The sequence below is a fragment of the Phytobacter cepae genome (genome assembly GCF_054165735.1).
This window is the reverse complement of record NZ_JBREIF010000002.1, coordinates 57,672-115,342: the sequence shown is the minus strand read 5'-3', so window position 1 is coordinate 115,342 and position 57,671 is coordinate 57,672. Positions and strand designations below refer to the sequence as shown.

The 57,671-nt window shown below is 49.4% G+C and carries 49 protein-coding genes and 4 pseudogenes (2 of these 53 cut by a window edge); 28 read left to right on the top strand and 25 right to left on the bottom strand.

Features of this window, described 5'->3' with window-relative positions; all coding sequences use genetic code 11:
- The 4 genes from silA to ACUY4Q_RS24725 form a co-directional block, all read left to right on the top strand.
- A protein-coding gene (gene silA / locus ACUY4Q_RS24740) for a Cu(+)/Ag(+) efflux RND transporter permease subunit SilA (protein ID WP_458047468.1) crosses the window boundary here: on the top strand, window positions 1–2,058 show its 3' portion. It extends 1,089 nt beyond the left edge of the window; the window shows 2,058 of its 3,147 coding nt (coding positions 1,090–3,147); the start codon falls outside the window, past its left edge; the stop codon is at window positions 2,056–2,058.
- A gap of 86 nt (window positions 2,059–2,144) precedes the next feature.
- Window positions 2,145–2,585, top strand: coding sequence for a DUF411 domain-containing protein (locus ACUY4Q_RS24735; protein ID WP_002436620.1), 441 nt, complete (start codon window positions 2,145–2,147; stop codon window positions 2,583–2,585).
- Between the two features lie 97 nt (window positions 2,586–2,682).
- Window positions 2,683–5,154: an Ag(+)-translocating P-type ATPase SilP gene (gene silP / locus ACUY4Q_RS24730; RefSeq protein WP_129244003.1), complete on the top strand. Its 2,472-nt coding sequence runs from the start codon at window positions 2,683–2,685 to the stop codon at window positions 5,152–5,154.
- A gap of 40 nt (window positions 5,155–5,194) precedes the next feature.
- Window positions 5,195–5,392, top strand: a complete 198-nt coding sequence (locus tag ACUY4Q_RS24725; RefSeq protein ID WP_000843497.1) for a DUF2933 domain-containing protein — start codon at window positions 5,195–5,197, stop codon at window positions 5,390–5,392.
- A gap of 33 nt (window positions 5,393–5,425) precedes the next feature.
- Here ACUY4Q_RS24725 and ACUY4Q_RS24720 read toward each other — a convergent pair whose 3' ends face one another.
- The gene (locus ACUY4Q_RS24720; RefSeq protein ID WP_000287501.1) at window positions 5,426–6,163 is read right to left on the bottom strand and encodes a peptidoglycan DD-metalloendopeptidase family protein; all 738 of its coding nucleotides are present in this window, start codon (window positions 6,161–6,163) and stop codon (window positions 5,426–5,428) included.
- 288 nt (window positions 6,164–6,451) lie between these two features.
- Window positions 6,452–6,901 (bottom strand): PcoE/SilE family metal-binding protein, encoded by a 450-nt coding sequence (locus tag ACUY4Q_RS24715; RefSeq protein ID WP_003032836.1) that lies wholly within the window; start codon window positions 6,899–6,901, stop codon window positions 6,452–6,454.
- A 234-nt stretch (window positions 6,902–7,135) separates the two neighbouring features.
- Between ACUY4Q_RS24715 and pcoA the strand changes: the two genes are divergently transcribed.
- The 7 genes from pcoA (at window position 7,136) to ACUY4Q_RS24680 (ending at window position 13,985) form a co-directional block, all read left to right on the top strand.
- Entirely contained in the window at window positions 7,136–8,953 is a 1,818-nt protein-coding gene (gene pcoA / locus ACUY4Q_RS24710; RefSeq protein ID WP_458047467.1) for a multicopper oxidase PcoA, read from the top strand.
- A gap of 5 nt (window positions 8,954–8,958) precedes the next feature.
- Window positions 8,959–9,849, top strand: a complete 891-nt coding sequence (pcoB, locus tag ACUY4Q_RS24705; protein ID WP_001378118.1) for a copper resistance outer membrane transporter PcoB — start codon at window positions 8,959–8,961, stop codon at window positions 9,847–9,849.
- A gap of 39 nt (window positions 9,850–9,888) precedes the next feature.
- Window positions 9,889–10,269 (top strand): copper resistance system metallochaperone PcoC, encoded by a 381-nt coding sequence (pcoC, locus tag ACUY4Q_RS24700; protein WP_000025662.1) that lies wholly within the window; start codon window positions 9,889–9,891, stop codon window positions 10,267–10,269.
- Window positions 10,270–10,324: 55 nt separating this feature from the next.
- Complete coding sequence (gene pcoD, locus ACUY4Q_RS24695) at window positions 10,325–11,203, top strand: copper resistance inner membrane protein PcoD (protein WP_080821469.1); 879 nt, start codon at window positions 10,325–10,327, stop codon at window positions 11,201–11,203.
- A gap of 54 nt (window positions 11,204–11,257) precedes the next feature.
- Complete coding sequence (gene pcoR / locus ACUY4Q_RS24690) at window positions 11,258–11,938, top strand: copper response regulator transcription factor PcoR (protein WP_001188930.1); 681 nt, start codon at window positions 11,258–11,260, stop codon at window positions 11,936–11,938.
- Window positions 11,935–13,335, top strand: a complete 1,401-nt coding sequence (gene pcoS / locus ACUY4Q_RS24685) for a copper resistance membrane spanning protein PcoS (RefSeq protein WP_448156956.1) — start codon at window positions 11,935–11,937, stop codon at window positions 13,333–13,335. Before pcoR ends, pcoS begins: the two co-directional genes overlap by 4 nt.
- A gap of 215 nt (window positions 13,336–13,550) precedes the next feature.
- Window positions 13,551–13,985, top strand: coding sequence for a PcoE/SilE family metal-binding protein (locus ACUY4Q_RS24680; RefSeq protein WP_004118347.1), 435 nt, complete (start codon window positions 13,551–13,553; stop codon window positions 13,983–13,985).
- Window positions 13,986–14,163: 178 nt separating this feature from the next.
- On the opposite strand, the pseudogene ACUY4Q_RS24675 reads toward ACUY4Q_RS24680, so the two are convergent.
- The 4 genes and pseudogenes from ACUY4Q_RS24675 to ACUY4Q_RS24660 all read right to left on the bottom strand — a co-directional run bounded on the left by ACUY4Q_RS24675 (window position 14,164) and on the right by ACUY4Q_RS24660 (window position 15,412).
- Window positions 14,164–14,326 (bottom strand): annotated as a pseudogene (locus ACUY4Q_RS24675) (type II toxin-antitoxin system RelE/ParE family toxin).
- Between the two features lie 36 nt (window positions 14,327–14,362).
- Window positions 14,363–14,482: a type II toxin-antitoxin system RelE/ParE family toxin gene (locus ACUY4Q_RS24670; RefSeq protein WP_007374422.1), complete on the bottom strand. Its 120-nt coding sequence runs from the start codon at window positions 14,480–14,482 to the stop codon at window positions 14,363–14,365.
- A complete protein-coding gene (locus ACUY4Q_RS24665) occupies window positions 14,448–14,627 on the bottom strand; it encodes a type II toxin-antitoxin system ParD family antitoxin (protein ID WP_004118349.1) in 180 nt (59 codons plus the stop codon). The genes ACUY4Q_RS24670 and ACUY4Q_RS24665 overlap by 35 nt, the downstream gene beginning before the upstream one ends.
- 87 nt (window positions 14,628–14,714) lie before the next feature.
- Window positions 14,715–15,412, bottom strand: a protein-coding gene (locus ACUY4Q_RS24660; RefSeq protein WP_458047466.1) for an IS1 family transposase whose coding sequence is annotated in 2 segments (ribosomal slippage) — window positions 14,715–15,163 and window positions 15,163–15,412 — 699 coding nt in all. Because the reading frame shifts where the segments join, the coding sequence is not laid out codon by codon here.
- Window positions 15,413–16,133: 721 nt separating this feature from the next.
- Here ACUY4Q_RS24660 and ACUY4Q_RS24655 point away from each other — a divergent pair.
- The 3 genes from ACUY4Q_RS24655 to ACUY4Q_RS24645 all read left to right on the top strand — a co-directional run bounded on the left by ACUY4Q_RS24655 (window position 16,134) and on the right by ACUY4Q_RS24645 (window position 18,683).
- On the top strand, window positions 16,134–16,811 hold the full coding sequence (locus tag ACUY4Q_RS24655) for an SOS response-associated peptidase family protein (RefSeq protein ID WP_458047465.1): 678 nt from the start codon (window positions 16,134–16,136) through the stop codon (window positions 16,809–16,811).
- A 624-nt stretch (window positions 16,812–17,435) separates the two neighbouring features.
- Complete coding sequence (locus ACUY4Q_RS24650; protein ID WP_458047464.1) at window positions 17,436–18,200, top strand: TraX family protein; 765 nt, start codon at window positions 17,436–17,438, stop codon at window positions 18,198–18,200.
- Window positions 18,201–18,296: 96 nt separating this feature from the next.
- On the top strand, window positions 18,297–18,683 hold the full coding sequence (locus ACUY4Q_RS24645; protein WP_458047463.1) for a hypothetical protein: 387 nt from the start codon (window positions 18,297–18,299) through the stop codon (window positions 18,681–18,683).
- Window positions 18,684–19,452: 769 nt separating this feature from the next.
- Here the strand turns inward: ACUY4Q_RS24645 and repA are convergent.
- Window positions 19,453–20,313 (bottom strand): plasmid replication initiator RepA, encoded by an 861-nt coding sequence (repA, locus tag ACUY4Q_RS24640; protein ID WP_458047462.1) that lies wholly within the window; start codon window positions 20,311–20,313, stop codon window positions 19,453–19,455.
- A 694-nt stretch (window positions 20,314–21,007) separates the two neighbouring features.
- Window positions 21,008–21,916 carry a kdo(2)-lipid IV(A) palmitoleoyltransferase gene (gene lpxP, locus ACUY4Q_RS24635; RefSeq protein WP_458047461.1) on the bottom strand — a complete coding sequence of 303 codons (909 nt, stop codon included), beginning with the start codon at window positions 21,914–21,916 and terminating at the stop codon, window positions 21,008–21,010.
- A 489-nt stretch (window positions 21,917–22,405) separates the two neighbouring features.
- On the opposite strand from lpxP, the gene ACUY4Q_RS24630 reads away from it, so the two are divergent.
- Window positions 22,406–22,639, top strand: coding sequence for a YnaE/YdfK family cold shock protein (locus tag ACUY4Q_RS24630; protein WP_458047460.1), 234 nt, complete (start codon window positions 22,406–22,408; stop codon window positions 22,637–22,639).
- Window positions 22,640–22,658: 19 nt separating this feature from the next.
- Here ACUY4Q_RS24630 and ACUY4Q_RS24625 read toward each other — a convergent pair whose 3' ends face one another.
- The 3 genes from ACUY4Q_RS24625 to cspF form a co-directional block, all read right to left on the bottom strand.
- Window positions 22,659–31,241 (bottom strand): glycoside hydrolase family 94 protein, encoded by an 8,583-nt coding sequence (locus ACUY4Q_RS24625; protein ID WP_458047459.1) that lies wholly within the window; start codon window positions 31,239–31,241, stop codon window positions 22,659–22,661.
- Window positions 31,242–31,396: 155 nt separating this feature from the next.
- Complete coding sequence (locus tag ACUY4Q_RS24620) at window positions 31,397–31,540, bottom strand: YnfU family zinc-binding protein (RefSeq protein ID WP_458047541.1); 144 nt, start codon at window positions 31,538–31,540, stop codon at window positions 31,397–31,399.
- A 142-nt stretch (window positions 31,541–31,682) separates the two neighbouring features.
- Window positions 31,683–31,895, bottom strand: coding sequence for a cold shock-like protein CspF (gene cspF / locus ACUY4Q_RS24615; protein ID WP_458047458.1), 213 nt, complete (start codon window positions 31,893–31,895; stop codon window positions 31,683–31,685).
- Between the two features lie 279 nt (window positions 31,896–32,174).
- On the opposite strand from cspF, the gene ACUY4Q_RS24610 reads away from it, so the two are divergent.
- Both ACUY4Q_RS24610 and ACUY4Q_RS24605 read left to right on the top strand, forming a co-directional pair.
- Window positions 32,175–32,393 carry a cold shock domain-containing protein gene (locus ACUY4Q_RS24610; protein WP_458047457.1) on the top strand — a complete coding sequence of 73 codons (219 nt, stop codon included), beginning with the start codon at window positions 32,175–32,177 and terminating at the stop codon, window positions 32,391–32,393.
- A 449-nt stretch (window positions 32,394–32,842) separates the two neighbouring features.
- Window positions 32,843–33,070: a hypothetical protein gene (locus ACUY4Q_RS24605; protein WP_458047456.1), complete on the top strand. Its 228-nt coding sequence runs from the start codon at window positions 32,843–32,845 to the stop codon at window positions 33,068–33,070.
- Between the two features lie 485 nt (window positions 33,071–33,555).
- Here the strand turns inward: ACUY4Q_RS24605 and ACUY4Q_RS24600 are convergent, their stop codons facing one another.
- Window positions 33,556–33,957: an H-NS family histone-like protein gene (locus ACUY4Q_RS24600; RefSeq protein WP_458047455.1), complete on the bottom strand. Its 402-nt coding sequence runs from the start codon at window positions 33,955–33,957 to the stop codon at window positions 33,556–33,558.
- A gap of 687 nt (window positions 33,958–34,644) precedes the next feature.
- On the opposite strand from ACUY4Q_RS24600, the gene ACUY4Q_RS24595 reads away from it, so the two are divergent.
- The 3 genes from ACUY4Q_RS24595 (at window position 34,645) to ACUY4Q_RS24585 (ending at window position 37,683) form a co-directional block, all read left to right on the top strand.
- Window positions 34,645–35,637 carry a tyrosine-type recombinase/integrase gene (locus tag ACUY4Q_RS24595; protein ID WP_458047454.1) on the top strand — a complete coding sequence of 331 codons (993 nt, stop codon included), beginning with the start codon at window positions 34,645–34,647 and terminating at the stop codon, window positions 35,635–35,637.
- A 652-nt stretch (window positions 35,638–36,289) separates the two neighbouring features.
- On the top strand, window positions 36,290–36,988 hold the full coding sequence (locus tag ACUY4Q_RS24590) for a GNAT family N-acetyltransferase (protein WP_458047453.1): 699 nt from the start codon (window positions 36,290–36,292) through the stop codon (window positions 36,986–36,988).
- Between the two features lie 371 nt (window positions 36,989–37,359).
- Complete coding sequence (locus ACUY4Q_RS24585) at window positions 37,360–37,683, top strand: hypothetical protein (RefSeq protein WP_458047452.1); 324 nt, start codon at window positions 37,360–37,362, stop codon at window positions 37,681–37,683.
- A gap of 116 nt (window positions 37,684–37,799) precedes the next feature.
- Here ACUY4Q_RS24585 and ACUY4Q_RS24580 read toward each other — a convergent pair.
- A pseudogene (locus ACUY4Q_RS24580) lies at window positions 37,800–38,113 on the bottom strand (Tn3 family transposase); the annotation flags it as partial.
- 26 nt (window positions 38,114–38,139) lie between these two features.
- On the bottom strand, window positions 38,140–38,892 hold the full coding sequence (locus tag ACUY4Q_RS24575) for an alpha/beta hydrolase family protein (protein ID WP_004729622.1): 753 nt from the start codon (window positions 38,890–38,892) through the stop codon (window positions 38,140–38,142).
- Window positions 38,893–39,132: 240 nt separating this feature from the next.
- Between ACUY4Q_RS24575 and ACUY4Q_RS24570 the strand changes: the two genes are divergently transcribed.
- Window positions 39,133–40,002 (top strand): DMT family transporter, encoded by an 870-nt coding sequence (locus tag ACUY4Q_RS24570; RefSeq protein WP_001567390.1) that lies wholly within the window; start codon window positions 39,133–39,135, stop codon window positions 40,000–40,002.
- A 133-nt stretch (window positions 40,003–40,135) separates the two neighbouring features.
- Entirely contained in the window at window positions 40,136–41,359 is a 1,224-nt protein-coding gene (locus ACUY4Q_RS24565) for a MalY/PatB family protein (RefSeq protein WP_458047451.1), read from the top strand.
- Window positions 41,360–41,544: 185 nt separating this feature from the next.
- On the opposite strand, the gene ACUY4Q_RS24560 is transcribed toward ACUY4Q_RS24565, so the two are convergent.
- The 3 genes from ACUY4Q_RS24560 to ACUY4Q_RS24550 form a co-directional block, all read right to left on the bottom strand.
- Window positions 41,545–42,318 carry an SDR family NAD(P)-dependent oxidoreductase gene (locus ACUY4Q_RS24560; RefSeq protein ID WP_004729618.1) on the bottom strand — a complete coding sequence of 258 codons (774 nt, stop codon included), beginning with the start codon at window positions 42,316–42,318 and terminating at the stop codon, window positions 41,545–41,547.
- 65 nt (window positions 42,319–42,383) lie between these two features.
- Window positions 42,384–43,085: a DsbA family oxidoreductase gene (locus ACUY4Q_RS24555; RefSeq protein ID WP_001194072.1), complete on the bottom strand. Its 702-nt coding sequence runs from the start codon at window positions 43,083–43,085 to the stop codon at window positions 42,384–42,386.
- A gap of 65 nt (window positions 43,086–43,150) precedes the next feature.
- Window positions 43,151–44,257, bottom strand: a complete 1,107-nt coding sequence (locus tag ACUY4Q_RS24550; RefSeq protein WP_006687059.1) for an alkene reductase — start codon at window positions 44,255–44,257, stop codon at window positions 43,151–43,153.
- Window positions 44,258–44,470: 213 nt separating this feature from the next.
- On the opposite strand from ACUY4Q_RS24550, the gene ACUY4Q_RS24545 reads away from it, so the two are divergent.
- On the top strand, window positions 44,471–44,800 hold the full coding sequence (locus ACUY4Q_RS24545) for a thioredoxin family protein (protein WP_002431133.1): 330 nt from the start codon (window positions 44,471–44,473) through the stop codon (window positions 44,798–44,800).
- A 29-nt stretch (window positions 44,801–44,829) separates the two neighbouring features.
- On the opposite strand, the gene ACUY4Q_RS24540 is transcribed toward ACUY4Q_RS24545, so the two are convergent.
- The 4 genes from ACUY4Q_RS24540 to ACUY4Q_RS24525 form a co-directional block, all read right to left on the bottom strand.
- Complete coding sequence (locus tag ACUY4Q_RS24540; protein ID WP_000888080.1) at window positions 44,830–45,168, bottom strand: carboxymuconolactone decarboxylase family protein; 339 nt, start codon at window positions 45,166–45,168, stop codon at window positions 44,830–44,832.
- A 4-nt stretch (window positions 45,169–45,172) separates the two neighbouring features.
- Window positions 45,173–45,754 (bottom strand): TetR/AcrR family transcriptional regulator, encoded by a 582-nt coding sequence (locus ACUY4Q_RS24535; protein ID WP_458047450.1) that lies wholly within the window; start codon window positions 45,752–45,754, stop codon window positions 45,173–45,175.
- Window positions 45,755–45,895: 141 nt separating this feature from the next.
- Window positions 45,896–46,453, bottom strand: coding sequence for an OsmC family protein (locus ACUY4Q_RS24530; protein WP_000108589.1), 558 nt, complete (start codon window positions 46,451–46,453; stop codon window positions 45,896–45,898).
- Between the two features lie 185 nt (window positions 46,454–46,638).
- Entirely contained in the window at window positions 46,639–47,223 is a 585-nt protein-coding gene (locus ACUY4Q_RS24525; protein WP_458047449.1) for a recombinase family protein, read from the bottom strand.
- Between the two features lie 160 nt (window positions 47,224–47,383).
- Here ACUY4Q_RS24525 and ACUY4Q_RS24520 point away from each other — a divergent pair, with 160 nt between their 5' ends.
- Together ACUY4Q_RS24520 and ACUY4Q_RS24515 are read left to right on the top strand one after the other, a co-directional pair.
- A complete protein-coding gene (locus tag ACUY4Q_RS24520; RefSeq protein WP_458047538.1) occupies window positions 47,384–50,368 on the top strand; it encodes a Tn3 family transposase in 2,985 nt (994 codons plus the stop codon).
- A gap of 35 nt (window positions 50,369–50,403) precedes the next feature.
- Window positions 50,404–51,123, top strand: a pseudogene (locus tag ACUY4Q_RS24515) (Tn3 family transposase); the annotation flags it as partial.
- A gap of 171 nt (window positions 51,124–51,294) precedes the next feature.
- Here the strand turns inward: ACUY4Q_RS24515 and ACUY4Q_RS24510 are convergent.
- Together ACUY4Q_RS24510 and ACUY4Q_RS24505 are read right to left on the bottom strand one after the other, a co-directional pair.
- Window positions 51,295–52,851 (bottom strand): EAL domain-containing protein, encoded by a 1,557-nt coding sequence (locus ACUY4Q_RS24510; RefSeq protein WP_458047537.1) that lies wholly within the window; start codon window positions 52,849–52,851, stop codon window positions 51,295–51,297.
- A gap of 703 nt (window positions 52,852–53,554) precedes the next feature.
- Window positions 53,555–53,936: pseudogene (locus ACUY4Q_RS24505) on the bottom strand (NAD(P)H-dependent oxidoreductase); the annotation flags it as partial.
- 87 nt (window positions 53,937–54,023) lie between these two features.
- On the opposite strand from ACUY4Q_RS24505, the gene ACUY4Q_RS24500 reads away from it, so the two are divergent.
- Genes ACUY4Q_RS24500 through arsC form a run of 3 tightly spaced genes read left to right on the top strand, consistent with a single transcriptional unit; the run spans window position 54,024 to window position 56,116 of the window.
- Window positions 54,024–54,344, top strand: a complete 321-nt coding sequence (locus ACUY4Q_RS24500; RefSeq protein WP_264643196.1) for a metalloregulator ArsR/SmtB family transcription factor — start codon at window positions 54,024–54,026, stop codon at window positions 54,342–54,344.
- Between the two features lie 44 nt (window positions 54,345–54,388).
- On the top strand, window positions 54,389–55,678 hold the full coding sequence (locus ACUY4Q_RS24495; protein WP_458047536.1) for an arsenic transporter: 1,290 nt from the start codon (window positions 54,389–54,391) through the stop codon (window positions 55,676–55,678).
- Window positions 55,679–55,690: 12 nt separating this feature from the next.
- Window positions 55,691–56,116 carry a glutaredoxin-dependent arsenate reductase gene (arsC, locus tag ACUY4Q_RS24490; RefSeq protein ID WP_264643194.1) on the top strand — a complete coding sequence of 142 codons (426 nt, stop codon included), beginning with the start codon at window positions 55,691–55,693 and terminating at the stop codon, window positions 56,114–56,116.
- Window positions 56,117–56,368: 252 nt separating this feature from the next.
- On the opposite strand, the gene ACUY4Q_RS24485 is transcribed toward arsC, so the two are convergent.
- Together ACUY4Q_RS24485 and mobF are read right to left on the bottom strand one after the other, a co-directional pair.
- Window positions 56,369–57,151: a DsbA family protein gene (locus tag ACUY4Q_RS24485; protein WP_458047535.1), complete on the bottom strand. Its 783-nt coding sequence runs from the start codon at window positions 57,149–57,151 to the stop codon at window positions 56,369–56,371.
- Window positions 57,152–57,167: 16 nt separating this feature from the next.
- A protein-coding gene (gene mobF, locus ACUY4Q_RS24480) for a MobF family relaxase (RefSeq protein ID WP_458047534.1) crosses the window boundary here: on the bottom strand, window positions 57,168–57,671 show its final stretch. The gene runs 4,947 nt beyond the window's last position; only the last 504 of its 5,451 coding nucleotides appear in the window; its start codon lies off the right edge, out of view; it ends in the stop codon at window positions 57,168–57,170.

The window sequence follows — 57,671 nt, the reverse complement described above, 5'->3', positions numbered from 1 at the left end:
CTGGTGGCGATTATCTCTCTGCCGCTTGGCCTGTGTATCGCCTTTATCGTCATGCACTTCCAGGGACTGAACGCCAATATCATGTCGCTGGGAGGGATAGCGATTGCCGTCGGTGCGATGGTGGATGCCGCCATTGTGATGATTGAAAATGCGCACAAACGGCTTGAGGAGTGGGATCATCAGCATCCGGGTGAGCAGATTGACAACGCCACCCGCTGGAAGGTGATTACCGACGCCTCCGTGGAAGTGGGACCCGCGTTGTTCATTAGCCTGCTGATCATCACCCTGTCCTTTATTCCTATCTTTACCCTGGAAGGGCAGGAAGGTCGTCTGTTTGGCCCGCTGGCATTCACGAAAACGTACTCCATGGCGGGAGCGGCCGTACTGGCCATCATCGTCATTCCTATTCTGATGGGATTCTGGATCCGGGGGAAAATTCCTGCCGAGACAAGTAACCCCCTGAACCGGGTGCTGATCAAAGCGTATCATCCTTTGCTGCTGCGGGTCCTCCACTGGCCAAAAACAACCCTGCTGGTTGCGGCCTTGTCCATTTTCACGGTTATCTGGCCACTGAGTCAGGTGGGCGGTGAATTTCTGCCGAAGATTAACGAGGGCGATCTGCTGTATATGCCGTCGACCTTGCCTGGCGTCTCTCCGGCAGAAGCTGCAGCGCTCCTGCAGACAACAGACAAGTTAATCAAAAGCGTTCCTGAAGTGGCTTCTGTATTTGGCAAGACCGGTAAAGCAGAGACCGCAACGGATTCCGCGCCGCTCGAAATGGTGGAAACCACGATCCAGCTCAAACCTGAGGATCAGTGGCGTCCCGGCATGACAATTGACAAGATTATTGATGAACTCGACAGGACAGTCCGTTTACCGGGTCTGGCAAACCTCTGGGTGCCGCCTATCCGTAACCGTATTGATATGCTCTCAACCGGGATCAAAAGCCCGATAGGTATCAAAGTGTCCGGGACTGTTCTGTCCGATATCGACGCGACGGCGCAGAGTATCGAGGCGGTAGCCAAAACCGTGCCTGGCGTGGTGTCTGTCCTGGCTGAGCGACTTGAGGGCGGGCGCTACATCGATATCGATATCAACCGGGAGAAAGCCTCCCGCTACGGGATGACGGTAGGTGATGTCCAGCTGTTCGTCTCTTCAGCAATCGGAGGTGCTATGGTGGGTGAGACGGTTGAAGGGGTGGCCCGGTACCCTATTAACATTCGCTACCCGCAGGATTACCGGAACAGTCCGCAGGCGCTGAAACAGATGCCGATCCTGACCCCGATGAAGCAGCAGATCACGCTGGGCGATGTCGCGGATATTAACGTCGTTTCTGGACCAACCATGCTGAAAACCGAAAATGCCCGGCCAGCCAGCTGGATTTATGTTGATGCCCGCGGCAGGGACATGGTGTCGGTGGTTAACGACATTAAGACGGCCATCAGCGAGAAAGTGAAACTGAGACCGGGAACCAGTGTGGCATTCTCCGGACAGTTTGAACTGCTTGAGCATGCCAACAAGAAACTGAAGCTGATGGTGCCGATGACGGTGATGATCATTTTCATCCTGTTGTATCTGGCATTCCGCCGGGTTGACGAAGCCCTGCTGATCCTGATGAGCCTGCCGTTCGCCCTGGTTGGCGGAATATGGTTCCTGTACTGGCAGGGCTTCCATATGTCAGTGGCGACCGGAACCGGGTTTATCGCCCTGGCCGGGGTGGCAGCAGAGTTTGGCGTGGTCATGCTGATGTATCTGCGTCATGCCATTGAAGCGCACCCGGAATTGTCCCGTAAAGAGACGTTCACACCGGAAGGTCTTGATGAAGCCCTCTATCATGGTGCCGTACTGCGTGTCCGGCCGAAAGCCATGACCGTGGCGGTGATCATTGCGGGTCTGCTGCCAATACTCTGGGGAACCGGCGCAGGTTCAGAAGTCATGAGCCGTATTGCTGCGCCAATGATTGGTGGGATGATCACGGCTCCGCTGCTGTCCCTGTTCATTATTCCTGCCGCCTACAAATTAATCTGGCTGCGCAGACATAAAAAAAGCGTGTCATAACCCTGAAAGGGCGCCCCCAGTGGGCGTCCTTCTGCACTGATTCACCCTGACGTCAGGGTTTATATCGATAATATACAGAGGTGAGTATGAAAAAAGTGGTTCTAATGGCCCTGGCTCTCGGCCTGTCACTGCCTGCAATGGCGAGTGAAAAAGTCATTGATATGTACAAATCTGAAAACTGTGGCTGTTGTTCCCTGTGGGGCAAGGCGATGGAAAAAGACGGGTTCGAAGTGCGAACTCACGTCATGAATGATCAGGCGCTGTCAGCCCTGAAAGAAAAGCATGCTGTTCCTGCTGGACTACGAAGTTGTCATACCGCGGTTGTAGGTAATTTGATCATTGAAGGCCATGTGCCTGCGGCAACGATACATAAGGCCATGCAGTCTGGTTCGGGTATATACGGTCTCGCCACCCCCGGTATGCCAGCAGGAAGTCCGGGAATGGAGATGGGGGCCCGAAAAGAGGCTTACGATGTTATCGCATTCTCACCGGAGGGCAGTAAAAAAGTCTTCCAGCGAATCGAATAGTCAGCGGAACGGCTGATAACGGGACGCCGGCAGCAGGCACTCTTATGCCGGCGGCATTCGTGGTAATCGCATCCATGACATATCCTGAAGACAGAAAATGCTTCAGATATGCATAAGGAGAGTTACTGTGAAAAATGACAATGCAGTGGAACATAACAACCAGACTGCTTCTGAGCAGACATCATCCCCGGACGAGAGTCACGCATTGCATAAGGTGAGAGATCCCGTGTGCGGGATGGTCATCCTGCCTGACAAGGCGCACAGCAGCATTCGATACCAGGACCATCAGCTTTATTTCTGCTCCGCCAGCTGTGAGAGCAAATTTAAAGCCCATCCCGATCATTATTTTACCGAAGATGCCAGTGAACATCACCATCACCACGACCACCATGAAGTCAGCCCTGATAAGATAAAACAGTCTCACCGCCAGGCGGAGAAAGAGATTTCTGAAGGTGTGTGGACATGTCCGATGCATCCGGAGATACGCCGTAGTGGTCCCGGAAGCTGTCCTGTCTGTGGAATGGCACTGGAGCCGCTCGTAGCTACGGCATCCACGGGGACGAGTGATGAACTTCGCGACATGACAAGACGCTTCTGGCTGGGGTTGTTGCTGGCGTTTCCGGTTCTGATACTCGAAATGGGTTCTCATCTGTTTCCCGCTTTGAGGAATACAGTACCGCCACAGTACAACACATGGCTGCAGTTACTTCTGGCCTCTCCTGTCGTTTTGTGGTGTGGCTGGCCATTCTTCGCCCGGGCCGGAATGTCGTTACGTAACCGCTCCCTGAATATGTTTACCCTTGTTGCAATGGGGACCGGCGTAGCCTGGGTTTACAGCGTCATTGCAACCGTCTTCCCCTCCTGGTTTCCTGCATCGTTCAGAAACATGGATGGCCTGGTGGCCATTTATTTTGAAGCCGCAGCTGTTATTACGGTGCTTGTTCTGCTGGGACAGGTCCTTGAATTGCGGGCAAGGGAACAAACCTCAGGTGCCATTACTGCGCTTCTTAACCTTGCCCCCAAAACCGCCAGGCGGCTGGATCAAGACGGTCATGAAACGGATATTAATGCGGAAGATGTCCTGCCTGGCGATAAGCTCCGCATCAGACCTGGAGAGAGTATTCCGGTCGACGGTATCGTGGTCGAAGGCAAAACAACCGTTGATGAATCGATGGTGACCGGGGAATCTATGCCTGTTACCAAAACGGAGGGTGACCCTGTCATCGGGGGGACCATTAATCAGACAGGTAGTCTTATCATCCGTGCAGAGAAAGTCGGTGATGAAACGATGCTCTCACGAATTGTTCAGATGGTCGCTGATGCACAGCGTTCGCGGGCCCCCATCCAGAGAATGGCTGACAGCGTTTCAGGCTGGTTTGTTCCTCTGGTGATACTTATCGCGGTTGTTGCTTTCATGATCTGGTCTGTCTGGGGGCCCGAGCCCAGGATGGCGCACGGTCTCATTGCGGCTGTGTCGGTCCTGATTATTGCCTGTCCCTGCGCGCTGGGGCTGGCCACGCCGATGTCGATAATGGTGGGGGTGGGCAAAGGAGCCCAGGCCGGGGTGTTAATCAAGAATGCCGAAGCCCTTGAGCGTCTTGAAAAAGTGGACACGCTGGTTGTCGACAAAACAGGCACGCTCACGGAAGGTTCGCCGACGGTGACAGGGATTATCAGTCTCAATCCGGGTGGGGAAACATCTCTTTTGCGTGTAACGGCCGCAGTGGAAAAAGGCTCGCAGCATCCGCTGGGTATGGCAGTAGTTAAAGCAGCACAGGAAAAGGGGATCGCAATACCCGCAGTCACTCATTTCAATGCGCCGTCGGGTAAAGGTGTCTCAGGCGATGTCGAAGGTCAACGGGTTGTTATTGGTAATGAACTGGCTATGCAGGAAAACAGTATCGTTATTGATAATCAAAAGGCCGTTGCGGATACGTTGCGGATGGAAGGCGCTACCGTTATCTATGTGGCCACAGACGGGCACCTTGCAGGCCTGATAGCTATCTCGGATCCCGTGAAAGCAACCACGCCGGATGCGCTTAAAGCTTTGCGTCAGGCGGGGATCCGCATCGTTATGCTCACCGGGGATAACCAGCTTACCGCTGAAGCAGTCGCACGGAAACTGGGAATAGATGAGGTTGAAGCCGGGATTCTGCCGGATGGCAAAAAAGCAGTGATAACCCGACTGAAAGCGTCTGGCCATGTGGTTGCGATGGCCGGAGACGGTGTGAATGATGCCCCGGCGCTGGCAGCGGCTGACGTGGGTATAGCCATGGGAACGGGTACAGATGTGGCAATTGAAAGTGCCGGAGTCACCCTTCTCAAAGGCGACCTGATGATACTGAACAGGGCCCGTCATCTGTCAGAAATCACCATGAAAAATATCCGACAGAATCTGTTTTTTGCATTTATCTACAACGCACTTGGCGTGCCTGTGGCTGCAGGTCTGCTTTATCCTGTGTATGGAATACTGCTGTCGCCAGTTATTGCGGCGGCGGCCATGGCTCTTTCCTCCGTCAGCGTCATTGTGAATGCGTTGCGTCTGAAAAGTGTCAGGCTCGGGAAATAACACTGAGTGAAGGGGCTGTTACGAACAGAAGGAGTCCAGTATGAAAAGTACCACCTATGCGCTTATTGCTGTCGCCGCGATCGCGGCATTTGCCCTCCTGCGCGAACACTGGTCACATGTGGCAGGTTACTGGCCATATCTGTTATTGCTGGTCTGCCCGCTAATGCATCTTTTCCACGGCCACGGAGGGCATGGAGATCATCAACATCAAGGAAGTGAAAACGATAAAAAAAATTAATCCGGCAGACGGGGCCGCGTCGCGGCCCCGTTATCAGTCCAGGTATCGTTCGTAGTCTCTGGCATGCGCAAAGGCATGCTGTTCAAGTTTGTTATCAGCGGGTGCCGCTGCCCGGAACGCCAGTGAGTTAACAGGATTGTTATTGATGACCAGCTCGTAATGCAGATGAGGACCGGATGAACGTCCGCTGTTACCGGATAACGCAATAGCGCCTCCCCGGGTAACCCTGGCCCCTTTAGTAACGAGTATTTTATTGAGGTGGAGATAGCGAGTTTTAACACCGGCTTTTCCTGTTACTTCAACAAAATATCCCATGGTGCTGTTGTATTCGGCCCGGGTGATTTTTCCGTCGATGACGCTGACTATTTTCGTGTTCATGGGCATGGAATAATCAATGCCATTATGGGGACTCACTTTTCCCGATACCGGGTTAAGTCTTGCAGGATTGAAAGGCGAACTGAGTCTTGCTGTGGCCGGTAACGGATAATCGAGACTGCCTTTCCCGGAAGTATCGGAAAGGTTATAGAACTTTTTATCTGATATACGATACGCCGTGTAATTAAATGAACCGGACGTAAATTTATAGGCCACGACACGTGATTTTCCCGCTTTCTTTTGCAGTACGAGTTTTAATGATTCATTTTTTTTCAAATGCCGCAGATTAAACCGGGAAGGCAAGGAGCGCTGAAGAGTAGCGATCTCGTTCGATTCCAGCCCCGAGCGGGTGGCTGAAAGGTAGGCATTTTCTTTTACGACATCGGTAGAATACATTTACTGGAATTCGCCGTTAGCATGAACACTGCGGCGTATGCTAGGGGTTTTCAGGAGGCGTGTCATCTGTCAGTTAATCGGGAGCACCGTTGATGGTCGTCATTTTTGTAACATATCTTGTTTCCCGTTTGCTCCTGAAGCTCTGGGAACTGTATGACCAGCCCGACGGTGATGATTAACGGGACTGAAACAGGTTACGGCAGAGCAATATGGGGCTCATGTCCTGCTACGTAACCCGTCAGTAAAGCCCTGCTGCGCACCTGACGCTAAGCACTAACCCGCCTGCAGTTACCTGGTCGAATACAGCCCGCGAAGCTTTCTTGCCTGCGTCTGATGTGCTTCCGCACCGGCATTATTGACCTGCTCATGCACGAGAGCGGCTTTTTCTCCGGCATTCAGTTCGTTAAAAGAAGAAGACGAGGTCTTTGAATTTGCATCACTGCCGGACAGCATTTTTTTATGTTCCTCAATCATTTTCTGATGCGCATAGGACGCGCTGTTGTTCATAAATGAATGAGCAACAATGGCCCTTTCATGTTCATTCATTTCAGAGAATGAGGGCGTGTTGTTTTTATTAACCCTGTCCGGTAAGTTTTCATGCGTCGAGTAATTCACATGACTGACGGCTGAGGCATTATTAACAAATCGATGTGCTTCATGGGCAATATCACTGGACTGAGCAAAAGCTGCCCCACAAAATAAAGCTGTAAACGCAGTGGTCGTGATTAATATATTCATGTGTAATTACCTTCTGAGGTACATAAAAGATGTCCTTATGATCATATATAAAAATAATCAACCTGTGGGGAAGATGACGTAAATGTAATACAGCTATGTACATTACACGATTGTAATGAATTTGTTTCTTAAGGTGTGCTAGATTCATTTCATTGTAAGTGGATGAACCAGTAATTTAATTTAAATCGGTTCTCGAATTCTGTCAGTAACCATACTTTAAATAAGGGAATGCGCATGCTGTTAAAAACGTCTCGACGAACTTTCCTGAAGGGGTTAACCCTCTCTGGCGTAGCCGGAAGTCTTGGCGTATGGAGTTTCAATGCGCGTTCCAGTCTGAGCCTGCCAGTTGCCGCATCCCTGCAGGGTACTCAGTTTGACCTGGCCATTGGTGAAACGGCCGTCAATATCACGGGCAGTGAGCGTCAGGCCAAAACAATCAATGGAGGCCTGCCGGGGCCCGTTCTTCGCTGGAAAGAAGGTGACACCATTACCCTGAAGGTCAAAAACCGTCTTAATGAACAGACGTCCATTCACTGGCACGGCATTATTCTTCCGGCCAATATGGATGGTGTTCCGGGGCTGAGTTTTATGGGCATAGAGCCTGATGATACCTACGTTTACACCTTTAAGGTTAAGCAGAACGGGACTTACTGGTACCACAGCCATTCCGGTCTGCAGGAACAGGAGGGGGTATACGGTGCCATTATCATCGATGCCAGGGAGCCAGAACCGTTTGCTTACGATCGTGAGCATGTGGTCATGTTGTCTGACTGGACCGATGAAAATCCTCACAGCCTGCTGAAAAAATTAAAAAAACAGTCGGATTACTACAATTTCAATAAACCAACCGTTGGCTCTTTTTTCCGCGACGTGAATACCAGGGGGCTGTCAGCCACCATTGCCGATCGGAAAATGTGGGCTGAAATGAAAATGAATCCGACTGACCTCGCGGATGTCAGTGGCTACACCTACACCTATCTCATGAACGGGCAGGCCCCGCTGAAAAACTGGACCGGACTGTTCCGTCCCGGTGAAAAGATACGCTTACGGTTTATCAACGGCTCGGCAATGACCTATTTCGATATCCGTATCCCCGGGCTGAAAATGACGGTCGTGGCTGCAGATGGCCAGTATGTAAACCCGGTTACCGTTGACGAATTCAGGATTGCCGTTGCCGAAACCTATGATGTCATTGTGGAGCCTCAGGGTGAGGCCTATACCATCTTCGCACAATCCATGGACAGGACCGGTTACGCTCGAGGGACACTGGCCACGAGAGAGGGGTTAAGTGCTGCCGTTCCCCCCCTCGATCCCCGTCCTCTGTTGACCATGGAAGATATGGGTATGGGGGGAATGGGACATGATATGGCAGGAATGGACCACAGCCAGATGGGAGGCATGGATAACAGCGGAGAGATGATGTCTATGGACGGTGCTGACCTTCCGGATAGCGGGACATCCTCCGCGCCCATGGATCACAGCAGCATGGCCGGTATGGATCATTCCCGGATGGCCGGAATGCCGGGTATGCAAAGTCATCCTGCGTCAGAAACGGATAACCCACTGGTTGATATGCAGGCGATGAGCGTCTCTCCGAAATTAAATGATCCGGGTATTGGTCTTCGAAATAACGGAAGAAAGGTTCTCACGTACGCGGATTTGAAAAGCCGCTTTGAGGATCCTGACGGACGTGAACCTGGCCGTACCATAGAACTGCATTTAACCGGCCACATGGAAAAGTTTGCCTGGTCATTTAACGGAATCAAGTTTTCAGATGCCGCACCGGTGCTGCTGAAATACGGTGAGCGGCTCAGGATCACGCTGATCAACGATACCATGATGACTCACCCCATTCACCTGCATGGTATGTGGAGCGATCTGGAAGATGAAAACGGTAATTTCATGGTTCGTAAACACACAATAGATGTTCCCCCTGGTACAAAACGCAGTTACAGAGTGACAGCAGATGCGCTTGGCCGCTGGGCGTATCACTGCCATTTGCTCTATCACATGGAAATGGGAATGTTTCGTGAAGTCCGGGTGGAGGAATGATGCGAATGAAGAGAAATTTGAAGGCCATACCTGTTCTGGTCGCCGGTTTGTTTACCTCACAGCTTTCTATTGCGGCGGGCTCCGTCTCTGCAGATCCCCATGCCGGGCACGACATGTCTGCCATGCAGATGCCAGCAGATGAGAATTTCACTGAGATGACGTCAATGGAGCCCATTGTAACTGAGAGCAGAACGCCAATTCCGCCTGTTACCGATGCCGACCGGAAGGCTGCATTCGGCAATTTACAGGGGCATGCGATTCACGACAGTGCGATTAATTATCTGGTTCTGCTGGATCAACTGGAATGGCAACGGTCGGATAACACCAACAATTTCAGCTGGAGTGTTAACAGCTGGATTGGAGGCGACACAGATCGGATTTGGCTAAAGAGTGAAGGTGAACGAAGCAATGGGGAAACGGAGGCGGCTGAAGCGCAGTTACTCTGGGGACATGCGGTTGGCCCATGGTGGGATTTGGTTGCGGGTGTCAGGCAGGATTTCAGACCTGCTTCTGCCCGGACCTGGGCTGCTGTCGGTTTTCAGGGGCTGGCACTCTATAATTTTGAGTCTGAAATTACGGGTTTTGTCAGTAATGGCGGAAAAGCAGCCCTTCGTCTGGGAGGAGAATACGACGTTTTACTGACTAACCGGCTCATACTCCAGCCATCCTATGAGGTGAATTTCTACAGTCAGGATGATGAATCGCGGGGTCGCGGCAGGGGACTGACTGACACAGAGCTGGGGCTCCGGCTGCGCTATGAAATACGCCGTGAGTTTGCACCCTATATAGGCGTTTCCTGGAATCAACTTTACGGGAAAACATCCGATATGGCGAAAAGAGAAGGTGAGAAAGACCATCAGGTAGTATTCCTGGCGGGAGCCAGAATCTGGTTTTAACGCACTGATATAAAACACTCAACTAAACAGGTAAATAAAATGTCGATTTTAAATAAAGCCATTCTTACAGGTGGCCTCGTTATGGGCGTTGCTTTCTCTGCTATGGCCCATCCGGAATTAAAAAGCTCTGTGCCACAGGCTGATTCAGCCGTAGCGGCCCCGGAAAAGATTCAGCTTAATTTCTCGGAAAATCTGACCGTGAAATTCTCAGGTGCAAAATTAACGATGACGGGTATGAAAGGCATGTCATCACATTCTCCGATGCCGGTCGCGGCAAAAGTGGCGCCAGGCGCTGACCCTAAATCGATGGTCATTATTCCGCGAGAGCCTTTACCCGCTGGCACTTATCGTGTTGACTGGCGCGCGGTTTCTTCAGATACGCACCCTATTACCGGTAATTACACCTTTACAGTGAAGTAATATTATGAACGACCTGATTATGATTGTTATTCGTTTTCTTCTTTATCTGGATTTGATGGTAATATTTGGATTGCCATTTTTTCAGATATATGGAATAAGCGGTGTCAGACATGAAACCTATAACCTGACTAATTTCAGGTCGTTTATAACCTTTGCTGTTGTTACAGGCATCATTCTTACTGGCATTAATATGCTCCTGGTATCTAATGCCATGAGTGGAGTAACTGACCTCAGAGAATTATCCATCCATGTTATCGAGATGGTGATAGAAGAAACTGATGTGGGTATTAGCTGGATTGTCAGGCTCTGTGCCCTGTTTACCACACTCGGTGCTTTGTTCCTTTACACTAATAAGAGAGTATTGTCCTGCCTGCTGATGACGATGAGTGGGGGCGTGGCGCTGGCTACACTTGCCTGGGGAGGACACGCCGTTATGCATGACGGTCTGCATTACTATCTCCATTTACTGAGCGATCTGACCCATCTCGGCGCTGCAGGTGCCTGGACAGGTGCTCTGGTTGCATTTGCTATCCTGCTGATGCGCAGAAACGAGCATAATGCACAGAGCGTCATTGTGATATCTGACTCCCTGGCAAAATTTGCCACGGCAGGAACGGTGATTGTTGTAGCCCTGATCCTGAGTGCGCTGGTCAACTATCTGTATATTGCTGAGGGTAACTTAACTCCCTTATTCAACAGTTCCTGGGGGAGGATATTGCTTGCCAAGACGGCTCTGTTTGTTCTGATGCTTCTTCTGGCTGCAGCAAACCGGTTTCACCTGGGTCCCCGGCTTGAAGTTATGGTCAGGGAAGGGAATTATGATCGCAGCGTTGCCCTGATGCGAAACAGCATCCTGACAGAATTCGTTGTTGCGATTATCATTCTGGGCGCCGTAGCGTGGCTTGGAATGCTTGCTCCGTCTCAGATCAGCTAGGGGACAGCCAAAGCTCATGCGTGAGATTTTTACTTTCATATCAGCGAGTTGACCATGCAGCGTATTTTAATCGTTGAAGACGAACAAAAAACAGGTCGTTACCTGCAGCAGGGACTGGTTGAGGAAGGCTATCAGGCCGATCTCTTTAATAATGGCCGCGATGGTCTCGGGGCCGCGTCGAAGGGACAGTATGATTTGATAATACTGGACGTGATGCTGCCTTTCCTCGACGGGTGGCAAATCATCAGCGCACTGAGGGAGTCCGGGCACGAAGAACCGGTCCTGTTTTTAACCGCAAAGGACAACGTGCGGGACAAAGTGAAAGGACTGGAGCTTGGCGCAGATGACTACCTGATTAAGCCCTTTGATTTTACGGAGCTGGTTGCACGTGTAAGAACCCTACTGCGCCGGGCACGCTCGCAGGCCGCAACAGTCTGCACCATCGCCGATATGACCGTTGATATGGTGCGCCGGACCGTGATCCGTTCGGGGAAGAAGATCCATCTCACCGGTAAAGAATACGTTCTGCTTGAGTTGCTGCTGCAACGCACCGGAGAAGTGTTACCCAGGAGTCTTATCTCGTCCCTGGTCTGGAACATGAATTTTGACAGTGATACGAATGTGATTGATGTCGCCGTGAGACGTCTGAGAAGTAAAATTGATGATGACTTTGAGCCAAAACTGATCCATACCGTTCGCGGTGCCGGATATGTCCTGGAGATCAGAGAAGAGTGAGGTTCAAAATTTCCCTGACCACACGCCTGAGCCTGATTTTTTCTGCGGTGATGCTTACGGTATGGTGGTTATCAAGTTTTATCCTGATTAGCACCCTGAATGGCTATTTCGATAATCAGGACCGCGATTTTCTGACAGGTAAACTTCAGCTCACCGAAGAGTTTCTTAAAACAGAGACGTTCAGGAACAAAACGGATATTAAGTCATTATCAGAAAAAATAAACGATGCGATGGTGGGGCACAATGGCTTATTCATTTCTATAAAAAACATGGAAAATGAAAAAATTGTTGAACTCTATGCCAAAAATTCTGTTGTTCCAGCGGTCCTGCTTAACAAGTCGGGTGATATTCTCGACTATATGATCCAGACGGAAGAAAATAACACCGTGTACCGCAGTATCTCGCGGCGGGTTGCCGTGACGCCGGAACAGGGTAAAAGCAAACATTTCATCATTACGGTTGCCACGGATACTGGGTATCACACCCTGTTTATGGACAAACTCAGTACCTGGCTGTTCTGGTTCAATATCGGTCTGGTCTTTATTTCTGTTTTTCTGGGCTGGCTGACCACACGTATTGGTCTGAAACCGTTACGGGAAATGACCAGTCTGGCTTCCTCCATGACCGTACACAGCCTGGATCAGCGTCTTAATCCCGATCTGGCTCCGCCGGAAATCTCTGAGACCATGCAGGAGTTCAATAATATGTTCGATCGCCTGGAGGGGTCATTCCGGAAACTGTCAGATTTCTCGTCTGACATCGCGCATGAGCTGCGCACGCCAGTCAGTAATCTGATGATGCAGACGCAGTTTGCACTGGCTAAGGAAAGGGATGTTTCGCATTACCGCGAAATTTTATTCGCTAACCTGGAAGAACTGAAAAGGTTGTCACGAATGACCAGTGACATGCTTTTTCTGGCACGTTCAGAGCATGGTCTGCTGCAGCTGGATAAACATGATGTGGATCTGGCAGCCGAACTGAATGAATTACGTGAGTTATTCGAGCCCCTGGCAGACGAAACAGGAAAGACAATCACGGTTGAAGGAGAGGGCGTTGTTGCCGGAGACAGCGATATGCTGCGACGTGCTTTCAGTAACCTGCTTTCCAATGCAATCAAGTATTCTCCCGATAACACCTGTACAGCGATACACCTTGAGCGTGACAGTGACTGTGTGAACGTGATGATTACGAATACGATGTCTGGCCCGGTTCCCGCTAATCTGGAGCGTTTGTTTGACCGGTTCTATCGCGCAGACTCATCAAGGGTTCACAACACGGAAGGCGCGGGGCTGGGATTATCAATTACAAGGTCGATCATTCATGCTCACGGCGGCGAGCTGTCAGCAGAACAGCAGGGGCGGAAAATTGTGTTCAGTGTGCGTCTGTTAATGGATTAATACCGTTATTCAGGAGAAACCCGGAAGGTGACAAAAATGTCATCATTCAGTCACGCGATAAACAGAGGCGGTTTTTTATAATCAGTCATAAATCAGGACAGCGTGATAATTCAATCGCCCGGTTCCTGGCGTGATGATTAACCAGCCCTGAGATCAAATGCTTTCTCTGTTATAAGCATTGATTGTTCGGGTATGAAAACACCGGAGACCCAACCATGAAAAAGATCCTTGTATCCTTTATTGCCATGATGGCTGTCGCTTCATCTGCCTGGGCTGCAGAGACAATGAACATGCATGACCAGGTAAATAATGCCCAGGCGCCTGCCCATCAGATGCAGTCATCCGCTGAAAAAAGTGCAGTTCAGGGGGAGAGCATGAAAATGATGGATATGAGCGGTCACGATCAGGCCGCTATGTCCCATGAAATGATGCAAAACGGCAATTCTGCCGCCCATCAGGACATGGCTGAAATGCATAAAAAAATGATGAAAGCCAAACCTGAGAACACCCAAGAAACTGCTAAGCCATTTTCCGAAATGAGCGAGCATGAGAAAGCCGCTGTTGTGCATGAGAAGGCGAATAATGGCCAGTCTTCCGTTATTCATCAGCAACAGGCGGAAAAGCATCGCAGCCAGATCACCCAGAATTAACCCGCAGCTCCACTTGTCAGACCCTCATTTGACGCCGAAGTCACTGGCTTACGCTCCCGTCCGGGAGCGTTTTTTTATAAGCGAAATGAATAATAATGAAAGAGTCCATACACAATGTTTTTTTTGGTCATGTCGACCTCACAATTAACTTATATTGTTTGAGAATCCTGTTCCCCGGTCATCTCCAGGGTGCATGTCGCGCCGTATCCTGAGACTGGCTGAGAATACGAATGACCGTAACCATAGAATGTGATGATACAAAATAGATCGTATGCCGGTTCTACCGGCAGTGTGCAGATATCGTCTCCCAGCTCTGCACAATGCGTGCCGATATCATGCATGGCCAGCACATCAAATACTGCAGCTATACGACCGATCTATGCATCCGCCTGAACAACCCCGATCTGTCTGAAGCTGTAGTCCCAGATGGCCTCCAGATCCTCTTCTGCTTTGGGTGTCAGCTCAATCTCTTTCATTTGCCACCCTGGCCCTGACATTCCTCAGGAATGCATTCTTGTTCCATGGTTTCGCCTCGCCGCTGCTGATCCCTTCGGCCAGCAGATCGCGCAATTCCTGAAGTCTGGATTCAGCCTGCTTTTCATGCAGCTCATCACCCACGTCCACCGTCATCGTACGAGCCATAACCCCTCCATATCTTAATGTAAGATTTATTCTTACATCATTAAATCAGCTTACTACGCTGCTTCCATCTCCGGTAATGACTCCAACTTACTGATAGTGTTTTATGTTCAGATAATGCCCGATGACCTTGTCATGCAGCTCCACCGATTTTGAGAACGACAGTGACTTCCGTCCCAGCCTTGCCAGATGTTGTCTCAGATTCAGGTTATGTCGCTCAATGCGCTGAGTGTAACGCTTGCTGATAACGTGCAGCTTTCCCTTCAGGCGTGATTCATACAGCGGCCAGCCATCCGTCATCCATACCACGACCTCAAAGGCCGACAGCAGGCTCAGAAGACGCTCCAGTGTGGCCAGAGTGCGTTCACCGAAGACGTGCGCCACAACCGTCCTCCGTATCCTGTCATACGCGTAAAACAGCCAGCGCTGACGTGATTTAGCACCGACGTAGCCCCACTGTTCGTCCATTTCAGCGCAGACAATCACATCACTGCCCGGTTGTATGCGCGAGGTTACCGACTGCGGCCTGAGTTTTTTAAGTGACGTAAAACCGTGTTGAGGCCAACGCCCATAATGCGTGCACTGGCGCGACATCCGACGCCATTCATGGCCATATCAATGATTTTCTGGTGCGTACCGGGCTGAGAGGCGGTGTAAGTGAACTGTAGTTGCCATGTTTTACGGCAATGAGAGCAGAGATAGCGCTGATGTCCGGCAGTGCTTTTGCCGTTACGCACCACGCCTTCAGTAGCGGAGCAGGAAGGACATCTGATGCAAATGGAAGCCACGCAAGCACCTTAAAATCACCATCATACACTAAATCAGTAAGTTGGCAGCATTACCGCATTCACAAGAGAAATAAAGACAGACATTCGTGAGCAATAAGTTGATGAAAAGAATCAGGTGAACAGGCATCATGATTGACCCGGAGTCTGGATTATACATTAAAATTTCGTTATCGAAAACTCAATGAGGATTACATCAATATGCGCTACTTAATTAAGGTATTAAAGCCACGCCCTTTAACATTCGTCTTTTTTCTGTTATCAATCGGTTGCTTTTTGACGGCTAAATTTATTTTCCCGGATAACCTGATCTTTAGCATGTTATTCGCTTCCAGCGGCCTTATTTTTGTATTTCACTATTTCTGGGTGGAAAAAACAGCCCCGCATATCCGGATTTTCCTCTTCACAACCATTGTATTCATCGTAAGAGTAGCCATACATAAAGGTGTTCTTTAAAAGTAGACTAACTGCATTTAAGTTGTTGAATGGCTAAGGGAAGTTATTTAATTTTTGCATTATGAATCTACAGCAGGCTGTTGCACTGGGTGAAGACTTTTCACCTCGAGTGACACGCATCCGGTCTCAGTAAGATGTATTACGGAAGGAGCAGTTTAAAGACCTGCAATTTGACAGAAAGCATCGTTAACGCGTAACCGGTGCTTTTTAGTATCGTATTCTATAATCAGGTGAGTTAGTCACGATTAACTCATCTGAGACATTAAATATGTGTGGCCGATTTGCGCAGTACAGCTCCAGAGAGGAATACCTCGATGCGCTGGGTATTAACCGGGAGGATATTCCACATGACCCGCTGCCGTTGGGCAGATACAACGTTGCGCCAGGTACAAACGTGCTCATTCTGAACGAGCGGGAGAAAACCCTTCATCTCGATCCCGTCTTCTGGGGATATGGCCCCGAATGGTGGCATAAACCCGCTCTGATAAACGCCCGTAGCGAAACCGCGTTCTCTGGCCGTATGTTCAGGCCGCTTATCAAACATGGCCGCGCTGTCGTTCCTGCGGATGGATGGTTTGAATGGAAAAAGGAGGGTTCACGGAAGCAACCGTTTTTTATCTATCATCACTCACGCATGCCGCTGTTTATGGCAGCTCTTGGCCGCGCACCTTTTAACACGGTGCAGGGTCAGGAAGGTTTTGTCATCCTGACCTCATCAAGTGACCAGGGGATGGTGGATATCCATGACAGGCGCCCCGTTATACTCACCCCGGCAGGGGCAAGAGACTGGCTGGATCAGGATGTGTCAGAAGAAGAAGCCCGGGAAGTCATTAATCGCTCAGCCATCCCTGAAAGCGAATTCACCTGGCACCGTGTGGGTAACCAGGTTGGCAGTCCACACAATCAGGGTGCTGCATTGATTGATGAGATTGGGGAAACGCGATAATGCCTGCAGGGGATAATCTACCTGATGGATCGAGTCCCGTACTTTATACATAACCGTGTTTTTAATGCAGTAAACCCCGGCTGTCACCTGCAAATCAGCATTACAGAACGTTATCTTATTTGAAGCGCTATATTCTTGGGAAATTTCATTTGCAAAAAAACCGGAAGCAGCAAAAAGGATCGCATGCAGTAAACCATAGTGAAACGGAACAGGCTTAAAATAAGCACCTGTTATCACTGATGATAATCCAGTAAAGGCAAAAAAATATAAACAGGGTATGAAACCTTCAAAAATTTGTATGGATCACCTTAAAGATATTTTAATTTTTTTGAGTCATTAAAAAATTATTTAAATGTTCGAATTTTGCACTAAAGAATTTAAGTTATCTGCCGTTTTTAATATAATTAACGGAGATGCAAATGAACAGTTTTTACCATTTTAAAACCGCGCTACACCTGAAACAAAAAAATGAAGCCATGCTGATTTTACGGGATAAGACAGAAAGTATCGCCCGTAAGATTATGGAAAAAGCAAAAATTCAGGTTCCTGATTATAAAGGACGCCTGTTCTGGCAATGGACCCAGAATTTTATTATCAGGGCCTGCACGCTGAGTGAGGAAAATAATGCCAGTCTGGATTTCAGGGAAAATAACATCAGAAAAGAAACGGCTGTCACTCAGCCCCGGAGCGATCGATGTGGTGAAGGTCATCGCGCTGGTAGCGATGATTATCGACCACATCAATACCGTACTGATGCCGGTCCCCCGTCTGGAGTTGTATGCACTGGGGAGAGCGGCGTTCCCGCTGTTCACCCTGGTCTGGGCCATGCATGTCACCCGTGCACCCCAGCGGCTGCAGCAACGGGCAAACCGGCTCTGGATATGGGCACTGGCGACACAACCGGTGTTCACTCTGACATTCCAGGGCCACATTCCCTGGTACGCCCTGAATATCCTTTTCGTGTTCGCCAGCGCCACGCAGGTGCTCGCCTGGCAGCACCGGGCAGGCCAGCGTGGCATGGTCGGCGGCGCAGTGCTCATGATCCTGTTGGCGTGGCCACTGATGCCGGCGAGTTACGGCGTGCCGGGTCTTGTACTGGCATTGTCACTGGCCATCTGGCTCTCAGACCCTCCTGTCGCCGGCAGAGAGCGCCTGGGATATATCCCGCTGTTCTCCCTGCTGCTGCTCAACGGCGCGCCCCATTTGCTGGACAACACGCTCCCGGCGCTGGCTTTTGCCATCATTCCGACGCTGTTGCTTCCACCTGTGGCCGTCAGGCTGGCCATGCTGGTCTGCCCCTCAGAGGCTCCCCGGTTCATGCCCGGCACGTTCTTCTGGCTGGCCTATCCCGGACACCTGGCGTTGCTGTTGCTCATTCACACACTGTAATAACCGCATGTGATACTGGTCAGTTACCCGCCGTGCATTATCCCGATCATCCTTCTGCAGGACCGGCACGGCCGGAACGGTTTCAGGGAGTTGCCCATGAATGACTGTAACCATGAAGTATCCCGGCCGGGCCATTCAAGGCTGGCCACCTGCCGTAGCGTGAAGCTCAACGCCACTGAAGCGGAGCACTTCTGCTCCCTGCCACTGGATGATCGTCTCCATCTGCATATCCCGGCGTTTATGGCGCTTGCAATGGAATGTCGCCGGTCGGAAGGTTTTCCACCCGCTGATACCCGTGGCCTGCATGAAGACATCGTGTTTTACAGTGCCATGTTCGGGCTGTTTCTGGAAACAGGGAGAACACATCACCCTGTCGAGCTGGTCAGAGCGCGGTTCCATCATGCAGAGACTGATCCGGCATTCTTTCCCGCAGCCATTGCTGCTTGTCATTGCGGGTCAGTAAATACCGGACGTCCGGCCTGACAGTATTCAGGAACGCGAGCCGTGCGCAGCGTGACCCTGAATGTGCCGCAGGCACATGCCGGCGGAACTGAAGCTGAATAATGCGCTGAAGGTCATCCCGCCGGAGTGCCCGGCGAAGCCGGCTTCATGATAGACGATCGCTCTTAACCCCTCCGCCCTGCAAAGCCATAATCCGCTGTAAGCCACTCAGAAGCCGCTGTACGCGGTCGGAGTGGTCACGGCAAGGCCTCAGGCCGCCGCCGGGGCGTATCTCCGCGTGTGAGCGTTTACGCGAACTACGAGCGTGTTTGATTATCTCACCGCGCAACCTGCTGAAGCAGCGCCGGGTTTAGTTACATCATCCATCATAAAGCGGCGTTGTTCCGGGCCTGCGGCCCGGGGCGGGGCGGCTTTACGGTGGAAAACCGGTGTTGTGGCCACGGATATGCACGCGGGACCCGCCGCCTGCGGTGGGGGGTACCTCTTTTCTGAGCGGCGTGGCCGCAGGCCACTGCAAGCGAAGGCCTATCCACAGAGCTATAGCTCTTATATTTAAGAGATCTGTTAATGAAGTAAAGAAGGTCACTACGCATCTGAGCTTCTGATTGCATTAAGGACAAGAAGCCATTTGCATCTTGATGTGAATAATAAAGAAAAGGATCGCCATGCCGGCAGAAAGATCGCGAAATCTACTGCCTGCAGTGTCATTTGCGTTCATAAAATGAGCAGCTATTTTGTTCAGACGTGCAGAATCCTCCGCAACGAAGCGGAGGGTTTCAGAAATCCGGGGTTATTCCTGCTGTCGGGCTATCTTCCGTATCAGGGCCAGACGCTGGTTAACGAGCTTTTTGAACCCGTCCATCGTGATGCCGTCATGCTTTCCCTGACTCAGTTCATGCTGAAGCTGACAGCTGATCTGGTGACGCAAATCAGTGTCGTCTTTCCTGTCCGCAATGCGGGCTATTTTCTGTTTACGGCGGATGTCCTGTGCCGCTTTACGTTGTTGCCAGGTAATTTCGATCAGTTTTTCACGATGCAGGCGCGACGCTTCTGATTTGGTCAGCGGCTTCTGCCCCTTTTTGGCCAGTCCCATGTTCTGCCAGGCCAGCTGCTGGTTGCTGGCTTTCTCCCAGGCCTGCGCCGAGCTGCCGACCATGTCGAAGAAGCGATCGGTCACCTGAATATCGGCGGGGAAATACTGTCGGGTCACTTTGTCCCACAGCAGCTTATAGGTAATGACACCGTAAGCGGCCAGATCCTGCATGGCCCGTGTTGCCCGTGTGATGGAAAGATTGCCGGCTCTGGAGGTTGTGGCCAGCCCGGTCTCGACAGCCATTGTGGTGAAACTTACGGGAACATGACCGCTGATGATATTGAGGTGATAAGAGATACCCTGTGTCATCGCGTTCATCGCCCTGGCGCGGTGTTTGTTGAAATGACGGCTGCGTTTTACCGGTTTATTCGTCTTATGATGATACGCATCGTAGAAGTAGAATCCCGCCCAGCGCGAAACATCCCGGGTCGAGAGCTTCTCGAGCAGTGATTTATTGAAAGCGGGCAGCTTGTGTTTATGATGTGCGGGGCGGGTAAACGCCGGCGTGGGGTTAGCCACGTAGCACTGTCTGACGTGTGGATGTATTTGTTCAGTCACCGGTCCTCATACTTATGGCGGTCCGGTATTGTGTTATATGGTGCATGCGTTATAATCCTTCACAGGCAAAGCGCCTGCTTTATTACCCCCTGATTTCTGCTGATTCCGCCAAGTTTCGAGACAGATTTCAGGGGGTTTTTGCATTCAGGCTCCGGCAAGTCTACCTTCACCCTATCCCGGACGTTTTACGGATACGCCCCATCCCGGTATTCCTTTAACCCCGCTGCCCGTTCGCATGTACAGGCCACGAGTCTCGACATCGTTCTTATCCTGATTGAGTTGTCCCACCACAAGACGCGTCACTCAGCCGGATCACCGGTTTGAGATAAGTCAGACATCTGAATTTATCACCTACAAAAAACCCCACCACAAGGCTTTTGTAACTCACACATTCTACCCAATTACCATAGCGTTTTCTAGCCAAAATAATTCTACTGATAAGTAACAGGATTAAACATTTGATTTTTTCTGGTTTAAAAGAGGTATGCGATGAGCGATTGATAACAAAACCGTGAGAGCGTATGAGGGGTTCCCTCATACGTTCGAAGGGTTGGACAAGCCCGGAGAATCAGGACGCGTCAGGATGGTTACCTTATATACAGATGCATAACCCATTATTTTGTTGTCAGTTTCGTTTTGTCTCTGACTAGGGGGAAAACCTACCTTACATCAGATGTCGATGACTTAATTGTGGTCATTCGTAAAACGAGACCTCTCCTTTCGGGCGGGTTTTAAACCTACGGTGCATCCACAAATATTGCTCAGGGGCGCGGAGAATTTCACGCTCGATGATTTTATTCATGTAACTCGCTGCGACGATCTCGTCTCCCTCAGGATAGCCTGATAATGGATTACCGATGTACATGTGATAACCTTTTTTATCACTCCGCCGGATCATGCTAAGAGTGATCAAATCTGCACCAGCAAGTTTTGAAAGTGCATACGTTCCGTTCGTCGTGGCTGCTTTTTTTACCGAGAAAAAAGGGGCAAAAACGCTCCCTTTAGGCCCATAATCCTGATCAGGTGCAAACCATACAGCTTCACCGGCCTTGAGTGCATGAACAAAGCCAGATAAATTACGTCGATTAATCATCGCTTTATTTGAACGCATACGTCCTTTCGTCTGAACCCATTCCATCAATGGATTATTATGTGGGCGATACGTTGCCATCATAGGATGGCATAACCCCATGACTCTTCCACATAATTCAAGAGACATAAAATGAATCCCGACAACCATTACCCCTTTGGTTGCATTGGACAGGTTTTCAACCCCTTCGACATCAAACCATTTTTTGACTCTCGCATCGCTCCAGAACCAGGCCATGCCCGTTTCCACCAATCCCAGCCCAAGAGAAACAAAGTTTTTATTGACCAACTGGCTTCGGGCAAAAGGTGTCATCTCGGGAAAGCAGAGTTCAATATTTTTCATTGCAATACGTTCCCTTCGTTTCAGAAAAGGTCGGGATATCTTTCCAAGACCAGAGCCCAGAATATGTAAGAGCGGGTAAGGGAGTTGAACGATAAGCCACAACAAACCTAAACCAGACCAGGTAAGCCAGTAGCGTGGATAAAGTAAATTATTAGTAAAGGGTTGTGACATAAATCTCCTTAACTCTAAAGAAGGTTGTAGCGCATAAGGAAAATACTGAGAGTATTTGTCTTCAGCGGTACATATTTTTTTAGACAGTTTTAACCTGTCTCAATTCAGTAATTAAATAATTAGTAATTACTGATTTCCTTGACTAAAAAATTTAAAGCTTCAGTAATCATGCTTTTTCTGACTGATCTATAAGATAAATGTTGACATTTTCTGTTATCATTTACGTAAAGTGCGGGTACTATTCATTTACCCACATGCCATTACTCTGAGCGGCCCAGTGCGCATACCAGTCAGACGACGTGAATGGGATTTTCTTTAAAGAAATCTGGTTTTTTCAAAGCCAAAAATAATTTTTTGTAAAATACAAAATTTATTATACGTCTGACAGTATAAAAATCGGGATAAATTATGATCGATAAATCAGGTTAACATATTTTTAAAGTTTAATGTCTGATTTATGATAAACTACCCTTCCATGAGAAATTTAAGATGAAATCAGAAGACACCCTTGACTGGTATCCGGCACAGTTGCCTCCAGTGAAAATTATCCTTGGTGAGGCCGTACTGGCTGTGGGTAAACAGGGCCGGCCGATAAATACCCGAACCTTGCTAGAGTACTTACAGGTAATGCAGGACAGGCAAAAAAGACGAGATGACAAAGTTGCCATGCAGACGGCGATTGATGTTCTCCGAGATAATCAGCGCATTAACGGCAGGCGTTAATGCGCATTTTAAGTCCGTATCAGTTTTGAATTACCTCAACCGTATGGTTTTGTCTGTCATCCAGTAGTGGAATTCTGTCGTCAGGCAGGAGAATGCCATCCAGCGTAACCCGATACTCTCCTTCGCCGCGTGCAACTCTAATCTGATAATGGCTCTCGCCATACTGATAGGTCATAGAAAAAGACGGCCACTCATCCGGTAACCGGGCATGAACAGTAAAGTCAGCGCCGGTGCGTTTTATCCCCAGCAATTCTTCGGTAAGTAAACGCCAGGCCCAGCCTGCAGAACCGGTATACCAGCTCCAGCCGGCACGTCCGGTATGGGGAGCGACGCTGTAGATATCAGCACTCATTACATAAGGTTCAGCTTTATAAATCCCAACAGAGCCCGCATTCAGAGTATGATTTATAGGGTTGAGCATTGACCAGAGTTGCCAGGCACGTTCGGCATTCCCCATCCGTGCAAATGCCATCACGGCCCAGATGGCGCCATGAGTATACTGCCCTCCGTTTTCCCGCACACCGGGCAGGTAACCCTGTATGTAACCCGGATTTGGACCGTGTCCATCAAAAGGAGGCGTTAACAGTTTAATCAGTCCCCCTTCGTTATCCACAAGGTGCTTATCCAGTGCCTGCATGGCCTTCGCACATCGCCCCGCGCTCGCAGCCCCGGACAATACAGACCAGCTTTGCGCAATCGCATCAATCCGGCAGTCCTGTGAGGCTTTCGACCCCAGGGGAGTACCATCGTCAAAATACCCGCGCCGGTACCATTCACCATCCCAGGCGTGGGCTTCGAGATTGCTTTGCAGGCGGAGAGCCTGTGAAAGGCACATCGAGGCGACACTTTCATCCAGCCTGCGCTCCGCCAGCGCAGCAAACCGCTGCAAAATATCGTACAGGAAGAAGCCCAGCCAGACGCTTTCACCTTTGCCTTCGATACCCACCCGGTTCATCCCGTCATTCCAGTCACCAGCCCCCATCAGCGGCAGGCCATGCTCTCCAAACCGTAGTCCATGGTTAATAGCTTTGACACAGTGTAACCATAGAGTCTCTTCGGTGCTGCTGATGACCGGCGTGTCATAGACAGACTCTTCACCAGGCTGAAGCGGGCGTCCCTCCAGATAAGGAATGCGTATTTCCAGAACATCTTTATCCCCCGTCGTTTCAACATAGTGGCAAACGGCAAGCGGCAGCCAAAGGTAGTCATCGGAACAACGGGTACGGACACCGTTGCCGTGTGGCGGATGCCACCAGTGCTGCACATCCCCTTCGATAAACTGCCGGGATGCACAAAGTATTATCTGTTCACGCATTCGGTTCGGATCAGCATGGCTCAGTGCCAGTGAATCCTGCAGCTGATCGCGAAAACCAAATGCACCGCCAGACTGATAGTAGCCACTGCGGGCCAAAAGGCGACAGGCGACTGTCTGATACAACAGCCAGCCATTGACCAGTAAATTTACGGACGTGTCGGGGGTGTTAACCACGATTTTATCGAGCATATTGTGCCAGTGGTTATGAATCCGGTTCAACTCCTGGCGGACTGTATCCTCGTTCATGTAACGGGCCAGCGTCTCATGAGCACAAACATCATTCTCTTCTGCGCCGAGGACAAAAATAAACGTCCTCTGATCCCCATCAATTAATGTTACCGTTGATTGTACCGCCCCGCAGGGATCCAGACCGGCACCCGTGTTACCCGAAAGCCTGCGCAGTTTCATGGCCGACGGCGCGTGAAGGGATCCATTACGGCCGATAAACTCCCGGCGGTCCCCTGTCAGCGAACAGTCATTACCGCTGACGGCAAAAAATGCAGTTCGGCCGCCACCATTATCACCATAAAAGTTGTTCGCCAGCACCCCGCAGCCGCCAGGCGTTCTGGTCGCATGTGTCACAATGTGAGGGGCTGAGCGAGTTCGTGTTTCTCCGAGCGTCCACTCTACATAGCCTGTGACGGAGATTTGACGTGTCCGTCCCGAAGAGTTACTGAGCGTCAGGAGCACCAGTTTAACTGGCGCCTCTTCAGCAACCAGGACGGTCAGCTCGCTGTCTATACCACTCTCACGGTGGGCAAAAACGCTGTAACCAAAACCATGTCGGGTCAGATAATCACCGTGTCCGCGCACAGGCAACGCTGTCGGTGACCAGTTTTCCCCGGTCTCTTCATCACGCAGATAAAACGCCTCGCCAGAGCGATCGCTCACTGGATCGTTTTCCCAGGGTGTTAACCGGTATTCATGGGCATTCTCATACCAGGTATAGGCCTGTCCTGCATCTGAAATCACGCTGCCAAAACGGGGATTTGCCAGTACGTTTGACCAGGGGGCCGGTGTCTGCGTATTTTCCCGCAGAACAATTTGATATTCCCTCCCATCCTGAGAAAATCCACCGAACCCATTGAAATAGCACAACTGACTGATATCGGGGCTCCAGTCCGTATGTTGATTACGCTCGCACACAGCACGCGGAATGAATGCTATGGCCGGCGATTTGAGGGTATGTATACGCTGGTTAAGCTGCTCATTAATACTCCCTGCGCGGTCATCAAGATAAAGGCAGGCCACGCTCATCAGAAGCAACTTATCTTCTGCGGAGAGATGCTCGCCATTACGAACAAAAAGCCCGCCCGTTTTGTCCAGCAGACTGGCTTCAGACCCCGCATAAATTAACTCCATAATCTGATTTTGTAGTCCCTGTTGGTAGCCGCCGGGGCTGTTATTCAGGATAACCAAATCAACATCCAGTCCTTTCTGTCGCCAGTAACGGTGTGCCTGAATCAGTGTGGTAACGGAGGCGATACTTTCTTCGCCGGTTATACTGAGCAGCACTATCGGCAGATCGCCTGAAATTGCCCAGCCCCACAGACCGGACTGACCACGCCGGTTGCGGCTGATCACCTGGCCCTCAGCACGAAGCTCCTGGACAGGGTAAAGCACAGCGCTGGCGAGACGATTAAACAAACTTGCATCATCTTCACTGGCATTCATCTGGCGTAATACCACCAGACTATGAGACCAGGCCAGTTCAAAAACGCGATCGGCAATAGGGTAATCGCGATATTTTTCCAGCAGCGCCAGGCTCTGCTTACGGGTCTCGCTGATACCATAAATAATATCAATCGTGACCGACTGCCCCGGCTGTAGAGTGATGGAGTGACGTATTGCCAGTATCGGATCCAGCACTGACCCCGATGTGTTGCTGAGCGCCCCTCCCGCCGCTATTGCCAGGGCGTCAGCAGGGCTTCTGCCACGACCAAGAAATTTTGCCCTGTCCGTTTCAAACGAAACGTTATGTCGGTTATCGCTATGCACCACCATCATGTGAAACAAGCAGGGGCTCGCTTCATGCGGAGAGCGCGGGCGCCGGTGGCAAAGAATGGCGCCACGCTCAGGATCCAGCTCAGTCTGAATAAACAGTTTGCTGAATGCAGGGTGTGACAGATCGCTGGCATCTGGTGCCAGTACCACTTCAGCATAGGTTGTCAGTTCCAGAGAACGGGGCTGGCGACCACGATGGATCAGTGTGAGCCGTCGCAACTCAACATCATCCTCCGGGGAGATAACCACCTGAGTCTTGACGCTAAGTCCTCCGAAGGTGCGTCGGAATTCAGCCCCCGCATCGGTGAAGAAAACTTCCTCGTCTTGTCCGCTGGAGTTGCCTGTCGGTTGCCAGGTATTGCTCCATACATCCCCCGTCAGTGTGTCACGGATGTAGCAGAATGCTCCCCAATTATCACGGGTGGCATCACTGCGCCAGCGTGTTATTGCAATATCGTTCCAACGACTGTAACCACCGCCGCCCGCAGTCAACATCAGATGATAATAGCCGTTGGACAAGAGTTGAATATCAGGAGTTGGTGTATCCATGGTATAGAAAATACGAGGTTCATAGCGAACGGGTTTGACCCTGCCTTCATGAGATTCAAAATGACGGCGCGGACTGTACAGATCGACCGCATCCGGCACGCGCTCCTGTAACAGCAGGCTCGCTGACCGGAATACCGTACTGGATAAGAATCGTTCAGTCATGGGGGCGTCAAGCAGTACATGAGCCAGTGCCTGAAATGCCATGCCCTGGTGATGCGCCATCCAGGACTGTACCACTGCATAGAGTTGGCCGGTTGCGAGGCGTGAGGGGGTATAGTCCAGTGCTTCATAAAAGCCGTATTCGCCGTGTGCGCCATTTTTTTGCAGCCTGAACAGATTCTCACAGGCTCTCTGTGGAGAAACCATCAGCGCCAGCATTGTGGCATAAGGTGCGACAACCATGTCATCGGCAAGTCCCCTGCGCAGACCAAGACCCGGTACGCCAAATGCCTGATACTGATAATTATGCTGAACATCAAAAGCATGATAGCCAGACTCTGAAACACCCCATGGTACCCCGCGTTCTTTCCCCCAGTGAATCTGGCGCATAACCGCCGACTGACTCATTTCATCGAGCAGGCTGCCGGGCCAGGTGGGCATCACCAGATTCGGCATTAGGTATTCAAACATGGACCCGCTCCATGACATCAGGGCAGCTTCATTATCAATCGTGGTAAACAGTCGACCCAGCGCGTACCAGCTTTTAAGAGGTAGCTGATTAGTCGCAATGGCAAGAAAACTGGTCAGGCGAATTTCAGACGGCAGGAGATCGTAGTGGCTCTTGTCAGGCGTATTCGTGTCACAGTTGTAACCGATACTGAGCAGACTGGTTGCTTCGCTGTACAGAAAGGCGAAATCCATCCGGGCATGCTCATCCAGTCGCTGTTCAAGTTCGGTGATAATATTGAGTCGCATCCGGGCCTGCTCCGTCGCAGACGCCGATGATGTTCTTGTACCGGCTAATGTCGGACGGGCAAGCTCGTTCAGCGTCGGCAGCGTCTGTTCGTTCCACGATACAGGTAACCAGCCAAGCAATAACGACCACTCATGGCAGAACTGAACCAGTTGATTCTCCAGATGTCCTGCCCAACGAATCTGAAGGGATGACCCCTGATGACATGACGTGGACAGATGGTTGCACTGGATGCTCATGTTTTTCAGCTCGCTGAAAAACGCCTGTGGAGAGAGTGACGCCGCGCTCTGGCAATGTTTGCGCAGCAGTCGCAGGCTGTCAGGTGGGTTCTGACCCCACTGTTTTTCCAGAATATCCAGCGTATCGTTCAGTCCTGCCAGTATCTGTTGGCTGTTTAAAACAGGCTGATGACGCATGGCGGACAGCCCTGCACGCAGCGTCAACAAATGCCCCGCCATATTGCCGCTGTCGACGCTTGAGACATAGCGCGGGCTGAGAGGGGCCAGCGTGCGGGTGTCATACCAGTTATAGAGATGGCCCCGGTAGTGCTCCATTTTATCCAGCGTATCGAGCGTGAGCGACACGCGCCGGAGCACTTCTCCGCCGGGCAGGTAGCCAAAGTCCCATGCCGTCAGGTTAGCCATAAGTGAAAGACCTATATTGGTAGGGGAAGTTCGATGTGCCACCGTCGGTTGTGGTATTTCCTGATAATTATCAGGTGGAAGCCAGTTCTCTTTTGCTGTGGCAAATGTTTCAAAAAAAGCCCAGATTTCACGGCTTGTCTGGCGTAACAGCTGTTTTTGTTCCTGATTTGGCGAAAACACCTTACGGACGGGCTGGCGGCTCAACCAGTTCATCAGCAGCGGCGCCACACACCATAACAAACCGATCGGCAACGCAATCCACAGCAGTTTGGGGGCTAATTGTCCGGTCAGTATTATCAGCGTCACGCCACCGGCAACATTCAGCCACATCGCCTGATAAAAACATGCAACAGTGGGTCTGACCTGATTGTTGTCCTGACTGTGGCTGACCCACTGGCTGAGGTGACGCCTGCTTATCCCCAGTCGCCATAGCGTCATGGCGATCGCTTTCAGCGAATATCCGGCTTCGTGCGGCAGTATCGCAAAATTAAGACCGATACCAGACAGACGCTTCAGCGCGCCCGCCCCCACAAGTAACAGATGCGTCTTCAGGCGGCGGCGCAGAGGTTTATTTAGAAGGTCATGGGTGATGCAGAGGATGGCTGGCAACAGCCAAATCAGTGACAGTATGCTCAGCCAGTAAACCGGATTGGGTACCCAAAGCAGGGTGAAGTACAGTAATATCAGTAAAGAGGGGGCTACCAGACTGCGACGTAGATTATCAAGTAATTTCCAGTAAGAAAGTGCGGTCAGCGGATTCCGGGCACGGGTTCCATCGGCTTTTCTGACGCGTGGTCTCAGCCAGTTAAGCAGTTGCCAGTCACCACGGATCCAGCGTGCACGGCGTGCAACATCCGACAGATAATTATTAGGGTACTGTTCGTAGAGTAACACCTCACTCAGCAGACCCGAGCGCGCATAGCATCCTTCAAGTAGATCATGGCTGAGAACCAGATTTTCCGGGCAGGTATTTGCAGTAGCCTGCATAAAAATGTCAACATCGTAAATCCCTTTGCCCACGAAGGATCCTTCCCCAAAGAGATCCTGATAGATGTCCGAAGACATCATCGAATAGGGGTTATTACCTGGGATGCTGCTTCGCAAGGCTGCGTAGCGCCCCTGACCGTTGCGTGGCATCTCCTCCGCAAGACCGGGTTGCAGAATGCCGAATCCTTTGACAACCCTCTGGTGTAGCGGATCATACTCTGGCTTATTTAGCGGATGCGCCATCGCCGCGACCAGTTTATGTGCCGTATCGCGCGGCAGCACCGTATCACTGTCCAGGGTAATAACGTATTTAATGTGACCCGGTAAAAGGTGTGCAGGCATGTCTGAAACGCTGGCGAATTGCGTTCCCGGATGACGCAACCAGCTGTTCAGTAATGCCAGTTTTCCCCGCTTGCGTTCATAGCCCATCCACATTCCTTCCGCGGGGTTCCACTCAGGCTGGCGATGTAACAGATAAAAACGTGGTCGGCCAGAGGGGTAGCGCCGATTCAGCGCCTGCGTATCGGCGATCGCCTGTCTGAGCAGAGCGTGACTTTCCGGTGAGGGTTCATTTTCAGAATCCGCAAAATCAGTGAGCAGCGCGAACCTGAGATTTTCGTTTTCATTCCCAAGCCAGCAGACTTCAAGACTGGTGAGGAGTTGGCTGAAACTTTCGTGGCTGGTCAGCATGCAGGGGATGACGATCATGGTGGCGCTGTCAGCGGGAATGCCGGTTGAAAAATCCATCCCCGGCAAGGGGCGAGGAACGCGAAAACGGGTGGTTGCGTCACTGAGTAAATCACTCATTAACTGAGTTAAAGCGATAAACAGAGGCAATATCACCGCGATTAACAGCCAGTCTGCGCCCTGCATGGCTGTTTCGTGCAATATTGCCGCGGTCGTTGCGGTTGTCAACAACGCCAGGCTTGCTAGCCATGAAAGCAGGGTTATTCTATTGAAACTGTGCCGCAACCGTATGAGCTTTGAAGTGTCTGCCAGGAGATTAATTTCCAGCGCCTGTCGACCTTCACCCGCGAGATAATAACCAATATGATGTTCTGGTGTATTGAGCGCTTTTTCCTCTGAAAGCGCCAGCACTCTGTCAGCAACCTCAGGCTCGCTGAGACCACTGTCTCTGGCCAAGACCTCAACTACGTGCCGGTAATGATCCCGGGTATTGAAGTGCATCCGGGGATAGATACCGGCAGGGTCATTGCTTAATGCATGTTCAACGACGCTTATCGTTTCGGCGAAATCAGACCAGTCTGTTTCACCCAGTAATCGCAGACCTGCAATGCTATTACTGACAGACAGCTGGCTGGCGGCAAGCTGTTGATTGAAACTATGTATGAGAACGTCGGTGGTGATCCCCTGTTCCCGGAGGCACTGATCAACCCAAGTTAAAGGTAACGACAGTGCGTTGCCATGCCCCTGTAGGCGCCGCACCAGCTCTGCGACAAACGCACTGGTTAACGGGGGGCGGGAGCGCGCCATATCAGCAACCACCATGATTAAATCACCAGGTGCACTCTTTGCACATTCGAAAATCCTGGTTATCCATGTATCGGCCAGGTTTCTTTCGTGCTGGGCTTTTATCACTTCCATGCTGATACGACGAAGATTCTCAATCAGCGCCAGGCGCAGCATTCCCGGTAACGCCCAGACTTCACCTAGCGTCAGCGGTGTCACCTGTTGATATGCTGTAAGATAGCTGGTCAGGCTGGCAGCATCCCAACGGCCATCGCCGTGAGCAACGGCCTCTGATGCGATATGATAAATTCGTGGGCAGTTCAGCGGCGATATCAGCGACGGGAGACCTTTTCCAAAACTTTTCGGTAAGTGCTGGCGGACGGTGCGGATTTGTTCTTCAATAAGATAATAATTGTCCAGCAACCATTCACCGGCGGGCATGATACTGGTCTTTTTACCCGCGTTAAGCTCATAGCAGTTTTGGGTGATGACGTCTTCATTGTCACCAAGCCTTTTCAGAAGATAATAAGGATGTTTATCCGGCGATACTTTATGAGTTCGCGCCAGTTTCTGACCATAACGTTCCATCTGGACGGTCGAAAAGAGTTCAGACCGCGGAGTACTTTCGCTTGCAGGATCGTTCGCCAAAAACGTTACGTTTTCGGCAGCATTCATCGGGATACGGGAGCGGTTAAACCACGCTCTGGGGTTCATTTTCATAGCATTGCTCTAATGCAACGTTAGCGCGCAGGAGCAGTTGCGAAATCAGTTCAGAAACGTTCTCTCAGGATGGGCGTAAGGCATCAGGGATTTAACAGCTGCCGGAATTTTACTTAAGTATAGAACATGTGCTCTGAATGTTGTTTTGATTGGGACTAACGTCGTGCGATAAACAGAGCCTTACATCCAGGGCAAAGCATGGCCTGATTGCTGCGGATTTTTGACAATTGTTGAGCTGATTTTAAGCCACAAACAGGGCAAGTGGCGGTGGCGGTAGACGCACCGCTGAAAAGTTTCATTGCGTAATTGATAATAGACATAACCATTAACCTTTCAATGAATGAGCTTCACCGTAACACGTTTGATTGAATTTTAATCACTTAATTTATCCTCCTGTTATTAATCGAGTGGCGGAATACCACAGGTAGCGATGACGTCGTTTCAGGAAAGGTAGATGTTCGCAGCCACTGGACCACTGAGACCATTGATCCGACAAAATTCGATGCGGATCCCTGGAGTAAGTAACTCTGTTTCGTTGGGGTTAACGGCTGAAATGTGAAGCAGAACATCTTTTCGACCATCTGAAGGGGTGATGAGACCTTTGCCACTAGGGCTATCAAAACTTTTGACAATTCCTGTCATTTTACGGGACAAATCAATTCCTTTTATAGAAAGACATAATAACTATACGTATAAATAAATTAAATGCTACATTTGATTTCTCGTACAGGACCTCTGGATGGCTAAAATTTAATTTGCTTATTATGAATTCCCGTGCCTTAATGACCTTATCAGTTCGAACTACAAACGAACGTAAAACATTTCCCGTGCAGTCCTCATTACCAGGCGCTATCGCTGATATCCCCTTCTTTTGAGTCCATACGCTTAATACTATACGTTTCCTATGAATACTAATATGTAACGGGAGTCAGTATGACCTCAAGAATTAAAGGCCTGGTAAAGTGGTATAATGAAGACAAAGGCTTTGGTTTCATCTCTCCGCTCGATGGAAGCAAGGATATCTTTGTTCATTTTTCTGCGCTTAATGGCGATAACTTCAAAACCTTATTTGAAGGACAGAAAGTTGAATTCGCAATACATAGTGGTGATAAAGGCCCGGCAGCTGCAAACGTAATTCTTTGCGATAAATAAATATTTGTGGATCTGTGACAACGATGAATTTTTATACCGGTGTAGACAGGTCCATAAATTAATTTAGCGATATGCAGATTATTCTTGACATCAGGTCAGCACATTTTACCCCATGTCTTGTATGCGTGTGCTGACCGATGTGATGAAGTGCAGGTCTGCTGCATGAACAGTCTTAAAGCAGAAGCTAACTGCTTGTAAAAATATTAAAGTGCGTAAGAGGCAAGGCAACCTCCATAAGCATCACATCTACTATTTTAAATAGGTATTTCACTGAAATACCTTTCCATAAGGGCACTTTTATTCATATCCTGTAAATTAATTATAATTGTTAGCTGAGCACTAATATTTTATTGCATTGAATTGCTGATGGTTTGTTTTCGGTATAACCACGTTCTTCTTTATCAGGGTGTTGATACCTATGCAAGTATTTAACAAAATCATGGTGATATATGAAAAAGGTAATTGTTTTTTTTAATGCCGAGCCCTGCAAAGTTATCACCGTACTTAAAGGTATCACCTCTGTCCGAGAGGAGTATCCAGGTGGTGAAGAAATACATCTTCAGATAATGTCTGCAGGCTTTCCTTCGTTGACTGGAGATCATGGCATTGTTTACGTAGCTTCTGACAGAGAACTGACGTCGCAGGAAATACTTGATGCCGCCAAAAAGTATTTGTAGCACTTTTATATTTTTCTAATCCGTGTCAGAACGTGCATTAGTGGTTTTAGAGACTATGTTTCTCTTATAAGCAAGATGAAAACTAAACAGTATGTGAAAAAATAATTGCCTGCTTGCAAAGCAGGTCGTTTTACTTTAAATCAGCATCAAGTTATTTAAAATATAAATCAGTCACTCTTTACGTTAATTTTAAATACAGTGTAATTGTTGATTTTCAGCTATTGAAATGAAATCGTATAGAAAAAACGCGGAAGGAATTCCGCTGAGACATTTTATGATATCGAAATATTTATAATAGGAATCGTCGCATGGTTTAACGTTTGGGTGCCACCGGTAAAATATTGACACCACTATTATCAATCGACGGAAGTCTCTGTATTATCCGTGGTTATTCAAAAAATAAAATCGGGTTGAATTGTTATTTACTGACAATGCGAATAAATCACCTAAGTGATTGTTAATGAAAGCAATATTCACTTCAGGGCTTAAATGAGAAAATCATCAAGTTTTTTGCCCTCAGAAATTTGCTTAGATAATGCTTTTGGCATTCGACCCTGGCCGGTCCACGTTTTAATCTCACTATTTTCATCCAAATATTTGTATCGTGCTGGTCGTGGAACACGAGTTGGTTTTGTTTTATTTATCTTTCCTGAAAAATTCAATAATTCTTCCGGGTCGATCCCGTCTGCGAGCATAAGCTGTCGAAGGTTATCCAGCTTAGCTTTTCGCCCACTGTCTTCTTTTTCTTTTTCAACGGCAGTATCTCGTATTTCTGAAACAACGATACTGAATTTTTCCAGGATTGCCTCAAGTTCTATAAGTGAAAGGTCACGAGATTGCGCACGAATAGAGCGAATATTATTAAGCATTTTGATTAAATCTGACATAAAACCCCTTAAATTAAATGTAATTACACTATGAGTGTAATCTATAAAGAAGTGGCATACACTTACTTTATGATGATTTATTTTAGCAATCAGGAAAACATCATCAGGACAGAAACATGCAAAAAAACACTTGTTCATACAGATATGTGTATGTAAAAATTTAATTAGCCACATTAAAAACACTTAGCGTGAAAAATATTAATCACCTGATGGTTTAGCTTTTCCCGGGTGTGCAAAATTTCTATATTATCTTATGTTTTTTATTTCGTTCATGAAATATTCATCTGTGGTTGTGACTGAACTGTCGTCAGTAAATCCACATATAAACAGTCACTTAGGCCTTCCGAGTAATGCACTCACCTTTACGTTTAGTTCAATTGTTCTGCTCCCCATTGATTAACATCACTGACCTGCGCCCAATTTTTTAAGACGCATTTTTTATAGGAATGTGCGCTTATGGCACAAAGCGGACATTTTCGCTCTTCCTCAAGGCAAGCAAATTCAGGCCTCTGACTGCTAAAGTGGCTTTACATATCGGAGGCCCAGAGCGAAAGCACCATCTATATTCTACTTATTAAAATGTACGTTTGAAAAAGTAGAGATTCCTGAGTAGACTTGAGGGCACCATCCGGCCCCGTTTTTCATGCAGCGCGCCGGTCACTTTACCCGCAGAGGCTCCGACAGCCTATGGCCAGTCAGACCGATCCGCATCCGCAGTGGTTGCCCCGACTTCCGGACGATGCAGCCGAAGTCTATGCATTATTACCGGCGCTGACTGGTGACGGTGTCACGCCGGTAAACCCGGCCCGGGCATACCTGCTGTCTCTCAACTCGACGCGCAGCCGCCAGACCATGGCCTCCTTTCTGAACATCGTCGCCCGCCTGCTCGGTGCCGGCTCCCTGGCAGACTGCAGCTGGGGGGCACTGCGGCGTCACCATGTATTAGCCCTTATCGAGATGCTGCGCGACGCGGACCGGGCAGTGGCCACGGTGAACACCTACCTTTCTGCCCTGAAAGGCGTGGCCAGCGAAGCCTGGATGCTCAAATTGATGGATGTGGAAAGTTACCAGCACATCCGCGCCGTGCGCCAGGTGCACGGCAGTGCACTGCCACGCGGCCGGGCGCTGAAGCGGGAGGAAATCCGGGAATTGTTTGCGGTGTGTGAGGCGGATTCCGGCAGCATCGGCGTGCGGGATGCAGCCCTGCTGGCGGTTATTCTCGGCTGCGGTCTGCGCCGTTCGGAGGCAGTGGCGCTGAGTTATGAAGATATTGAGAATGGTGACCGGGCGCTGAAGGTGCTGGGGAAAGGGAATAAAGAGCGGCTGGCCTATGTCCCTGCCGGTGCGTGGCAACGATTGCAGTTCTGGATAGACCAGGTCCGGGGTGAAGCCCCGGGCCCACTGTTCCCGCGTATTCGCCGGCACGACGTGGTGACAGAAAACCGACTCACCGACCAGGCGGTGTACCATATCCTGCAGGTACGTCAGCGGCAGGCGGGGATTGAAAAATGTGCTCCGCATGACCTGAGAAGAACTTTTGCGACGGCAATGCTGGATAACGGGGAAGATTTGATAACGGTCAGGGATGCGATGGGACATGCCAGCGTGACCACCACCCAGAAGTACGACCGCCGCGGGGAAGAACGCCTGCGCAGGGCACGAGATCGTCTCAAAGATTGAATCAACCAACGACATGACAGAGACTCTGTATCATTACACCGATAGAATGGTTTATGGGCATCATCAGTAGTTACAAGCTTTAGGCCATTAAAATTTAGCATCTTAATAGCAGCACAGAGTATTACCTTGCCATACCGATAGCAGAAAACCTGCTTGTAGAGTGGAACAGGGCGAACCTGATCTGGCTGAAATTTATATTAAGGCGTTTCTGATGCACCCTATGTATCATGGCTAATTTCATCTTAGGGTGTGTTCGCTTTCAGTGGAAGGGGATTTACTTAACAGGTGGAGAGGCTACTCACACCATTTTCTTTCATTAACATTGTAGTTTTTCAAAAAATCATGGAAACGTTAAATTCCCTGAGTAAAAATTTCTTACTGGATGCTATTCTTAGTACTATAATTAAAGAATTACTTAATCATCGTGAAATTAATTTTAACGCCTTGGTTGATGCATTAGTTTCTAAAATGAATACATCCTTTAACCCACAAGATCGCGAAGTTTGCTCAATATTGATTAGTGAAATATGGGAATTTCAAGCGAGAATATCAAAAAGTTAACATAATTGTATGGTTGTTATCTATGAGTAAAGATGAATTTATCGTGCATGTGAACTCACATGATTGAACTGATGACTATGAAGGAAGGTTTATGGATACTAAAAATCTGTTTGGTCAGGTACTAGGTAAAGAAGTAAAAGATTGGACCATAAAACCACAACCAAAAATTGAAACTTTAAAAGGCAGTTATACTGTACTTTGTCAACTATCGGTAGATCACGCAGAGGATTTATTCCGCGAATGGGAAAGTATTGATGATGAAAGAGACTGGACATATCTTTCTGATAACAAACCACATACTAAACAACAGTGTTATGATTATTTAAGAGGCCTTCTTGAAAACAAAAACGAGCTTCACTACTCTGTTAAAGATGCTACTAGCGGTATTGTAAAAGGGATTTTCAGGGTCAGTGATATAGATGTCAGGAATGGGACATTTAATATTTCTGAAATTAACTGGACTCCTTTAATGAAGAGGACTCGACTCAGCACTGAAGCACTTTATCTGATTATTTCTTACTTCCTTGATATTCTTAAATACAGACGTTGCGAATGGAGATCTAACAAAGAAAATCAACCCGCTATTGCTTCAGCAGAAAGAATTGGCTTTATAAAAGAAGGAGTACTCAGAGATAAAAAAATCAATAAAGGACGCTCTGAAGATATTGCAATTTATTCAATCGTAAGCACTGATTGGGTGAATATTAGTCCTGCACTTAAGAACTGGTTAAGAAAAGAAAATTTTGATGATCGTGGTAAACAAATTCATAAAATCGGTGAGCTCATGTAAGCCATAATGGGATAACTTGAAGTTAAGCAGGGCTAAATTAAATTTAAGAAAGAATAAAGTCATTCTGTGATCCAAAGTTTTCTTACTTGATAATAACATATTCCATTATTATTGTTTATAACCTCCTGATTTAAATCATTTATATTTGATTTCGAATTCCAGTTTAGTTAACATTGCAGCCACTTCTTAAATATAACCATTTAGGGTTATAAGGTGCATATGGGATGCATAATTTGTATTTTGTGCTAACTTTAAATAAAGGAAGGCCATGCATAAAAGGAAGTTTTTTAAGAGGGTGAGTGGTGTCGCTCACCCTCTCTTTTACAAATGTATAAAAAATTGAAATTATTAGCTTGCAATGGATTTTATATATGACTGATATTATTGTTTTTCATAAAGGTACAGCTGTAGCGTTAGTAAAAGGGAGTTTAAATCAATTTTCTGTGAGTTATGTAACTTCTAAAAAGAAAATTGTATCACTTCCGTTACAAATAGTATTTGTCTCTTTCTTAAACGGACATTGCAGAGCAGTACTTGTAGCTTCGGAACAACCTGTAACGACGTCATCCGTTATTGATTTTTATGACACTATAACCGATGGCCAGAAACCTATACCGATAAATTCGGTAGGAAAAGTCATTCAGAAATTCGAGCGCAGCCAGAAGAAACAACTTTGTAATGAACTTTTTAGCTAATTCTAAAAGGTTGTTAGTTGTTGTAGGTCTCCGTTTGGGAAACGGAAAATATTGTACGTTAAGGGGTCCGCTTGGAAAACGGAAATTATCCCACGCTAAGACTATATTTTGTACAGCAGTGGAGAAGGATGAGAGACCAGCAGTTCATTAACAGGGACTCCTTTTTGCTTAAGCGGCTCAATGGTTCTTTCTATATAAACCGTATTCCAGAGTGTTATCGCCGCCGTATGTAGTGTCAGCGCCGGTGGCGTGGTAACGCTGATCCTCCCACCCCCAGATCCCTGATTTCATTCAGCCGGTGCATGAAGGATGCTCGCCCAAGGGCCTCACCCTTATTCAGCCCCGCCTGTATGCATCGGCCTAAGCCTTTATCGCAAAATCAGTCCAGCATAAACAGCGTCCGATCTCTGCAGAAAATCGCCCTCTGCGCTACGAGTTTGAACGCATTTACTCTGTTTATAGGTAACATTCGCTCCACGATATAATGATATCGGCAACGTATTCAGCATCCTGAGCATGAGTCAGAAGGTGATCCGCCTTACCCAACGAAATGAAACTCTTGGGATGCTTTGCTGCTTTGAATATTTTTTCGGCCTGCTCAATTAACACAGTATCATCTTCAGTCGCATGAAAAATAAGCAGAGGCTTGTTCATGGCGAACACCTTATGAGCGATTTTGTGTTCCTGAATATTGTCCAGCATCTGTTTCTTTAAGGTAAATACCCGCCCGGCCAGCTCAACGGGATAGGCTCCATGCTGGTTAATGTTTTCAACATCATCCTTAAAAAGACGTTTTACGTGTGTCAGTTCTCCGGGTGATCCTATGGTGACAACGGCCTTTGCCTCAGGAACTTCGCCGGCAATAGACAGAATGGCCGATCCCCCCAGGCTATGGCCGATGAGCAAAGAAGGCGCTTCGTACTGTCGGCGGAGATAATCTACCGCGCAAAGCAGGTCCGAAATATTGGATGAGAAGTTGGTGTTGGAAAAATCCCCTTCGCTGTTTCCCAGACCAGTAAAATCAAACCGGAGAACGGCGATAGCATTCTCTGTCAGTTTCCGCGCAATACGCGCCGCGCCTTTGAGGTCTTTGCCACACGTAAAACAATGAGCTAACAGCGCAAACGCTTTAGGATTTTCAGGAAGTTCAAGCAATCCGGCCAGTTCTTCACCAGCCGCATTTTTGAACGTAAATTTTAGTTTTTTCATAGGATATTCCAGGTCTTAAACTGATTTCATATGTTTGATCGCAGGGAAAAATAATCTTCTGCTCTGCATCTGGCATTACGCGTTTTCCTTCCTCTACTGGGGATGTGAAACAGAATTCATTCCGAATGCCTGTCCTCACCTTCCAGTTTGAAAGCTGATTATTGCTTCCTGTTCGGTGATCACTTACGCTATGCTACCAACTAGATGGTAGTTTACAAGAATTTTATGAGGTCTCACTGAATGGCCAATTGCGCGCTCATTCTTAAAATATCCCTGGCAATGCTGGCGTTTGCTGCAAACTCTATTCTGTGCCGTCTGGCCCTGCAGGGAGGCCACATTGATCCCCTTTCATTCAGCAGCCTCAGGCTGGCCAGTGGTGCACTCGTCCTGTCACCTTTCTTGTTTTATCACGCAAAAACTACATTATCGCTGTGGCGTCCGCTGAGCGGATTTTACCTCATGGTGTACGCAGTGCTCTTCTCTGTCGCCTATATCCATCTCGATACCGGGGCAGGTGCGCTGTTACTTTTTGGTGCCGTACAGTTTGCGATGGTGATCCACGGATTATTTAAAGGGGAATCACTCTCCGTTATGCGGGCTTGCGGTTTAGTTATTGCTCTGGCAGGAATTGCTGCCCTGCTGTTACCCGGGGCGAAGGCACCGCCGCTTTACAGTGCACTTATGATGATCGTTGCCGGATTAGCCTGGGCCGCCTATTCCGTCAGGGGGAGGGCGGGCCAGGCGGCCGGGGCTTCAACGGCGGCAAATTTTGTACTCGCCACGCCGATGGCTCTCGCTCTTTCGTTGCTGTTTATGAAGCAGGGTCACTATGATGCTGCGGGCATTGCTTTGTCATTGCTGTCCGGTGCCGCCGCCTCAGCCGGTGCATATGTATTGTGGTATACCCTTTTACCCTCTCTCGGCTCTATCACCGCCAGTACCCTTCAGCTCAGCGTTCCCTGTCTGGCAATGCTAGGGGGTGTGGTATTCCTGGATGAATCACTGACGGTCAGAACGATATTTTCTGCCCTGGCGGTGCTGACTGGCATTGTGATGGTGACACGCGAGAAATCCCCCCGTCAGTCGATGACAAAGGCGAGAGAACCTTAATAACGCAATTAATTCATGCAGTTGTGATGATTCTCTTATGTTAATCACACGAGCCAGTTTTCCCGCTCCGGCATCAGACTGACAGTAATTCTGAGGTCGACGTTTCTGACTACACCTAAGGCAGGTTTATGAAATGAAATATGATTTTGATGAGTACGTAAGCAGAGAGAAAACAGACAGTCTCACCGTGGACGGCTGGCGGGAATACCTGTTTTCGGGACAGTCCGAATTTGCAATGCGGTATCCGGCAGAAGGGCTAATCAACCTCTGGGTTGCTGACATGGCTTTTGCCACACCAGAGCCGATTCTTCAGGCCATCAGAGACCGTCTGGATAGAAAAATACTCGGCTACACTAAAATCTACGACGAAGAATACTATGAGATCTTTGGCAGCTGGTGTGAGCGACAATATGGTCACCGTTTCAAAACGGAAGACATTGTGCTGTCTCCGGGCATTATTCCCGCGCTGAACCGTCTCGTCCCGCTTCTGACCGACATGGATGACAGTATTCTTATTATGACGCCTTCATATGGCCCGTTTAAAAAGGCGGGTGAATACAGTCAGCGTCGCGTGGTGTACTCGGCGTTAAAAAAATCAGCAGGCGGCTGGGAACCTGACTGGGAAGACTTTGCACGCAAAGCCAGTCAGGCCGATTTACATGTGAAAATTCTTTTCCTGTGTAATCCGCATAACCCGACCGGACGAGTCTGGCGGCCTGATGAACTTAAGCGGATTATTGAAATTTGCCTGGCCAATGACATCTGGGTGATATCTGACGAAATTCACTGCGACCTGTCCCGAAGCGGTATCGGTCATACACCGGCCGCCTCTCTTTTCCCTGATTCTACACGCATTATTACCTGCATGTCCTCGAGTAAAACATTCAATCTGGCCGGGAATTTGTTGGCAAATATTATTATTCCGGATCCCGGTGTCAGAAGCGAGTGGCGTCTCAGACACGACGAGTTCATCTCTCCACTGAGCCTGGCAGCAAACAAAGCGGCGTGGAGTGAATGTGATGACTGGCTTGTCCATCTGAGGGAATATATTGACGGCAATTTCCAGTACCTGCACGACTATCTCAAAAGCTATTTACCCGAAACCAGGTTCTCGATCCCCGAAGGGACATATCTGGCCTGGATAGATATTAGCCGCTACCTGCCCGACACCGCAGGTGAGGATTTATCGCTGTATTTTGCCCGGGAGTCAGGGGTCCTTCTTGAAGGGGGCTTGCTGTTTGTCGACAATGGGGACGGATATATCCGGTTAAATCTGGCCTGCCCACGGAGTATGCTGACAGCAGGGATGAAAAGAATTTCACAGGTACTGCGGATACCGGCTCCTCATCGTGTATAACCCCTTTCTCTCTGGCCGTTTTGTCCTGTCAGGATGTCGTCAGAACCCGGCATAACACCCTGTGCCGGGAACACAAAAGGCACGGATGAACAGGTCGTGAATATTCTTAGTGAAGCCTGCTGATGACATGTCTGGCGACAAAAAAATGCCGCCCTTAAGGGGCGGCTTATGCCAGCGTCACGGGGTTATCGTCTGACCGCCATGATGCCCGCATCGACATCCCAGATAGCGCCCGTCACCCATGAGGTTTTGTCAGACAACAGGAAGAGAATAGTGTTTGCCACATCTTCGGCAGTTCCGACGCGTCCCAGCGGGTGGAAATCGTTCAGCGACTTCATAGCATCTGCGATATCCGCTTTGTCCATGAAGCCTTCGTATATCGGCGTATGAACAATCCCGGGAGACACCGCGTTGACACGAATACCCGCGCTGGCCAGCTCAATCGCCAGATTACGCGTCAGGGCATGCAGACCCGCTTTTGCCATTGAATAGGCCGAGGCCGGCGAGTCACCCAGTGCAGCCTGAGCACCAATCGAACCGACGTTGACGATAGACCCTTCGAGCTTCGCGGCGAGCATGTTCTTCACGACATCCTGTGTAATAAAGAACGTGGCTCGGTTCAGCGAAAGATACATGTCATAATCGGCAAAGCTGTGCTCGGTAAATCCTTTGGGCATGAAGATACCGGCGGCATTCACCATCAGGCTGATATCGCGATGGTGAGCATTAATTTCCTGACGGATAGTTTCCATACCTTCTTCGGTCATCAGGTTCGCCGCGATGACCGCAACCGGTCCCAGAGGGCTCAGTTCTTTTTGCACCGCTTCGGCTTTGTCTTTTTTATTCCCGGTCAGCACGACACTGCCGCCCGCTTCCAGTACCATGCGTGCCACGGCCAGGCCCATGCCGCTGGTACCGCCGACGACGAGCAGTTTTTTACCTTTGAAAAAAGTGTTCATTTTCTGACTCCATTACTGGTGGGTAAGACGTTGCCGGCAGCGTGAAACTGCCGGCGGTTGACGGATTAAATACTGCAGCCATCCGTTCCGCAGGTCTGACCCGCAGTGGCTGAAAATTCGGTTTGCTGTTCATCCCAGACCTGACGCAGGGCATTCAAAAAGTTATCTGCTGCCTGAGCCCCGCTGATGGCATATTTTTCGTTCATCACAAAAACCGGAACGCCGCTGAGGCCAATAGACTGTGCGTGGGCTTCATCGTCGGAAACGGTGGCGCGAAAATCGTCATTTTCCAGGGCGGCTTCAGCGTCAGCTTTCGGCATACCGGCTTCTACGGCCATGGCAACGAGCTGCTGACGGTCAAAGAGAGAGCGACCTTCGGTGATACTGCCATGATAAAAACGTTCTTCCACCGCGTCCGCAATTCCGGCCTTACGCGCGGCAACCAGCAGGGTGTGTGCATCTTCTGTATCACCAAACATCATGCCGTCGAAGTTGTAGATCAGACCTTCAGATTTACCGGCGGTGCCCACCTGATTCATCATCAGCTCCGCTGAATGCTGACTGCCCAGCTTTTTAACGATGGCATCCTTAAAAGGCATCGCGGGAGTACCACCGGCCAGACGGTAGCTGTGATGGCGGATCACCACCTGGTCGCGAAATTCAAAGCGATTCAGACCCTGTTCAAATCTTTTTTTAGCAATCCAGCACCACGGGCAGACCAAATCTGACCAGATATCGATGGTAAGGGTGGGTTTCAGCGTTTGCATAATGATTCCTCAAAGACGTTGGGCGGTCGGATCTCACTTATCAGAGAACCGCGACCGTATGGGATTTATTGCGCCTGCCAGACCGGGTAATCGGTATAGCCTTTTTCCGGGGAACCACTGACGCCGTAGTAGGTGGCGCGGTCACTTTCTGCCAGTGGCCAGCCGTTTTGCATTCTTTCAACCAGATCCGGGTTAGCGATGTAGGGCACACCAAATGCCACCAGATCCAGCTCATCATCTTCCAGAGCCTGCTCTGCGATATCACGGGTAAAACCGCCGGCAGCGATGATGGTGCCTTTAAACGTGTTGCGAAAACGGCGGCGGAAGCCTTCCGGAAGTGGCGCTTTGGTGTACACCGGCTGATAGTAAAGGTGTACGTAGGCCAGTTCCCGCTGACCGAGCGCGTCGGTGATGGCTGACCAGGTTTGCTCTTCACCTTCATACGGCGCGAGGTCATAAATGCGGCCGAACGGTGACAGGCGCACGGCAACGTGGCTGTTACCCACGGCTTCCGCCACGGCGTCAATGGTCTCCAGCAGGAAACGCTGACGATTTTCCACCGAGCCGCCGTATTCGTCGGTGCGGGTGTTCAGTTCGCTACTGAGGAACTGGTCAAAGATGAATCCGTTTGCCGCCATGATTTCCACGCCGTCAAAGCCGGCTTCCATCGCCAGGCGTGCGGAGTGCACGAAGTCTGCAGTGATGCGTTTAACTTCATGCGTTTCCAGCGCGCGTGGCTGGCTTGGTACAACCGGGCCCGGTTCTCCGGATTCGGTCAGCGCAAAAACGGTGGTATTGACCGCCTGAACGGTGCCCGCTGAAACCGGCGCTATGTGGCCTGGCTGAAGAGAGACGTGAGACATACGGCCGACGTGCCAGAGCTGCGCGAAAATACGGCCACCTTTGGCGTGAACCGCTTGTGTCACCTTACGCCAGCCCTGGACGTGTTCGTCGTTGTAGATACCAGGGGTATAAAGGTAACCCCGGCCTTCTTCTGAAACCGGCATCCCTTCGGTGATGAGCAGGCCAGCAGAAGCACGCTGTGCATAGTACAAAGCCACGACCTCATCCGGCACGTCATTCATGGTGCGGGTGCGGGTCATCGGTGCCATGACTACACGGTTTTTTAACGCCAGGCCAGACAGATTGTAGGGGGTGAAAAGCTTACTCATCGTATACCTCACAAAAAACAAAAAGGAGTATCCCGGCAGGGATTTGCACAGCCCGGCAGTATCATCGACTGGACGTCGCGCACTGGAGTTGCATAAACATCTGATGGGTGGCAATATACCAACCATCTAGTAGGTAGGTCAATGGGTGTGTCGTATTTTTTTGTCATAACGCAGCCATTTCTGAATTGTCACTCATTTTGCGAGGTCATCACCATGCGTACATTAACAGCTTATAACGAAGATAATTTCCGCCAGATAGAGCAGTACAAAGGAATATCGGTGGTACGTTTCTCTGCACCCTGGTGTCCGCCCTGTCAGGCCAGCGAAGAAATGTTCAGTCAGTTTGCAGACCGGCTCGATAGAGATATTCAGGTGGGGAAAGTCAATGTAGATCAGGCGCCGGTGCTGACAACCAAATACGAGATCTGGGGGCTGCCGTCTGTGCTGATATTTCATGAAGGGCAATTAGTTAAACGCATACCGGGTGTGAAACCTGCATCGGTATATGCTCAGGCTATTGCGGACATAAAAAAAGGGCAGTAATGCCCTTTTAACGTGGAATTTATTAATGCTTAACCGCGTGCCTGACCGACGGCATCCAGAGTGCGGGCTGAATAAATGACCGCCGCGCCAGCGTTGAGGTTAATCGCCACGCCCAGCGCTTCAGCAATTTCAGCGTCGGTTGCACCGGCTTTCACAGCGGCGTCGGCGTGAAAAGCAATACAGCCGTCGCAGCGGGTTGTGACTGCGCACGCCAGGGCAATGAGTTCACGCACTTTTGCGCCCAAAAGGTCAGTTTTGTTACCTGCGTTGCCCAGGGCAACCACGCCTTTCATGGTCTCGGGGGTCAGTTTGCCCAACTCGCCTAAACGTTGCATTAACTCTGAGCGATAGTTGTTCCAGTCCAGCATAGTGTCATTCTCCTGAATGAGGGGTATTAAGAATCAGTTTTATATACTTAAGGCTGTTGGCGAAGACTTCGGGTCTGGCCGTTGCATGCGCCACTACGCTTGAGCCTTCACAGACATTAATGATCATCAAAGCAATATCTGATGGTTCGGCATGGGATGAAAACTCACCTGACTCCATGCCCGCCCTGACGACTTTTGTTAGCCACTCGATTTGCATATCGAAATAAAGTGATGTCTGTACAGTAATTGCCTGAGGCAGATTGGCGGTCTCTGCTGACAACGCACAACACAGTGGCAGTAGCGAAGCTTTATGGCTTTGCGCGAAGATATCGATGTAAGCCGCAATTCTTCTCTCCGCGCTTTTCTCAGTCGCCTCTATCTGCTCAAATACGCGTTGTGTATCAGAGAACGCCTGTATTACCACCTGCTCACCCAGAATATCTTTGGTCGGGAAATGGTGATGAATACTGGCCTTGGTGATACCCACTATTTTTGATAAATCAGCATAGCTGAATGCTGAATACCCTTTTTCGCGCATCAGGTGTTCTGCTTCGCTGAGCAGCCGTTCCCGTGTCATGGTTGTCATAATTACTCCATATAATCTACTAGTTGATAGATTATATTGTTGCTATTTTTCCGTAGCAAGTTGTATCACTGACTCAGTATCGTGCAGAGCTGAACGTCACTGCCATCCTGCATTCTGAATGGCAGCATTACATCTCTGACATCACGCCAGGCGTGTAATCATTTCAACCGGATTAGCCAGAGTATCGTGGATTGGCGAATTCTTTTGCATTTCGCTGACCAGCGCTTCTAACTCCTCGCGACTGGCGGTCTTGCTCGTAAGGTGAACATCGACGCGAATAGATTTCGCACCTTTACGCACGTTGCTGTCCAGCCCAAGGAAGCCGTTGAGGTTGATATCGAAATTAAGATCCAGCTCGATACCGTCCAGGTCGATCCCTTTTTCAGCAGCCATCATGGTAAGGGTGGCGGTATAACAGCCAGCCAGCGCTTGCATGATGTATTCAGTCGGGCTCATGCCGGTATCGGTGCCGAGTAAACCTGCGGGTTCATCACCAATATTAGAAAATTTCCCCACACGGCTGGTATCGATAACGCCGTTCTGGATTGTGGCGCCGGTCTCTGTGCGAACGGTTAATCCGCCGCTGGAACGGGCTTTCATCTGGAAAGTCAGGTTACCCAGGCCAGGCTGGCTGCGAACTGCTTCACGGGTATTGTGGATCGCAGCTGCGTCTGCAGAAGGTTTAACGGTAGTAGACATAATGGCTCCTGTAATTTCTTGATAAAAGGTATAGCTGGTGTAACCAGAAACTACCATCTAGTTGGTAGATTAGTATCGCGAACCTCTTTTGTCTACTCTTTTATAAAAAATAGGGGGAAAAGAACCCAGCAGGCTGTTTTATTTCATAATAACCATTTGATTTTTTTTATAATCTTCCCAGCCGCTCACTCTTGCAGCAATCCAGCCTTTACCCGAAGGATAGTCTGGCGGGTGGTATTAAATTCCCGGGCAATAGCACTGATACTGATGCCAGCATTTAGGCGCTCTGTCACTGTTTGCTTTTGTTCCTCGCTCAGGATTGGCGGGCGCCCAAAACGTTTACCCGATGCTTTGGCACGGGCAATACCTGCATGGGTGCGCTCAAGCAAAAGGTCCCGTTCAAACTCAGCGACTGCAGAAATAACCTGCATCGTCATCTTTCCGGCCGGACTTGTAAGATCCACACCACCTAATGCAAGGCAATGAACACGGATTTCTGACGCGGCGAGCAACTCCACCGTTTTCCTGATATCCATCGCATTACGCCCCAGTCGATCAAGTTTTGTCACGATCAGAACGTCACCATTTTCCATTCGATCGAGTAACCTAATAAATCCGGGGCGCTCTCCTGCAGCCACCGAGCCGCTGATGTATTCCTCGATTAAACGCTGTGGTCTGATGGCAAAACCTGCCGCCTCAATTTCTCTGCGCTGGTTTTCAGTGTTTTGCTCCAGTGTGGACACGCGGCAATAGGCAAAAACTCGTGACATAGGGTTACTTACTGTACGAAATGGATGTACTTATTATACGCTATGTCCGAAATTAATTTCACTCACTTTCGGATACTATGAACTCACCCTGACCGAAATCGACCGGTTTCGGTCACAGCGAACAAATAACAGATGAAAACTATACGCGAGGGAGGCATTTATGCCACGGCGACAGATACTGAGCAGCGAAGAGCAGGAACGCTTACTGGTTATACCAGATGATGAAATTATTCTGACCCGAATGTGTTTTCTGAACGAACTGGATATTGCGCTCATTAATAAGCACCGAAGGCCAGCGAATCGCCTGGGCTTTGCTGTATTACTCTGTTATCTGCGTGGACCTGGATTTATTCCGGACAAAAGCAGTGCTCCTCACAATGGCGTTGTATCCAGGGTTGCTTCCCGACTGAAACTTCAGCCTGATTTATGGCCGGAATATGCATCCAGAGAGCAAACCCGCTGGGAACATCTGACCGAACTTTATCGCTACCTGGAACTATCCCCGTTCAGCCGGTCAATGCAAAAAGACTGTATCCGTCATCTGCACCCCTATGCCATGCGAACTGACAAAGGATTTATGCTGGCGGAAGAAATGCTCAGCTGGCTACATAACAATAATGTTATTTTCCCTTCTGTTGAAGTGATCGAACGGACGCTTGCCGAAGTCGTCACGCTCGCTAACAGATCGGTATTTTCGACACTTACCGCGCAACTGGAAAAGCAGCATAAATCAGCACTCGACAGCCTGCTCATATCAGAGGGTGAACAACCTTCCCGTCTGGCATGGCTGCTACAGCCTCCGGGTAAAATAAACGGTAAAAATGTGCTGCAACATATCGACCGGCTTAATTCCATCGCTGCGCTGGGGTTGCCTGATGGTATTGCACTTTCCGTTCACCAGAACAGGTTGCTTAAACTGGCGCGTGAGGGCCGGAAAATGAGCAGCAGGGACCTGGCAAAATTCACCGAGGTCAGACGTTACGCTACGCTGGTTTGTATAATAACAGAGGCCAGGGCCACCCTGACTGACGAAGTGATTGATCTGCACGAGCGTATCCTGGGTAGTCTGTTCAGCAGGGCAAAACGCACGCAGGCCGAACGGCTCCAGCAAACGGGAAAGCTTATTCAGAGCAAGCTGAAGCAGTACGTTACCGTCGGGCAGGCGTTACTTAACGCCAGAGAATCCGGGGAAGATCCCTGGACTGCAATAGAAGATGTCCTTCCCTGGCAGGAATTCATCAACAGCGTGGAAGAAACGCGGTTTCTTTCCCGTAAGGGCAATTTCGACGCGCTTCATCTGATCACCGAAAAATACAGTACGTTGCGTAAATATGCCCCGCGTATGCTGTCAGCATTGCAGTTCATGGCGACACCTGCGGCGCAGGCGCTCAGCGATGCGCTGGACGCCATAACGGAAATGTACCGTAAACAACTTCGTAAAGTGCCGCCATCAGCGCCAACAGGGTTTATCCCTGAAAGCTGGCGAAAACTGGTGCTCACGCCTTCAGGCATCGACCGCAAGTACTACGAGTTTTGCGTACTGAATGAACTCAAGGGTGCATTACGTTCCGGTGATATCTGGGTAAAAGGATCGCGCCGCTACAAAAATTTTGATGATTATCTCATCCCGACTGCTGAGTTTGAGAAATCCCGACATAATGACCAGTTACAGTTGGCCGTTCAGACCGATAGCCAGGCATACCTTCAGGCCCGTATGACTCTTCTTGCATCTCGGCTGGAAGAAGTTAACGCGATGGCGCTTGCCGGTGATTTGCCCGATGTAGATATCTCAGATAAAGGCGTAAAAATCACTCCACTGGAGAACAGCGTTCCTTCAGGTGTTTCGCCCTTTGCAGATTTGGTCTATGGCATGCTTCCCCATCCGAAAATTACGGAGATACTGGAAGAAGTTGATAGCTGGACGGGATTTACGCGTCACTTCGCGCACCTCAAAAATAATAACGTCAGACCAAAAGACGGAAGACTGTTGCTGACCACCATTCTGGCTGACGGCATCAACCTTGGGCTGACAAAAATGGCGGAATCCTGCCCTGGGGCCACAAGATCGTCACTCGAAGGTATTCAGGCATGGTACATCAGGGATGAAACTTATTCAGCGGCACTGGCCGAACTGGTCAACGCACAGAAAGAGCGGCCTCTGGCCGCATTCTGGGGCGACGGGACAACATCGTCGTCAGACGGGCAGAACTTTCGGGTAGGCAGTCACGGACGTTATGCCGGTCAGGTCAATCTTAAATATGGTCAGGAGCCGGGCGTGCAGATTTATACGCATATCTCAGACCAATACAGCCCGTTCTACGCCAAAGTGATCAGCCGGGTGCGCGACTCAACCCACGTGCTTGATGGCCTGCTGTACCATGAAAGCGATCTGGAAATTACCGAGCATTACACCGATACCGCAGGCTTCACTGAACATGTTTTCGCCCTGATGCACCTGCTGGGATTCGCTTTTGCGCCAAGGATCCGTGATCTTCATGACAAGCGGCTGTTTATTCATGGAAAGGCCGAGCGCTATCCGGGGCTTCAGTCTGTCATATCAACAACCTGCCTGAATATCAAAGACATTGAGTCGCACTGGGATGAGGTATTGCGCCTGGCAACCTCGATTAAGCAGGGGACAGTCACCGCATCACTGATGATGAAAAAGTTAGCCAGTTACCCAAAACAGAATGGACTTGCCAAAGCGCTGAGAGAGATTGGCCGCATCGAACGGACACTATTTATGCTGGACTGGTTCCGTGATCCCGGTCTGCGCCGACGCGTGCAGGCGGGGCTGAATAAGGGTGAGGCCCGTAATGCCCTTGCGCGAGCGGTCTTTTTGCACCGTCTGGGTGAAATAAGGGATCGTGGGCTGGAGAATCAGAGTTATCGCGCCAGCGGGCTGACATTACTGACAGCAGCGATCACGTTGTGGAACACGGTATATATAGAAAGAGCTATTGAGTCACTAAAACGAAAGGGTATCCCGATAAATGAGCAACTGGTCTCTCATCTTTCTCCCCTGGGCTGGGAACATATCAATCTGAGTGGAGATTACGTCTGGCGTAATAATCTTAAGCTGGGATCCGGAAAATACCGCTCATTACGTACAGTCGATACCGCTTTGTACAAAAAACAGTCTTAGCGTGGGATAATTTCCGTTTTCCAAGCGGACCCCCTGCTGGTTTCACCGATCATGTCTTTGCCCTGATGCATCTGCTGGGGTTTGCGTTCTGTCCGCGAATCAGGGATCTCCACGACAAGAAGCTGTTTATCAAAGGGAAAGCAGACCAATACCCGGCGCTTCAGTCACTGATATCAACGACCAGCCTGAATCTGAAAGAGATCGAAATTCACTGGCGTGAAGTGCTGCGTCTGGCAACCTCGATAAAGCAGGGAACCGTGACGGCATCCCTGATGCTGAAAAAGCTTGCCAGCTACCCCAAGCAAAACGGACTTGCCAAAGCACTGAGGGAAATTGGCCGTATCGAACGAACTCTGTTTATGCTCGACTGGTTCCGCGATCCGGCACTTCGTCGGCGGGTACAGGCGGGACTGAATAAAGGAGAAGCCCGTAACGCGCTGGCGCGTGCGGTATTCCTGCACCGCCTGGGTGAAATCAGGGACCGAAAACCGGAAAATCAGAGCTATCGCGCCAGTGGACTGACGCTCCTGACAGCTGCCATATCCCTGTGGAATACCGTCTATATGGAAAGAGCGGTCGATGCCCTGAAGCGTAAAGGGGGGAAGATCAACGAGCAACTGCTGTCACATTTGTCGCCGTTAGGCTGGGAACACATCAATCTTACAGGCGATTATATCTGGAAAAGCAACCGGATACCTGCTTCCGGTAAGTTTCGACGGCTGAGACCAGCTAAAGTCGAAAGGGTCAAAAAATAGTCTTAACGTACAATAATTTTCGATATCCCAACTGACCCCTTCGTAGCGTCGGATCACCATGGAGGGAGGAAAGTCCGCTTTGTGCCAGGAGCAGACGTTTTGTTATTCTGAAATGCTCTCATTGTAGAGGGAAATGGTATCGACTTCTGTACCGTGATAAACGCTCCCTTTTTAGCATATGAGGAGGGCGCTAATCTCTTCAAATTTCATTGGTTTTGAAAAATACCAGCCTTGTGCACAGCAATCAGGGACGTTTTCCAGAAGAAAACGATACTGTGTTTCCGTTTCAACGCCTTCGAAAACAACTAAATTCGGCATATTATTTAACATTCCGATTAAGCCTGTCAGGATGGGATTAACTGAAAATTCAGTACTAATACAATCAATCAAGGATTTATCAATTTTAATTTCTTCGACATCAAGTAATGAAAGCCAGTTGAGATTTGAGTAGCCCGTCCCAAAGTCGTCCAGGGCGAATTGGATACCAGAGTCCTTATAAAGGATCATGGCTTTCTTTATTTCCTCGATGTTGGCATTTTGCCTTTCAGTAATCTCAAGCATAATCAGGTTTCCCGGAATTTTTTCGCGCTCAAGTATGGTAAAAAGTTTGGCTCGAAATACGTCATTACAGATATCCGAACAATTGACATTAATGCTCAGAATAATATTGTATCGATGCAGTATGGGAGCAAATTCAGCGAGAGCGTGCTCTACAACATAAAGACTTACTTTATTGATTAATCCATTTTTTTCAGCGAGCGGAATGAAAATATCAGGACCTATATTTCCTATATGATGATCATTCCAGCGAATCAGAGCTTCTGCACCTATCACACTGCGTGCTTCAACGTTGTAAATAGGCTGATAAACGAAGTGGAATTTTTCCTTGAGAATGGCATCTTCAAACCGGGAAAGTAAAGACTGATTTTTCTCCGTTATACTTATATACAATGCAGAATTCAAAAAGCCGATAATAATTGATACGGAAATAAGCAAAGCCAGGATGTAAATATTGTTATTGAAAAAAATGGGGAATTCCGCGCCTGTAATAACACAAATATCTTCAATGCTGCTACAGGAACGTGTAATAATGTAATTCAACCGGTGTGCCTGATGATGCTCAATCGCCTCGAGTAATTTTGTATTATTCCCGATGTTAAAAAAGTGATTTTTATGATTGTAGTCACCTACAATTGCACTGAAATTCATTTTCTCAGCCTCTTGCCAGAATCGCTGAAAAGCAAAAGGTGAGACAGTGATAGCAAAATTATTTGTATAAAGTACATCTGCAATAATATTTTCTTCAATTAGTGCATCAAAAACCCAGATATAACTTCCGCGGTTAACTTTATTTCTGTATAAATTCAAAGAAAGAGGAGTACTGAGCTTGCCCCAAAGCGCAGAACAGACAACGAGTTGATCACGGACATAGGCAATATCTTTGATAAGAGGATATGGCCAGAGACGCTTTCTTAGCTCCTGGAGATACTGTTCACTGCAGGGGGAGTAGACTGAGAACTCGTCACGCAAGCCATCAATCAGCTGAACCTGCTTAATCAGACTGTCACTTCTCGAAAGGATTGAATTAGAGTAAACTTCAAGTTTTTCATGGAGATACAAATAATAGGAACCTGAGCCAATGCCGTAACACAGGATAATCGTTAACATGACCGATACAAAATAAACCCTGGGGCGGCGAATGGCAAAATTCAGTATTCGTAGTTTCATTATGACAGCGTCCCCATGTCATTATCCCTATACGGGTGTAGCCGATATTACAGCGTTTAATCTACCCTTTTCCCATCTGTACGCATGTTCAGCGAACGGCATTACCAGGAACTATCGGCTTAAAGGATAAATACTTTAGCACTAAAGAACAGGCGCTTTAATTAACTGCTTTTCACATTAAAAATGTGATCCCACCCTCAAAGTGAAAGTTATTTTTTCCTTAAATTTCGATTCATTTCATCCATTATCATACTGGAATCAGGAATATCATGCGATGCGACCAGAACGGCTCTGACATCCGAGGGAGGGAAAGTGATGAATAAAATATGAACGGGTAGGGTATGGATGTTTTTCTTACTATCCTGATATGAAAAATTATCCACATACTCGTCAATTTCAGTTCGTGAGACCAGTTTTTTATTTTTAAAAATATATAGTTTTGGCATTTTACACTCTCTGCAGTTATTTGACTTTTTTATAAATATTGTCTATCACAAACGCATTCAATAGAGTCTGAATACGCGCAGATTCGATATGAAATGCTTCGGAAGCATAGTCGGGGTCCCCCCCTTTGTGCCTTTTAGAGAAACAATTCCAAATCCTCAAATTTTTTGTACATGCTACAGTGACAGCATTTTGCGATCTAAGCCTTATTTTAAGGATCAATTGCCAGTCCCCCACGGATGCTGACCATTCTATTTCTCACCACAAGGGTTTTGCGCCGGGAAGGACAAACAGCACTCCCGCTTGAGGTATCCAGTCTATCCATGCCTTTATAGCTGCGCTCATTACCCCATGCCGATCCGTATAACTCCATACTATCTTACCTGGTCGTGCATTTTAATGATTTTTGCGTAAGCATCCGCGCCCTCATTCGGCAGGGGTAAACCAAAGGGGTTAAACAGCCTGAACTCTGCACCCATTGCTGTCAGCAAACGGCCTGCGTCTTCCGCTGCAAAACGGCTTCAGGAGCGCTCTCTTACCGGACCATACAGAATCAGGATCCGTGGTGGCTCCTGTAGATACAGGCGTTCGGAGATTTGCTGATCAAAACAGTCAGCGTTCAGGGCAGGAAAGCGTTCCATTTGTTTATCCTTCGTAGTGATTTGCCGATTCCAAACTCAACACATATGATTTAACATATGTATATTCTAAAGGGAACGGAGTGACAAATGCTACAACCTGTTCAACTTTTCAAAATCCTGTCGGATGAAACCCGCCTCGCCATTGTGATGCTCCTCCGGGAATCCGGGGAAATGTGCGTCTGCGATATCTGCGCGGCCCTCACTGAGTCACAACCTAAAATCTCGCGCCACATGGCTATTTTGCGAGAGGCTGAGCTCGTCCTTGACCGTCGGGAAGGAAAATGGATCCACTATCGCCTGTCACCCCAGATGCCTGCATGGGCGGCTGGAACGATCACTACGTCCTGGGAGTGTCTGCGTAATGATGTGCGTGAATGGCTGGTAAAATCTGCTTGTACTTCCTGCTGAGATAATCATTCACATACATATAAGCATATATATAGGAGTCTGAAATGTTTCTGGCAGGGAGTATCTTTTTACTGACACTGGTACTGGTGATCTGGCAACCCAGAGGCCTGAGTATTGGCTGGAGCGCGAGTATTGGGGCTTTGCTGGCTCTGGGAACCGGTGTCATCCAACTTGCTGATATTCCCGTTGTCTGGAATATCGTCTGGAACGCGACAGCTGCATTTATTGCGGTGATCATTATCAGTCTGCTGCTTGATGAGTCCGGTTTCTTTGAATGGGCCGCACTACATGTCTCCCGTTGGGGTAACGGGCATGGACGCCTGCTGTTTACCTGGATAGTGTTGCTCGGTGCCGCTGTCGCGGCGCTGTTTGCCAATGATGGAGCCGCGCTGATCCTGACGCCGATTGTGATTGCGATGTTGCTCGCACTGGGATTTAGCCAGAGCACAACACTGGCCTTTGTAATGGCAGCAGGGTTTATTGCAGATACGGCCAGCCTGCCGCTCATTGTTTCTAATCTGGTGAATATCGTCTCGGCGGATTTCTTCGGTCTGGGCTTCACGCAATACGCCTCCGTTATGATCCCCGTTGATGTGGCAGCGATTGTGGCCACGCTGGTCATGCTGCATCTATTCTTCCGCAGGGATATCCCAGCGACGTATGACGTTTCGCTGCTGAAGACGCCTGCCAGTGCGATAAAAGATCCTGCGACCTTCAGGGCGGGCTGGATTGTCCTGTTATTGCTGCTTGTCGGCTTCTTTGTTCTGGAGCCGTTGGGGATCCCAGTCAGTGCAATAGCGGCGACTGGCGCAGCAGTGTTGTTTGTGGTGGCGAAAAGAGGTCATGCCATCAACACCGGGAAAGTCCTGCGCGGTGCACCATGGCAGATCGTTGTTTTCTCGCTGGGGATGTACCTGGTGGTCTATGGTCTGCGCAATGCAGGACTCACCGAGTATCTGTCTGGCGTGCTGAACCTGCTGGCAGACAAAGGGTTATGGGCAGCGACGTTCGGTACCGGCTTCCTGACGGCATTTCTCTCATCAGTGATGAATAATATGCCGACGGTGCTGATTGGTGCGCTGTCGATTGACGGGAGTACGGCGACCGGTGTCGTCAAAGAGGCAATGATTTATGCCAACGTGATTGGCTGCGATTTAGGTCCGAAAATCACTCCGATAGGCAGTCTGGCTACCCTGCTGTGGCTGCATGTGCTTGCCCAGAAAAATATGACGATCTCCTGGGGAGATTACTTCCGTACCGGCATTATTATGACTGTGCCAGTGCTGTTTGTTACTCTGGCCGCGCTGGCGTGGCGGCTTTCTGTCACTTTGTAATGAGATACTGATATGAGCAACATTACCATCTACCACAACCCGGCCTGTGGCACTTCACGCAACACGCTGGAGATGATCCGTAACAGCGGTAACGAACCGACCATTATTTACTATCTCGATACGCCACCAACCCGGGATGAACTGATTACACTTATTTCAGATATGGGGATTACGGTACGCGAACTGCTGCGTAAGAACGTTGAACCATACGAACAACTGGGTCTTGGTGAAGAGATATTTACTGATGAGCAGTTGGTTAATTTTATGCTTCAACATCCGATTTTAATTAATCGGCCAGTGGTAGTCACACCACTTGGGACGCGTCTTTGCCGCCCTTCGGAAATAGTGCTGGATATCCTACCGGAAGATCAAAAAGGCGCTTTTACCAAAGAGGATGGTGAGACGGTAATTAACGAAACAGGGAATCGGGTTAAGTAATCTTTCCTGTTCATATTATCGGACGCCCATTTACTCTATACGGGCGTCCGTTTTTCGCTCAAAGCGGACGTATTGGAAGCGGCATCGCTATGCTTATACAGATAGTAAAACGAACCTCTCGAGCTTATGAGGGTTACCATCATAAGCTCGAGAGGTTGGATAAGTCCGGGGTTTCCGGACGCGTCAGGCATCAACTTCCGGGCAGTCGGTCTGTATCTGGCGGGATTACATTCCGGCTGGCTTCGGTGAAGATCAGTTACTGGATTTTCTGATGGCCGCCTGGATTTGTTCTGCAGTTGCTGTACCCGGGAAGACGGTAATGGTTTTCGGCGTGGCATTGTTCACCGGCATTACTATCACTCCCGGCGTGCCGGTGAGTCCCAGTGTCCGGGCCAGCTGGTTGTTTTTCTCAAGCTGAGGGACGTAATCGGCCGCCGGTTTTCCCACGACCCCGGCTTTTTTTGCCGCCGCATCGATATCTTCTGCCGTCAGTTGTCCTTCGTTGTGACCCGTCTGGTACACGCTGTTGTGATACAAGGCGTAAGCCGCAGCACCCTTCTGTTTCCAGACATCAATGCCGCGCAGGGCTGCTTTCTCTGAATTTTCCCAGCGCGATGCGAAGATGGGCCATTCCTTAAAGATGTAACGCACGTCCGGGCTGGCTTTCATCACCTGCTCCATCACCGGTGCCAGATGACTGCAGTAAATGCACTGGTAATCAAAAAACTCAATCACGGCCACTTTTGCGTTATCCGGGCCGGTAACCGGGGTGTCCGCGTCACGCAGCAGCGCGTCCTGATTCTCCATCACGTTCAGAACCAGTGCCTGTTGCTGACGGGCCTGCTGTTGCTGCTGCAGTTTCTGGCTGACCTGGACCAGTACCTCCGGATGCGCCATCAGGTAGTCAGCCGCAATTTTCCCTATCTGAGCTTCCTGTTCGGGCGTGAATACCGGTGCAGGTGCTGCCTGCAGGGGGGTTAACTGAAAAATAGTGTATGTTGTAACTACTGATAACAGTGTCTTTTTAAGGTTCATCAGTGTGTTCCTGGGTTTAACGTTCTTTCTGAAGGGTATGGGTTCGGGTCAGTTCTTCATGCTCGAGGGTCCGGGCACGCTCCTGCGGTGCCTGCGGCAGCGTCACTTCCTCACGTTTACGTTCGGCCAGCTCACCGGCCACCCGCTCAGCGGTGCGGGACAGGTCCTGCAGGTCTTTCGCACGGTCAGTCAGCTCAATCTGGCTGATATCGGGTCTGACTTCCGGCTCCGGTCGCACCGCAGCAGCTATACGCGCGATGGTCTCTTTGTCCACGCTACGGTGTTCCGGTGAACGCGTGACTTCCGGCGGTATCACCGGCAGGTCAGGGATAATCTCAGGCGGAATGATAATGTTCTCCGGTTCACCAGGTTTATTCAGCGTCTGCGCGTGACGGCTGGCCACATTCTGTTCGGCCTGACGCTGAAGGGTGAGCGCCTCACCGGCGCTGATGACAGCGGCGCGCATATCCGGCACTTTCTCCCCCGGCGGAACCGGCGGCAGAATGACGTTGTCCATTCC

Coding starts and splice junctions, on each gene's coding strand:
- ACUY4Q_RS24735 (WP_002436620.1), top strand. CDS start 2,145: ATGAAAAAAGTGGTTCTAATGGCCCTGGCTCTCGGCCTGTCACTGCCT.
- silP (WP_129244003.1), top strand. CDS start 2,683: ATGCTTCAGATATGCATAAGGAGAGTTACTGTGAAAAATGACAATGCA.
- ACUY4Q_RS24725 (WP_000843497.1), top strand. CDS start 5,195: ATGAAAAGTACCACCTATGCGCTTATTGCTGTCGCCGCGATCGCGGCA.
- ACUY4Q_RS24720 (WP_000287501.1), bottom strand. CDS start 6,163: ATGTATTCTACCGATGTCGTAAAAGAAAATGCCTACCTTTCAGCCACC.
- ACUY4Q_RS24715 (WP_003032836.1), bottom strand. CDS start 6,901: ATGAATATATTAATCACGACCACTGCGTTTACAGCTTTATTTTGTGGG.
- pcoA (WP_458047467.1), top strand. CDS start 7,136: ATGCTGTTAAAAACGTCTCGACGAACTTTCCTGAAGGGGTTAACCCTC.
- pcoB (WP_001378118.1), top strand. CDS start 8,959: ATGAAGAGAAATTTGAAGGCCATACCTGTTCTGGTCGCCGGTTTGTTT.
- pcoC (WP_000025662.1), top strand. CDS start 9,889: ATGTCGATTTTAAATAAAGCCATTCTTACAGGTGGCCTCGTTATGGGC.
- pcoD (WP_080821469.1), top strand. CDS start 10,325: ATGGTAATATTTGGATTGCCATTTTTTCAGATATATGGAATAAGCGGT.
- pcoR (WP_001188930.1), top strand. CDS start 11,258: ATGCAGCGTATTTTAATCGTTGAAGACGAACAAAAAACAGGTCGTTAC.
- ACUY4Q_RS24680 (WP_004118347.1), top strand. CDS start 13,551: ATGAAAAAGATCCTTGTATCCTTTATTGCCATGATGGCTGTCGCTTCA.
- ACUY4Q_RS24670 (WP_007374422.1), bottom strand. CDS start 14,482: ATGTCAGGGCCAGGGTGGCAAATGAAAGAGATTGAGCTGACACCCAAA.
- ACUY4Q_RS24665 (WP_004118349.1), bottom strand. CDS start 14,627: ATGGCTCGTACGATGACGGTGGACGTGGGTGATGAGCTGCATGAAAAG.
- ACUY4Q_RS24655 (WP_458047465.1), top strand. CDS start 16,134: ATGTGTGGCCGATTTGCGCAGTACAGCTCCAGAGAGGAATACCTCGAT.
- ACUY4Q_RS24650 (WP_458047464.1), top strand. CDS start 17,436: ATGCCAGTCTGGATTTCAGGGAAAATAACATCAGAAAAGAAACGGCTG.
- ACUY4Q_RS24645 (WP_458047463.1), top strand. CDS start 18,297: ATGAATGACTGTAACCATGAAGTATCCCGGCCGGGCCATTCAAGGCTG.
- lpxP (WP_458047461.1), bottom strand. CDS start 21,916: ATGTCACAACCCTTTACTAATAATTTACTTTATCCACGCTACTGGCTT.
- ACUY4Q_RS24630 (WP_458047460.1), top strand. CDS start 22,406: ATGAAATCAGAAGACACCCTTGACTGGTATCCGGCACAGTTGCCTCCA.
- ACUY4Q_RS24625 (WP_458047459.1), bottom strand. CDS start 31,241: ATGAAAATGAACCCCAGAGCGTGGTTTAACCGCTCCCGTATCCCGATG.
- ACUY4Q_RS24620 (WP_458047541.1), bottom strand. CDS start 31,540: ATGAAACTTTTCAGCGGTGCGTCTACCGCCACCGCCACTTGCCCTGTT.
- ACUY4Q_RS24610 (WP_458047457.1), top strand. CDS start 32,175: ATGACCTCAAGAATTAAAGGCCTGGTAAAGTGGTATAATGAAGACAAA.
- ACUY4Q_RS24605 (WP_458047456.1), top strand. CDS start 32,843: ATGAAAAAGGTAATTGTTTTTTTTAATGCCGAGCCCTGCAAAGTTATC.
- ACUY4Q_RS24600 (WP_458047455.1), bottom strand. CDS start 33,957: ATGTCAGATTTAATCAAAATGCTTAATAATATTCGCTCTATTCGTGCG.
- ACUY4Q_RS24595 (WP_458047454.1), top strand. CDS start 34,645: ATGGCCAGTCAGACCGATCCGCATCCGCAGTGGTTGCCCCGACTTCCG.
- ACUY4Q_RS24590 (WP_458047453.1), top strand. CDS start 36,290: ATGGATACTAAAAATCTGTTTGGTCAGGTACTAGGTAAAGAAGTAAAA.
- ACUY4Q_RS24585 (WP_458047452.1), top strand. CDS start 37,360: ATGACTGATATTATTGTTTTTCATAAAGGTACAGCTGTAGCGTTAGTA.
- ACUY4Q_RS24575 (WP_004729622.1), bottom strand. CDS start 38,892: ATGAAAAAACTAAAATTTACGTTCAAAAATGCGGCTGGTGAAGAACTG.
- ACUY4Q_RS24570 (WP_001567390.1), top strand. CDS start 39,133: ATGGCCAATTGCGCGCTCATTCTTAAAATATCCCTGGCAATGCTGGCG.
- ACUY4Q_RS24565 (WP_458047451.1), top strand. CDS start 40,136: ATGAAATATGATTTTGATGAGTACGTAAGCAGAGAGAAAACAGACAGT.
- ACUY4Q_RS24560 (WP_004729618.1), bottom strand. CDS start 42,318: ATGAACACTTTTTTCAAAGGTAAAAAACTGCTCGTCGTCGGCGGTACC.
- ACUY4Q_RS24555 (WP_001194072.1), bottom strand. CDS start 43,085: ATGCAAACGCTGAAACCCACCCTTACCATCGATATCTGGTCAGATTTG.
- ACUY4Q_RS24550 (WP_006687059.1), bottom strand. CDS start 44,257: ATGAGTAAGCTTTTCACCCCCTACAATCTGTCTGGCCTGGCGTTAAAA.
- ACUY4Q_RS24545 (WP_002431133.1), top strand. CDS start 44,471: ATGCGTACATTAACAGCTTATAACGAAGATAATTTCCGCCAGATAGAG.
- ACUY4Q_RS24540 (WP_000888080.1), bottom strand. CDS start 45,168: ATGCTGGACTGGAACAACTATCGCTCAGAGTTAATGCAACGTTTAGGC.
- ACUY4Q_RS24535 (WP_458047450.1), bottom strand. CDS start 45,754: ATGACAACCATGACACGGGAACGGCTGCTCAGCGAAGCAGAACACCTG.
- ACUY4Q_RS24530 (WP_000108589.1), bottom strand. CDS start 46,453: ATGTCTACTACCGTTAAACCTTCTGCAGACGCAGCTGCGATCCACAAT.
- ACUY4Q_RS24525 (WP_458047449.1), bottom strand. CDS start 47,223: ATGTCACGAGTTTTTGCCTATTGCCGCGTGTCCACACTGGAGCAAAAC.
- ACUY4Q_RS24520 (WP_458047538.1), top strand. CDS start 47,384: ATGCCACGGCGACAGATACTGAGCAGCGAAGAGCAGGAACGCTTACTG.
- ACUY4Q_RS24510 (WP_458047537.1), bottom strand. CDS start 52,851: ATGAAACTACGAATACTGAATTTTGCCATTCGCCGCCCCAGGGTTTAT.
- ACUY4Q_RS24500 (WP_264643196.1), top strand. CDS start 54,024: ATGCTACAACCTGTTCAACTTTTCAAAATCCTGTCGGATGAAACCCGC.
- ACUY4Q_RS24495 (WP_458047536.1), top strand. CDS start 54,389: ATGTTTCTGGCAGGGAGTATCTTTTTACTGACACTGGTACTGGTGATC.
- arsC (WP_264643194.1), top strand. CDS start 55,691: ATGAGCAACATTACCATCTACCACAACCCGGCCTGTGGCACTTCACGC.
- ACUY4Q_RS24485 (WP_458047535.1), bottom strand. CDS start 57,151: ATGAACCTTAAAAAGACACTGTTATCAGTAGTTACAACATACACTATT.